Source organism: Streptomyces sp. GESEQ-4 (assembly GCF_017948455.1).
In the GTDB taxonomy this organism is placed as follows: Bacteria; Actinomycetota; Actinomycetes; order Streptomycetales; family Streptomycetaceae; genus Streptomyces.
Genome location: NZ_JAFFSU010000009.1, coordinates 226,729 through 282,828, shown reverse-complemented (window position 1 = coordinate 282,828; position 56,100 = coordinate 226,729). Strand labels below are relative to the sequence as shown.

General features: G+C 70.6%; 54 protein-coding genes and 2 pseudogenes (2 of these 56 cut by a window edge). 29 read left to right on the top strand and 27 right to left on the bottom strand.

Going from position 1 to position 56,100, the window contains the following annotated elements; genetic code table 11:
- The 3 genes from KCH48_RS20070 to KCH48_RS20060 form a co-directional block, all read left to right on the top strand.
- Window positions 1-872, top strand: the 3' portion of a protein-coding gene (locus tag KCH48_RS20070) for an acyltransferase domain-containing protein (RefSeq protein WP_210575944.1). Its footprint begins 40 nt before the window's first position; only the last 872 of its 912 coding nucleotides appear in the window; its start codon lies off the left edge, out of view; it ends in the stop codon at window positions 870-872.
- A gap of 99 nt (window positions 873-971) precedes the next feature.
- Window positions 972-1,673, top strand: a complete 702-nt coding sequence (locus tag KCH48_RS20065; RefSeq protein WP_210575943.1) for a bifunctional 2-polyprenyl-6-hydroxyphenol methylase/3-demethylubiquinol 3-O-methyltransferase UbiG — start codon at window positions 972-974, stop codon at window positions 1,671-1,673.
- A 90-nt stretch (window positions 1,674-1,763) separates the two neighbouring features.
- Window positions 1,764-2,240 (top strand): DoxX family protein, encoded by a 477-nt coding sequence (locus KCH48_RS20060; protein WP_210575942.1) that lies wholly within the window; start codon window positions 1,764-1,766, stop codon window positions 2,238-2,240.
- Between the two features lie 64 nt (window positions 2,241-2,304).
- Here KCH48_RS20060 and KCH48_RS20055 read toward each other — a convergent pair whose 3' ends face one another.
- Complete coding sequence (locus KCH48_RS20055; RefSeq protein WP_246885547.1) at window positions 2,305-2,955, bottom strand: RNA-binding S4 domain-containing protein; 651 nt, start codon at window positions 2,953-2,955, stop codon at window positions 2,305-2,307.
- A 109-nt stretch (window positions 2,956-3,064) separates the two neighbouring features.
- Between KCH48_RS20055 and KCH48_RS20050 the strand changes: the two genes are divergently transcribed.
- Window positions 3,065-3,760 carry a uracil-DNA glycosylase gene (locus KCH48_RS20050; RefSeq protein WP_210575941.1) on the top strand — a complete coding sequence of 232 codons (696 nt, stop codon included), beginning with the start codon at window positions 3,065-3,067 and terminating at the stop codon, window positions 3,758-3,760.
- 49 nt (window positions 3,761-3,809) lie between these two features.
- Complete coding sequence (pip, locus tag KCH48_RS20045) at window positions 3,810-4,772, top strand: prolyl aminopeptidase (protein WP_210575939.1); 963 nt, start codon at window positions 3,810-3,812, stop codon at window positions 4,770-4,772.
- A gap of 15 nt (window positions 4,773-4,787) precedes the next feature.
- Here the strand turns inward: pip and KCH48_RS20040 are convergent, their stop codons facing one another.
- Window positions 4,788-5,453 carry a GntR family transcriptional regulator gene (locus tag KCH48_RS20040; RefSeq protein ID WP_210575938.1) on the bottom strand — a complete coding sequence of 222 codons (666 nt, stop codon included), beginning with the start codon at window positions 5,451-5,453 and terminating at the stop codon, window positions 4,788-4,790.
- Window positions 5,454-5,657: 204 nt separating this feature from the next.
- Here KCH48_RS20040 and KCH48_RS20035 point away from each other — a divergent pair, with 204 nt between their 5' ends.
- Both KCH48_RS20035 and KCH48_RS20030 read left to right on the top strand, forming a co-directional pair.
- Entirely contained in the window at window positions 5,658-7,136 is a 1,479-nt protein-coding gene (locus KCH48_RS20035) for an NCS1 family nucleobase:cation symporter-1 (protein ID WP_210575935.1), read from the top strand.
- 5 nt (window positions 7,137-7,141) lie between these two features.
- Window positions 7,142-7,861, top strand: coding sequence for an aspartate/glutamate racemase family protein (locus KCH48_RS20030; protein WP_210575933.1), 720 nt, complete (start codon window positions 7,142-7,144; stop codon window positions 7,859-7,861).
- Window positions 7,862-7,876: 15 nt separating this feature from the next.
- On the opposite strand, the gene KCH48_RS20025 is transcribed toward KCH48_RS20030, so the two are convergent.
- From KCH48_RS20025 to KCH48_RS20005, 5 genes are all read right to left on the bottom strand, one after another.
- Window positions 7,877-8,389: a GNAT family N-acetyltransferase gene (locus KCH48_RS20025; RefSeq protein ID WP_246885546.1), complete on the bottom strand. Its 513-nt coding sequence runs from the start codon at window positions 8,387-8,389 to the stop codon at window positions 7,877-7,879.
- Entirely contained in the window at window positions 8,386-8,805 is a 420-nt protein-coding gene (locus KCH48_RS20020; RefSeq protein WP_210575931.1) for a RidA family protein, read from the bottom strand. The genes KCH48_RS20025 and KCH48_RS20020 overlap by 4 nt, the downstream gene beginning before the upstream one ends.
- 48 nt (window positions 8,806-8,853) lie before the next feature.
- Window positions 8,854-9,867, bottom strand: coding sequence for a GNAT family N-acetyltransferase (locus KCH48_RS20015; RefSeq protein WP_210575929.1), 1,014 nt, complete (start codon window positions 9,865-9,867; stop codon window positions 8,854-8,856).
- A 65-nt stretch (window positions 9,868-9,932) separates the two neighbouring features.
- Window positions 9,933-10,652 carry a hypothetical protein gene (locus KCH48_RS20010; protein WP_246885545.1) on the bottom strand — a complete coding sequence of 240 codons (720 nt, stop codon included), beginning with the start codon at window positions 10,650-10,652 and terminating at the stop codon, window positions 9,933-9,935.
- Between the two features lie 175 nt (window positions 10,653-10,827).
- Window positions 10,828-11,460: a hypothetical protein gene (locus KCH48_RS20005; RefSeq protein ID WP_210575926.1), complete on the bottom strand. Its 633-nt coding sequence runs from the start codon at window positions 11,458-11,460 to the stop codon at window positions 10,828-10,830.
- A gap of 38 nt (window positions 11,461-11,498) precedes the next feature.
- Here KCH48_RS20005 and KCH48_RS20000 point away from each other — a divergent pair, with 38 nt between their 5' ends.
- From KCH48_RS20000 to KCH48_RS19975, 6 genes are all read left to right on the top strand, one after another.
- A complete protein-coding gene (locus KCH48_RS20000) occupies window positions 11,499-13,397 on the top strand; it encodes a toll/interleukin-1 receptor domain-containing protein (RefSeq protein ID WP_210575923.1) in 1,899 nt (632 codons plus the stop codon).
- Between the two features lie 77 nt (window positions 13,398-13,474).
- Window positions 13,475-14,290 carry a nucleotidyltransferase domain-containing protein gene (locus KCH48_RS19995; RefSeq protein ID WP_210575920.1) on the top strand — a complete coding sequence of 272 codons (816 nt, stop codon included), beginning with the start codon at window positions 13,475-13,477 and terminating at the stop codon, window positions 14,288-14,290.
- A 182-nt stretch (window positions 14,291-14,472) separates the two neighbouring features.
- Entirely contained in the window at window positions 14,473-16,335 is a 1,863-nt protein-coding gene (locus KCH48_RS19990) for an FUSC family protein (RefSeq protein ID WP_210575917.1), read from the top strand.
- Window positions 16,336-16,565: 230 nt separating this feature from the next.
- Window positions 16,566-17,924, top strand: coding sequence for an amidohydrolase (locus tag KCH48_RS19985; RefSeq protein ID WP_210575915.1), 1,359 nt, complete (start codon window positions 16,566-16,568; stop codon window positions 17,922-17,924).
- A 219-nt stretch (window positions 17,925-18,143) separates the two neighbouring features.
- A complete protein-coding gene (locus KCH48_RS19980) occupies window positions 18,144-18,833 on the top strand; it encodes a DUF899 domain-containing protein (protein WP_210575913.1) in 690 nt (229 codons plus the stop codon).
- A gap of 153 nt (window positions 18,834-18,986) precedes the next feature.
- Complete coding sequence (locus KCH48_RS19975) at window positions 18,987-19,172, top strand: hypothetical protein (RefSeq protein WP_210575910.1); 186 nt, start codon at window positions 18,987-18,989, stop codon at window positions 19,170-19,172.
- 9 nt (window positions 19,173-19,181) lie between these two features.
- On the opposite strand, the gene KCH48_RS19970 is transcribed toward KCH48_RS19975, so the two are convergent.
- From KCH48_RS19970 to KCH48_RS42300, 3 genes and pseudogenes are all read right to left on the bottom strand, one after another.
- Window positions 19,182-21,038, bottom strand: coding sequence for an ABC transporter ATP-binding protein (locus KCH48_RS19970; protein WP_246885592.1), 1,857 nt, complete (start codon window positions 21,036-21,038; stop codon window positions 19,182-19,184).
- Between the two features lie 190 nt (window positions 21,039-21,228).
- Window positions 21,229-21,672 carry a hypothetical protein gene (locus KCH48_RS19965; protein ID WP_210575906.1) on the bottom strand — a complete coding sequence of 148 codons (444 nt, stop codon included), beginning with the start codon at window positions 21,670-21,672 and terminating at the stop codon, window positions 21,229-21,231.
- Between the two features lie 221 nt (window positions 21,673-21,893).
- Window positions 21,894-22,523 (bottom strand): annotated as a pseudogene (locus KCH48_RS42300) (ATP-binding protein); the annotation flags it as partial.
- A gap of 173 nt (window positions 22,524-22,696) precedes the next feature.
- On the opposite strand from KCH48_RS42300, the gene KCH48_RS19955 reads away from it, so the two are divergent.
- From KCH48_RS19955 to KCH48_RS19945, 3 genes are all read left to right on the top strand, one after another.
- A complete protein-coding gene (locus tag KCH48_RS19955; RefSeq protein ID WP_210575904.1) occupies window positions 22,697-23,557 on the top strand; it encodes a helix-turn-helix transcriptional regulator in 861 nt (286 codons plus the stop codon).
- On the top strand, window positions 23,558-23,812 hold the full coding sequence (locus KCH48_RS19950) for a DUF397 domain-containing protein (protein WP_210575902.1): 255 nt from the start codon (window positions 23,558-23,560) through the stop codon (window positions 23,810-23,812).
- An 85-nt stretch (window positions 23,813-23,897) separates the two neighbouring features.
- Complete coding sequence (locus KCH48_RS19945; protein ID WP_210575900.1) at window positions 23,898-24,713, top strand: SAM-dependent methyltransferase; 816 nt, start codon at window positions 23,898-23,900, stop codon at window positions 24,711-24,713.
- Window positions 24,714-24,743: 30 nt separating this feature from the next.
- Here KCH48_RS19945 and KCH48_RS19940 read toward each other — a convergent pair whose 3' ends face one another.
- The 4 genes from KCH48_RS19940 to KCH48_RS19925 form a co-directional block, all read right to left on the bottom strand.
- On the bottom strand, window positions 24,744-25,448 hold the full coding sequence (locus KCH48_RS19940; RefSeq protein WP_210575899.1) for a dual specificity protein phosphatase family protein: 705 nt from the start codon (window positions 25,446-25,448) through the stop codon (window positions 24,744-24,746).
- A 96-nt stretch (window positions 25,449-25,544) separates the two neighbouring features.
- Complete coding sequence (locus KCH48_RS19935; protein ID WP_210575897.1) at window positions 25,545-26,465, bottom strand: hypothetical protein; 921 nt, start codon at window positions 26,463-26,465, stop codon at window positions 25,545-25,547.
- A complete protein-coding gene (locus tag KCH48_RS19930) occupies window positions 26,462-28,603 on the bottom strand; it encodes a PEP/pyruvate-binding domain-containing protein (RefSeq protein ID WP_210575895.1) in 2,142 nt (713 codons plus the stop codon). The genes KCH48_RS19935 and KCH48_RS19930 overlap by 4 nt, the downstream gene beginning before the upstream one ends.
- 247 nt (window positions 28,604-28,850) lie before the next feature.
- Window positions 28,851-30,266 carry a PLP-dependent aminotransferase family protein gene (locus tag KCH48_RS19925; protein ID WP_210575893.1) on the bottom strand — a complete coding sequence of 472 codons (1,416 nt, stop codon included), beginning with the start codon at window positions 30,264-30,266 and terminating at the stop codon, window positions 28,851-28,853.
- A 47-nt stretch (window positions 30,267-30,313) separates the two neighbouring features.
- On the opposite strand from KCH48_RS19925, the gene KCH48_RS19920 reads away from it, so the two are divergent.
- Entirely contained in the window at window positions 30,314-30,778 is a 465-nt protein-coding gene (locus tag KCH48_RS19920) for a carboxymuconolactone decarboxylase family protein (protein WP_246885544.1), read from the top strand.
- A gap of 46 nt (window positions 30,779-30,824) precedes the next feature.
- On the opposite strand, the gene KCH48_RS19915 is transcribed toward KCH48_RS19920, so the two are convergent.
- From KCH48_RS19915 to KCH48_RS19905, 3 genes are all read right to left on the bottom strand, one after another.
- A complete protein-coding gene (locus KCH48_RS19915; protein WP_210575887.1) occupies window positions 30,825-32,312 on the bottom strand; it encodes a glutamate synthase subunit beta in 1,488 nt (495 codons plus the stop codon).
- 144 nt (window positions 32,313-32,456) lie between these two features.
- Window positions 32,457-32,939, bottom strand: coding sequence for a DUF1772 domain-containing protein (locus tag KCH48_RS19910; protein ID WP_210575884.1), 483 nt, complete (start codon window positions 32,937-32,939; stop codon window positions 32,457-32,459).
- 153 nt (window positions 32,940-33,092) lie between these two features.
- Complete coding sequence (locus KCH48_RS19905) at window positions 33,093-33,782, bottom strand: DUF2293 domain-containing protein (RefSeq protein WP_210575881.1); 690 nt, start codon at window positions 33,780-33,782, stop codon at window positions 33,093-33,095.
- 89 nt (window positions 33,783-33,871) lie between these two features.
- On the opposite strand from KCH48_RS19905, the gene KCH48_RS19900 reads away from it, so the two are divergent.
- Entirely contained in the window at window positions 33,872-34,504 is a 633-nt protein-coding gene (locus tag KCH48_RS19900; protein WP_210575878.1) for a uridine kinase, read from the top strand.
- 198 nt (window positions 34,505-34,702) lie between these two features.
- Entirely contained in the window at window positions 34,703-35,134 is a 432-nt protein-coding gene (locus KCH48_RS19895) for a CBS domain-containing protein (RefSeq protein WP_210575877.1), read from the top strand.
- Between the two features lie 30 nt (window positions 35,135-35,164).
- Here KCH48_RS19895 and KCH48_RS19890 read toward each other — a convergent pair whose 3' ends face one another.
- Entirely contained in the window at window positions 35,165-36,292 is a 1,128-nt protein-coding gene (locus KCH48_RS19890; RefSeq protein ID WP_210575875.1) for a magnesium and cobalt transport protein CorA, read from the bottom strand.
- Between the two features lie 243 nt (window positions 36,293-36,535).
- On the opposite strand from KCH48_RS19890, the gene KCH48_RS19885 reads away from it, so the two are divergent.
- A complete protein-coding gene (locus tag KCH48_RS19885) occupies window positions 36,536-37,330 on the top strand; it encodes a class I SAM-dependent methyltransferase (RefSeq protein ID WP_210575873.1) in 795 nt (264 codons plus the stop codon).
- 80 nt (window positions 37,331-37,410) lie between these two features.
- Here KCH48_RS19885 and KCH48_RS19880 read toward each other — a convergent pair whose 3' ends face one another.
- Both KCH48_RS19880 and KCH48_RS19875 read right to left on the bottom strand, forming a co-directional pair.
- Window positions 37,411-38,361, bottom strand: coding sequence for a carbohydrate kinase family protein (locus KCH48_RS19880; RefSeq protein ID WP_210575872.1), 951 nt, complete (start codon window positions 38,359-38,361; stop codon window positions 37,411-37,413).
- Window positions 38,358-39,266, bottom strand: a complete 909-nt coding sequence (locus KCH48_RS19875; RefSeq protein WP_210575870.1) for a pseudouridine-5'-phosphate glycosidase — start codon at window positions 39,264-39,266, stop codon at window positions 38,358-38,360. Before KCH48_RS19875 ends, KCH48_RS19880 begins: the two co-directional genes overlap by 4 nt.
- A 99-nt stretch (window positions 39,267-39,365) precedes the next feature.
- Here KCH48_RS19875 and KCH48_RS19870 point away from each other — a divergent pair, with 99 nt between their 5' ends.
- Window positions 39,366-39,794, top strand: coding sequence for a VOC family protein (locus tag KCH48_RS19870; protein WP_210575868.1), 429 nt, complete (start codon window positions 39,366-39,368; stop codon window positions 39,792-39,794).
- A gap of 85 nt (window positions 39,795-39,879) precedes the next feature.
- Here the strand turns inward: KCH48_RS19870 and fdhA are convergent.
- The 3 genes and pseudogenes from fdhA to KCH48_RS19855 all read right to left on the bottom strand — a co-directional run bounded on the left by fdhA (window position 39,880) and on the right by KCH48_RS19855 (window position 42,698).
- Window positions 39,880-41,104: pseudogene (gene fdhA / locus KCH48_RS19865) on the bottom strand (formaldehyde dehydrogenase, glutathione-independent).
- Window positions 41,105-41,215: 111 nt separating this feature from the next.
- Entirely contained in the window at window positions 41,216-41,770 is a 555-nt protein-coding gene (locus KCH48_RS19860; protein WP_210575865.1) for a methylated-DNA--[protein]-cysteine S-methyltransferase, read from the bottom strand.
- 49 nt (window positions 41,771-41,819) lie between these two features.
- Entirely contained in the window at window positions 41,820-42,698 is an 879-nt protein-coding gene (locus tag KCH48_RS19855) for a glycerophosphodiester phosphodiesterase family protein (protein WP_210575863.1), read from the bottom strand.
- Between the two features lie 282 nt (window positions 42,699-42,980).
- Between KCH48_RS19855 and KCH48_RS19850 the strand changes: the two genes are divergently transcribed.
- The 7 genes from KCH48_RS19850 (at window position 42,981) to KCH48_RS19820 (ending at window position 51,619) form a co-directional block, all read left to right on the top strand.
- Window positions 42,981-43,847 (top strand): MHYT domain-containing protein, encoded by an 867-nt coding sequence (locus KCH48_RS19850; RefSeq protein WP_210575861.1) that lies wholly within the window; start codon window positions 42,981-42,983, stop codon window positions 43,845-43,847.
- A 40-nt stretch (window positions 43,848-43,887) separates the two neighbouring features.
- On the top strand, window positions 43,888-46,026 hold the full coding sequence (gene uvrB / locus KCH48_RS19845) for an excinuclease ABC subunit UvrB (protein ID WP_210575859.1): 2,139 nt from the start codon (window positions 43,888-43,890) through the stop codon (window positions 46,024-46,026).
- A gap of 139 nt (window positions 46,027-46,165) precedes the next feature.
- A complete protein-coding gene (locus tag KCH48_RS19840; RefSeq protein WP_210575856.1) occupies window positions 46,166-46,744 on the top strand; it encodes a TerD family protein in 579 nt (192 codons plus the stop codon).
- Between the two features lie 49 nt (window positions 46,745-46,793).
- Entirely contained in the window at window positions 46,794-48,755 is a 1,962-nt protein-coding gene (locus tag KCH48_RS19835; protein WP_210575854.1) for a TerD family protein, read from the top strand.
- 223 nt (window positions 48,756-48,978) lie between these two features.
- Window positions 48,979-49,980: a TerC/Alx family metal homeostasis membrane protein gene (locus KCH48_RS19830; RefSeq protein ID WP_210575852.1), complete on the top strand. Its 1,002-nt coding sequence runs from the start codon at window positions 48,979-48,981 to the stop codon at window positions 49,978-49,980.
- 131 nt (window positions 49,981-50,111) lie between these two features.
- Entirely contained in the window at window positions 50,112-50,414 is a 303-nt protein-coding gene (locus tag KCH48_RS19825) for a hypothetical protein (protein ID WP_210575850.1), read from the top strand.
- Between the two features lie 104 nt (window positions 50,415-50,518).
- A complete protein-coding gene (locus KCH48_RS19820) occupies window positions 50,519-51,619 on the top strand; it encodes a calcium:proton antiporter (RefSeq protein ID WP_210575848.1) in 1,101 nt (366 codons plus the stop codon).
- A gap of 14 nt (window positions 51,620-51,633) precedes the next feature.
- On the opposite strand, the gene KCH48_RS19815 is transcribed toward KCH48_RS19820, so the two are convergent.
- Both KCH48_RS19815 and KCH48_RS19810 read right to left on the bottom strand, forming a co-directional pair.
- Window positions 51,634-52,938, bottom strand: a complete 1,305-nt coding sequence (locus KCH48_RS19815) for an MFS transporter (RefSeq protein ID WP_210575846.1) — start codon at window positions 52,936-52,938, stop codon at window positions 51,634-51,636.
- 62 nt (window positions 52,939-53,000) lie between these two features.
- On the bottom strand, window positions 53,001-54,044 hold the full coding sequence (locus KCH48_RS19810; protein WP_210575844.1) for a S66 peptidase family protein: 1,044 nt from the start codon (window positions 54,042-54,044) through the stop codon (window positions 53,001-53,003).
- A gap of 104 nt (window positions 54,045-54,148) precedes the next feature.
- On the opposite strand from KCH48_RS19810, the gene aroQ reads away from it, so the two are divergent.
- Window positions 54,149-54,622, top strand: coding sequence for a type II 3-dehydroquinate dehydratase (gene aroQ / locus KCH48_RS19805; protein ID WP_210575842.1), 474 nt, complete (start codon window positions 54,149-54,151; stop codon window positions 54,620-54,622).
- Between the two features lie 253 nt (window positions 54,623-54,875).
- On the opposite strand, the gene KCH48_RS19800 is transcribed toward aroQ, so the two are convergent.
- Both KCH48_RS19800 and KCH48_RS19795 read right to left on the bottom strand, forming a co-directional pair.
- Complete coding sequence (locus tag KCH48_RS19800) at window positions 54,876-55,532, bottom strand: MBL fold metallo-hydrolase (protein WP_210575840.1); 657 nt, start codon at window positions 55,530-55,532, stop codon at window positions 54,876-54,878.
- A 45-nt stretch (window positions 55,533-55,577) separates the two neighbouring features.
- Window positions 55,578-56,100, bottom strand: partial view of a maleylpyruvate isomerase family mycothiol-dependent enzyme gene (locus tag KCH48_RS19795; RefSeq protein ID WP_210575836.1) — the 3' portion only. The gene runs 164 nt beyond the window's last position; the window shows 523 of its 687 coding nt (coding positions 165-687); its start codon lies off the right edge, out of view — the gene reads right to left on this strand; it ends in the stop codon at window positions 55,578-55,580.

Sequence of the window (56,100 nt, the reverse complement as noted above, 5' to 3'; positions counted from 1 at the left end):
ACCTTGCGGTACCCCACGAGGACATCAACGAACTGGTCCGCCTGCGGCACACACTTACCGCCGACGCGGGGGCGATGCGGTTCCTGGAGGAGTGCGCCAAGGGACTGGTGCGCGACATCGGGGAGATCGTCGAGTACGGCGAGGGGCTGCAGCTGGGCGAGCGGGTCGCCGAGGCGCCCGCAGCGCTGGGCCGCTACTTCGCCGCGTACGTGCTCGTCGCGGCGCTTCCGCACACGCGCGCATACCACCGCGCACGCGGTGTTCCCGCCGACATCTCCCGGCGCACCCTCGCCGACCTCGGGCGGAACATGGCCGTCCACCGCAGACGGCACGGTAGGGGAGGCGTGCAGGCCCCGCAGTGGCTCACCCTTCATTTCCGGGGGGAGCTGTACCAGTTGGGGCGGTTGCAGTTCCAGCGCGCGCGGCTCTGGCAGGGCGCGGCGGCGGAGCTCGCGGCTGCAGGGATGGACGCGACCGCCGGCACGTACTGTCTGGACGTTCACATCCCTGATTTCCTCGGCCCGCTGTCCCCGGCCGCGTGTGACCGGTCGGTGGCGCTGGCCCGCGAGTTCTTCGCGGAGCACTACCCCGAGGAGGAGTACCGGACGGGGATGTGTCACTCCTGGCTGCTGGACCCGCAGTTGAAGCGGTACCTCACCGCCGACTCCAACATCGTCCGGTTCCAGGAGCGGTTCCGGATCGCCCGCCAGGACACCGAGACCGCCGACACGGAACCGGTCCAGTTCGTGTTCGGGAACCCGGAGTTGCCGGTGGAGAGGCTGCCGCGGCGTACGTCGGTGGAGCGGGCGGTCGGAGATCATCTGCGGGCGGGCGGGCACTGGTACATCGGGCACGGGTGGTTTCCGTTGTGAGCGGGGCTCATCGAGTGGGTCATAGCTCGAACGGGTGAACCCCGGCGGCGTGGGAACGGCCGTGCGGATGTGGGCCGTTGTGCGGGCATGGGGCTGAACATGCGAAGCGGACATCAGGGGACGGGACCCGGGGCGATCACCCCGGACGGCTGTGCGGTCGAGTTCTACTCACGGCTGCCCGTAGGGGGAGAGCCGGACATCATCGCCGGAGCGGTCCCGGCGGGCGCGCACATCCTGGAGCTGGGCTGCGGCGTGGGGCGAATGACCCATCCGCTGCTGGAACGCGGCTTCACGGTCACGGCGGTGGACGAATCCGCGGAGATGCTCGAACGCGTCCGCGGGGCCCGCACCTTATGCAGCGCGATCGAGGATCTCGACCTCGGCGAGAGATTTGACGTGGTGCTGCTCGCGTCGTTCCTCGTGCACTCCGGTGACATCGAGGTGCGGCGAGGGCTGCTGCGGTCGTGCGTCCGGCATCTGGCCGACGGGGGCTGCGTGTTGATCCAACGGGAGGGAGAGGACTACCACAGGGACATACCGCGCGAGCGTGTCGATCCCAGCGGCTTCACCGTGCGGGTCGCCTCCTCGGAGCCGGTCGGCGACGGGGTGAACTCGGTGCGTGCGGAGTACGAGTTCCCGGACGCGGTCTGGACGCAGACGTTCCTGGCACGGCCGCTGACGAAGGAGCAGTTCGAGGGGGCGTTGGCGGAGGCGGGGCTGAGGGTGGACAAGTACCTGACGGACGATCGGATATGGGTGCGGGCGGTTCCCGCCGCCGGGGGGGTGAGTGGAGGCGACTGAGTACGGGTCGCCGGGCAGCGATGAGTTCTGGAGTGGGTGCCGGTCTACCTCTGTGACAGCAACACGGACCGCTGCACACAGGAGACCCCGATGTCCGAGCCCACCGCTTCGGTCAGCACCGCCGCTTCCGCCTCGTCCCGCCGTGTCGTCATCGCCGAGTCCGCGACCGCCCGTGGCCGGCGTGCCCGCATCGCCCTGCGCGGCCTGCAGGTGCTGCTCGCCCTCTTCTACGTGATCGCGAGCGCACTGCCCAAGCTGATCGCGCACCCCACCGCCGCCGAGGGCTTCAACGAGATGGGCTGGGGCAGCACGGGGATGTACATCATCGGCGCCCTCGAACTGGCCGGAGGCATAGCGCTGTTGATTCCGGTACTGCAGTCGGTGGCGGCGTTGGCGCTGAGCGGTCTGATGGTGGGCGCGTTCGTCGTCACCCTCACGTACTTCAACGGGGAGAACGCCGCGACTCCACTGATCCTCATCGTGCCGCTCGCGCTCATCGCCTGGGCTCGGCGAGGGCACAACGCGGAGCTTCTGCGGCTGGTACGGCTGGAGCGACGACGGGCATGAGGGGACGACGGGCGTGAGGGAGGGCCGGCCGGGGAGGCTGCTGCTGTGAGGCCGGGACCTGCGATCAGCGGTCTTCGGATCGGCCTCCCGTGGGGCGGCCTCCTGCGGGGCGGTCACCCGTGGCGCGGCCACTCAGTCCGCGCAGCGCCCGTAGGCGTTCCAGCTCGCGGCGGTCTCGTTTGGTCGGGCGGCCCGTGCCCCGGTCGCGGATGCCGGCGGGGGCGACGGCCTCGCGGGGCGGGGGCGGCGGGCTGTTGTCGACGTAGCACTGGACGGCTACCGGGGCGCCGACCCGCTTCCGGATCAGGCGCTTGACGACGACGATCCGCTCCCGGCCTTCGTGCCGCAGGCGGACCTCGTCGCCGACGCGGACCGAATGGGCGGGCTTGACGCGCTCGCCGTTCACCCGCACGTGGCCGCCCTTGCAGGCGGCGGCGCCCATCGAGCGGGTCTTGACCAGGCGTACGGACCAGATCCAGCTGTCGATGCGGACGGTCTCGCCGTTCTGCGGGCGGGCGGCATCGGCGGCGGCGTTCGCGGCGGCGGTCTTGGCGTCGGCCGGGACGGCGGGGATGGGTGTGGCGGGTGTGGGGGCGTCGACGGTGGCGGGGCGCTCGTGCCCCACATGTCCCTCGTTCCCCGGTCCCTGGGGCGTGCCCCTGTCGCCGTTCGCCCAGCCGTTCGTCTCGTCGTGGTCCATAGCCTTCGAAGCCATGTCTCGACCTTAGTCCTCCGCACCGGATGAATCGGCCGGGATTTCCCAGGGGCGAAGCCGGCGCCCGAGGAGCAGGAGGGCAGCTTGGGCCTAGAGCTACCGTTGCACTATGGACGTCCTCGCCGATCTCGACCAGCGGGTCGCGGGCTGTAGGGCCTGCCCGCGGCTGGTCGCCTGGCGTGAGGAGGTGGCCCGTACCAAGCGTGCTGCCTTCGCCGACTGGACGTATTGGGGGCGGCCGGTTCCGGGGTTCGGGCCGGGGGATGCCCGGTTGCTGGTCGTGGGACTGGCGCCTGCCGCGCACGGAGGGAACCGCACCGGGCGGATGTTCACGGGTGACCGTTCCGGAGACGTGCTGTATCAGGCGCTGTACGACGTCGGACTGGCGTCGCAGCCCAGCTCCGTGTCGGCGGACGACGGGCTCGAGCTGTACGGCGTCCGCGTCACCGCGCCCGTGCACTGCGCCCCGCCCGCGAACAAGCCCACGCCCGGCGAACGGGACACGTGCCGCCCCTGGCTCGTTCAGGAGCTGAGGCTGCTGCGGCCGACAGTGCGGGCGGTGGTGGTGCTCGGTGCTTTCGGCTGGCAGGCCACGCTGCCCGCGCTCGCGGAGGCCGGGTGGAACGTGCCGAGGCCGCGTCCCGTTTTTGGGCACGGTGTCAGGGTTCCGCTCGACGGGCTCGACCTCTTCGGTTGCTTCCACGTCAGTCAGCGCAACACCTTCACCGGCCGGCTCACGCCCGCGATGCTGCGGGACGTACTGCGCACGGCGGCCGGGGCGGCGGGCCTGAGCCGTGCGAATTGAGGCGACCTGACCGTCGTAAGGCCGTTCGTAAGGGCATTAAGGTGCCCGGATGGCTCTCTACCCGGAGATCGAACCGTACGACCACGGCATGCTCGACGTCGGTGACGGCAACCGCGTGTACTGGGAGACCTGCGGCAATCCGCACGGCAAGCCCGCGCTGGTGCTGCACGGCGGTCCGGGATCGGGATGTTCGCCGTATCCGCGGCGCCTGTTCGACCCCGCCGTGTACCGGATCGTGCTGCTCGACCAGCGGGGGTGCGGGCGTTCGACGCCGCCGGCGAGTGCGTATGAGACCGACATGGGCGTCAATACGACGGATCGTCTCATCGCCGATCTGGAGCTGCTGCGGCGGGAGTTGGGGATCGGGCGGTGGCTGGTGTGGGGCGTGTCGTGGGGGTCGGTGCTGGGGCTGCGGTATGCGCAGACGTATCCCGAGGTGGTGTCGGAGCTGGTGCTGACGGGGGTGGCGACCGGGGCCAATCCCGAAGTCGCCCTGCTGACCAGGGGACTTGGGAAGATCTTTCCGGCGGCGTTCGAGCGGTTCGTCGGTGAACTGCCCGTCGATGAAAGGGACGGCAACCTCGCGGCCGCGTACAACCGGCTGCTCGAGTCACCGGATGCCGAGGTGCGGGCGCGGGCCGCGCGGGCCTGGACCGACTGGGAGACGGCGACGATTCCAGCGCCGCCGCGTTCGGTGCCGCGGTTCGAGGATCCGGTGTTCCGTCTGGGCTTCGCCCGCACCGTCACGCACTACTGGGGCAACGACCACTTCCTGCGCGAGGGCAACGACCAGGGCGTGGTCCTGCGCGATGCGCACCTGCTCAAAGGCATCCCCGGCACGCTCGTCCAGGGCAGCCTGGACTTCGGCAACCTGCTCGGCATCGTGTGGCGGCTTCATCACGCCTGGCAGGGAAGCGAGTTGGTGATGATCGACGAGGTCGGCCACGATGCCGGGGCGCCGGGGGTGGCCGAGGCGCTGGTGGCGGCGACGGACAAGTACGGGGCGCGCTAGGGGGTTCGGGGCGCGCTAGGGGAGTTCGGCCTCGCCGAACAGCTGCCGTACCGTCGAGCGGTAGTTGGTCCGCACGTGGGCGAGTGCGTGAGCGCGGGCTCGCTCCGGGTCGCCGGAGGCGATCGCCTCGTACAACTCGCGGTGCTCCACGAGGAGTTGGGGCCATTCCTCGTTCCGCCGGGTCATCCAGCGCAGGCGGCCGGCGACGGGTTCGAGGGCCTCCAGCAGCAGGCTGTTGTCGGCCATGGCCACGATGCGGTCGTGCAGGCGGCTGTTGATGTCGGTGATCGCCTCCGCGTCCCCGGCCTCGGTCGCGGTGGCGGCGCGCTCGAGCAGTTCCTCCACCTCGGCCAGGTCCTGCGGGGTCGCGCGCGCGGCGGCCAGTCCCGCCGCGTACACCTCGAGCGCCTCGCGCAGCTCGAAGAGTTCCTTGACGTCGTTCGGGGTCAGCCGGCGGACGACAGTACGGCGTGGCGTCTCGAAGTGGACGAACCCCTCCGCGACCAGCGCGCGGATCGCCTCGCGGACCGGTACGCGGGAGACGCCGAAACGTTCGGCGAGCTCCCGCTCCACGAGCCGGTCGCCGGGGCGGAGGCGGCCCGCGATGATCTCCTGTCGCAGGTTCGCCAGGACGCGCTCGCGAACCGCGCCGAGGGGTTCGATCTTCGTCACGGAGCTCATGGAGCCATCTTCGCCGACTCAGGGCGTGTTTTACGGAGCGTTAACAGCAACGACATCGGTCGGAACGGTTGACGGGAGGACCATGTCGGCAGTTTGGTATACCAAACGCGTCGCCAAGCGACCGGAAACAAGCCACCGGAAAGCAGTTACCGGACCAAGCCACCGGAAAGCCTTCCTCCTCCGTCCCCCGTCCATGGAGGCCCCGTGTCCCTCGCCGACCGTGCCGAAGCCACCGGCACAGCAGCGTTCGTCCCCGATCCCCGGCTCACCAACGAAGACCTCGCGCCCGCGGGCAAGCGCAACTGGAAGGTCTTCGACCTCTTCGCCATGTGGATGTCCGACGTCCACAACCTGGGCAACTACACCTTCGCCGCCGGCCTGCTCGTCCTCGGCATGAACGTGTGGCAGGTCTTCACGTCCCTGCTCGTCGGCTTCGTGCTCATCTACATCGGCATGAACTGGATGGGCAGCATCGGCCAGCGCCACGGCGTGCCCTTCCCGGTCATCAGCCGCATCAGCTTCGGCGTCTGGGGTGCGAACATCCCCGCGCTGATCAGGGCCGTGATCGCCATCATGTGGTACGGCATCCAGACCTACCTGGCCTCCGTCGCGGTCAACGTGATGCTGCTCGCCGCCTGGCCGGGCCTGGAGTCCTGGACCCACAGCTCCTTCCTCGGGCTGGACGCGCTCGGCTGGGTGTCCTTCCTGGCTCTCTGGCTGATCCAGGCGGCGATCATCAGCCAGGGCATGGAGTCGGTGCGGAAGTTCCAGGACTTCTGCGGTCCGGCGATCTGGGTGGTGATGATCGCGCTGGCGGTCTGGATCCTGGCCAAGGCCGGCTGGACCATCTCGCTCACCTCGACCCCGCACCCGGTCTCCGTCGGCGAGCAGTGGCGGCAGTGGTTCGGCGCGATCGGCCTGATCCTCGCCACGTACGGCACCCTGATGCTCAACTTCTGCGACTTCTCCCGCTTCGCGCCGGACTACCGCACCGTGCGCCGCGGCAACTTCTGGGGACTGCCGATCAACTCGACCGCCTTCGTGGTCGTGTCCGTGATCGTCACGGCCGGCTCGCTGGAGGTCTTCGGCGAGGCCATCACCGACCCGGCGGAGCTGGTCGCCAAGGTCGGCAACACCTGGGTGCTGGTGCTGGCGGCCCTGACCTTCGCCATCGCCACCATGGGCGTCAACATCGTCGCCAACTTCGTCTCACCGGCGTACGACCTGGCCAACGTCTGGCCCCAGAAGATCACCTTCAAGATCGGCGGCATGATCAGCACGGTGGCCGCGCTGCTGGTGACGCCGTGGAACCTCTTCTCGAACCCGACGGTCGTCCAGTACTTCCTCGGCGGCCTGGGCGCCTTCCTCGGCCCCCTCTTCGGCGTGATCATGGTCGACTACTACTGGGTCAAGCGCGGCCGGGTCGACGTCAACGAGTTGTTCGACGCCACGCCCGGCTCGCGCTACTACTACAGGAAGGGCGTCAATCCCAAGGCGCTGTGGGCGTTCCTGCCGGCGGCGGGGGTCGCGGCGGTGCTGGCCCTGGTGAAGACGTTCAGCGATGTGGCGCCGTACTCGTGGTTCATCGGCACCGCGTTGGCGGCGGGGCTCTATGTGCTGCTGTGCCGCAGCGAACGGGCGGCTGCCCCCGCATCCGTTTCCGAGAAGCCCGTGGAGGTCTGAGGAACGTGCGGATCGTCGTCACCAACTGCAACACCACGCAGGAGATGACCGCCGAAATCGTACGAGGTGCCCGGGCCGCCGCAGGCCCGGGCACCACCGTGACCGGGCTGACCCCCGCGTGGGGACCCGAGTCGGCGGAGGGCTGGCTGGACAGCTATCTGTCGGCCGCGGCGGTCCTCGACACGTTGCGGACGTACGAGGGTCCTGCGTACGACGCAGTGGTCATGGCCGGTTTCGGAGAGCACGGGCGAGAGGGCGTCCGGGAGTTGGTGGACGTACCGGTCGTCGACATCACGGAGGCGGCTGCGCATCTGGCGTGTCTGCTTGGCCGGCGGTACGGGGTGGTGACCACGCTGGAACGGTCGCGCGGGCAGATCGAGGACAGTCTGGAGACGGCGGGCGTCGGGCGCAATTGCGCGGCCGTCGTGGGAACGGGGCTGAGCGTCCTCGACCTGGGTGACGCCGAGCGCACGGAGGCGGCGTTCCTGACGGCGGCCGAGCGGGCGTGCGCTGCGGGGGCGGAGGTTCTTGTGCTGGGGTGTGCCGGAATGACGGGACTGCAGCGGGCTGTGGGGGAGAAGCTGGGCATTCCGGTTGTCGACGGAGTCGGGGCCGCGGTGAAGCTGGCGGAGTCGCTGGTGGGGTTGGGGCTGATGACGAGCAGGGCGGGGAGTTATGCGAAGCCGGTGCCGAAGAGGAGGGTGTGGGGGTCGTCGTCGGAGTGACGGCCCGTGACCGGCTCAGGGCCGCCAGGCATACCGGATATCGGGCTCCCGCTCCTCGTTGCCGCTGCCGTCGGTGCGGTGGACCTCCGTGAAGCCGTGCCTTTCGTAGAAGCGCTGGGCGGGGTGGTTGACCTGGAAGGCCCACAGGGTGAGGCCGGTGGGGCTGAGTTCCTTGGCCAGCGCGACGAAACGGTCCCCGATGCCCCGCCCTCGCCAATCGGGGTCGAGATACAGCGCGTTCACTTCCTCGCCGTCCAGGGTCATCATGCCGACGACCACACCCGCGCCCGCGCCCCCGCTCTCGACCATGGCCTCCGCGACCCAGGTCGTGCCCCGAGGTATCACCACGTCCCGGAAGTACGCGCGTATCTCGTCGTCGGAGTGGGCCCGCCGGACGGTGGGCAGGGCGGCGCTGTAGGAGCGCAGCCAGACGTCCGCCGCCGCGGGGGCGTCCGGGGCGGAGGCCCGGCGGAGGGCGACGGACATCATGAGCTCCCCTTCCGGTTCCGGGACGACAACGGACGTCATGCGCCCGCCCCTTCCGGCTCAGGGACGACGGCCGTCGCTGTGATCTCGACCAGCTGCCCGGTGTAGCCGAGGCAGGCGACGCCGAGGAGTGTGGACGAGTGCGGTCCCGTACTGAGCCCCGACGCCTCGACGACGTTCCACACGGCGGACAGCACCGCGCTCTCACCGCTCACGACATACACCTCGGTCGATACGACATGGGCCAAGTCACTCCCGACCGCCCGCAGTTGCGCACGCAGGTTGGCGATCACCTGCTCGGCCTGTCGCACGGGATCCCCCTCCCCGACCAGCTTCCCCTCGGCGTCGAGCGGCACGGCCCCGGCAAGGAACGCGAGCTTCGTGCCGGCCTCGACGACGGAGGCGTGGGAGTAGGTCGGCGGAGAAAAGAGGCTCGGGACGGTGACGCGCTGGATCACGGCGGCTCCTCGTGCGGTGAACGGGCAACCTGCCGATCATCCGTGCTGTCACCCGGGTACGGCATCCGAATTTTCCCGCTCGCCGAACCGCTCCCCGAACGGCACAACCCGGCCGTCCGCATACGGGCTCTCCACACACCAGCCCTCCTCCCGGGCAACCCGCTCGAAGATCCCGATCTTGTAGGCGAGCCCCTCCGGCTCACCGATGTCACACGACCATGCGGCCTCGGACCACTCCTCCTCCCCGCGCACCAACGGCCAACCCCGCACCGCGAGGTGCAGCGCCAGCGTCGAACGCGCATACAGGCGTACGGCATCGCGCTCATCCCGCATACGCCGGTACCGCTCTGTCTCCCGCAGGCGGAGCCGCCCGCCGGCGTTCCCGGCCACGAGGAGCGGGACCATCGCCGTGGGCCCGCCGTCCGTGGACATGCCGTCCGTGGACCCTCCGCCCGGTCCGTCCGAGTCGGCGATCAGGAACGTCAACTCGCCATCCGCCTCCATCACTTCATACCGGGGCAGATACGAAAGCCTGGCGAACCCCAGCGCGTGCTTCCAGGACGTGAGCCACAAACCCCGGCCGAGGTAGTAGCGGACGGTCCGCTGCCAGGTCCAGTGCGTGTCCAGACGGAACCCGTGCAGCCCTTCGGCGCGGCAGGCGTCGTACACCATGTCCAGGACGGCCGACGCGATTCCCCGACGCCGGGCCACGGGATGGACGTAGAGCGAGGAGAGTCGCAACGCGCCCGCGCCGATGGGCCAGGTGTCCACGGCGACGGTCCCCGCCGTGCCGTACCCGCCACCGGGTGTCCGAATCCAGTACCTCCTTCCGAAATCCTCGTCGTACCTGTACTCGCGCCCCGACGAGCCCAGTCGGACACGTAAGCCCTTCTCGCCCGACACCGTGAGCGAGTCCGGGTCGACGCAGGTGCCGAGTGCGCCCTCGGCGAGTGAGGCGAGATCCCAGAGACCGAACCGGCGGCCCTCACCGAAGGTGACGGGGCGCAGCCAGGGGGAGGCCGCCAGACGGTCGTGCACGCGGAGAGCTTGATCATCCTTCATGGGCCCGGAGGCTAGGTTCACCTCGGCCGACGGCGCAGGCGCTGCCGGATCCTCGCCCGGAGATGTCATTCCGGCGGTGGACCCCACTCCCGTTCACGCAGCTGCCGTTCGCACTCCTGTGCAAGGTGTGGGTACGCCTCGGTGATGGCGGTGTAGACGCGTCGCCTGAGCAGGTCCTCGGCCGCCGCGCGGCCGGTGCTGCCGTGCAGTCCGCTCAGGAGCTCGTCGTAGCGGGTGAGGCGATGGCGGAGGTAGTCGACCTTCCATCGGTCGAGGTCGGGAGGGTCGGCACCGTCGGCTGTGGCGGGGTCGGCACTGTGCCCCCACCTCTCGTAACTCCTTTTGCCGTCCTGGCAGTTGTAGTGATCGACTGCCATGGCCGCCAGCTTCCGCTCGGCCAGCCGTGGCACATCGACCGGCTCCGCCGCGATCCGGGCCAGCACCTCCTGCCGACGGCGCTGGGCTGCCGCTTTCGCCGACACGGAGCGTCGCGCGGCTGCCGCCGCCACCGCCCGGAACTCCTCGCTCCGCTCGGCGGATTCCACCCGCTCGACGAGGTAGAGCCGAATCTGCGGGGCCGCCCGGAAGTGCGGATTGACCCGCAAGAGATCGGGCTCACCGAGCAGTCGGCGCACCATTCCCGGCGTCCACCCACGGGCACGCAGCCCGGCCGCCGAGATGTGCGCCCGCGTCGACCGCAGACCGCCGCCATTCTCCGCACCGTGTTCCCGACCGCCCTCGTCCCTGCCGTCGTCCCAGCCCTCGTCCCGCTCCAGCATCGTCATCGCGCACCCCCGTAGCGCTCTCATCCGTCACGCTCTGTGACGACTAGATCCATTAGAGCGCACGCCACTGACAATCGCCCCGGCCGAACCGGAGGGCCGAAGGCTGCAGGGCTGGAGGGCTGAGGGTGCTGTGTGTCAGGACACCGACATGAAGTGCCAGGCTTCGAGGCCCCGCTCACGCTCCCGGACCGTCAGGACCCCCGTCGGCCAGCGGGGGGGGGGTGCCCCCATCCGCGGTTCGCCCGCCCGGAGACCGCGGTGCCGGAAGGTCGATCAGATCGCTCACCCCCGCCACCTCCTGCAAGGTCCGCGCCAGCGACACCAACGACTGCCGCACTGCCTCGATCTCGCCGCGCAGCGCGTCGGCGTGCTCCCACTCACGCTCGTAGGCCACCGGATCGCGTCCGCCCGGCCGCTGGGACTCGTACGCGCTCAGTCGTGGATGCCACGACGCGAGCAGCGGTCGCAGCACACGGTTGAGGACGGTCACGGCGAGGACGCCGAAGCTGACATGGCCGGGAGCCAGGGGCGGGGCGACTTCGGGGCCGTAGCGGCGGAGGATCTCGCGAGTGGTGTTGAAGATGGTGTAGAGGGAGGACAGCGCTTCGCGCAGGAAGCCCTCGTCCCGGTCGAGTTCCTCGACCGACACCCGGGTGATCAGCTCCAGGTACAGCTCCCAGGCCGCGCTGCGTTCCGCCTCGGCCGGCTCCCAGGTCCCGGAGATCTCGCCGACGAAGGGAATCGTCAGCTTGGCCGTGATCTGCGACGGACCGCTCGGACTCCGTCGCCTGCGCTGCCTGTGTCTCATGATCGCCCTCCCCGGTACCCACAGTAGGGTAAGTCGCCGTGTGGGACGTCTTCCTCAGCTACAGCCGCGGTGACTTGGAGCGGGTGCGTCCGCTCGCAGGTGCGCTGCGCGACGGTGGTCTTGAGGTGTTCACGGACGAGACGGGAGTCGCGTCCTTCACCGGCATCAGTGACACCATCCGGCGCGAACTGGCCCGCTCCAAGGCCCTGCTGGCGTACTACTCCACCGGCTACCCCGAACGCGAGGCCTGCCAGTGGGAGCTGACCACCGCGTATCTCGCCGGACTTGGCGAGGGCGACCCGCGACGCCGCGTCATGGTCGTCAACCCCGAACCGGGAACCGGCCACATCCACCCCGTCGAACTCCGCGACGCGCGATACGCCTCGGCCGACGACATCGGCGCGGTCGTGGCCGACGTACGCGCGCACGTCTCCAGGCTCGACGGTCCGATGACGCCCGCACGGCACGGAGTACGGCGATGGGTGTCCGGCGTGCCCCAGCCGCGCACTGAATTCCTGGGGCGCCTGTCCGAGTTGTGGCAGGTGCATTCCGCGCTGCATGCCCACACAGCACCCCTGGTCACCGGCCGCCGCACCGCCGCGCACGCCGTTCAGATCCGTGGCATGGCGGGGATCGGCAAGTCGCTGCTGGCGCAGGAGTACGCCGTACGGTTCGAAGCGGCGTACCCGGGCGGGGTTTTCTGGCTGAACGGGGAGTCGTACGAGGACTCGCTGCGCGGACTCGGCCCGAACCTCGGTGACATGGGCGAACCGTTCCTCTGGATCGTCGACGCCGTCCCCGTCTGCCGGCTCACCCGGCGCGAGGTCGCGGCGATGGCCGCACCGCACCCGCTCGGCCACACGCTCTTCACGCTGCGCGGTCGGGCGTACGACGGACTGGGCACCCCTGTCGACCTAGGACCGCTCGACGAGCGGCACGCGCGCGTGCTGATCGGCGACGACGTGCTCGCTCAGGCGGTGGAGGGGCATCCACTCGCACTCGCCCTCCTGGGCCGTGCGATCCGGGCGGGTCAGGACCCGCGCACCCTCTACGACCGTCTGCACGCCCGGGACGGCTCCCTTCTTGACATGCTGGCCGGCGACGACGTCACGGCGCCCCTCGTCCGGGACGTGGACACGGCAGACGCATCCGATGTCCTCCGGTGCGCGGCGGCCCTGCACCCGCTGCCGCTGACCGTCGAGGACGCGGAGCGCGTCCTGGCCGCCACCGACCGAGTGCCGCGTGCGGTGGCCCACCGGCGTGCCCAGAACGGCGTCGCCGAACTCCACGTACGCAGCCTCGTCACCCCCGCTCCCGAGGGCCGCTGGCAGCTTCACCCGGTCACCCTGCACGCCTGGCACCATCACGACCCGGCCCCCGCCCGTACCGAGGTCCTCCGGCACGCCGCCCTGCGCACCCTGTGCGCCCGCCGCGACCCCGTTACGCTGGGCCTCCCCGGAAGCCGAAGGGAGGCCCCCATGGCAGCACCCAGTGAGTCGGAACGGATGGCCGCCTTCGACATCCAGGTCGAGTTGGTCACCCGCATCGGCGTGCAGGAACTGGCACCGGGCACCGGCAGTCTGCGCGAGGCCCTGACCTCCCTGAAGTCCCTGATCGACTTCACGCGCGCGACGCTGCACACGTACAGCATCGGGCTGGAGCGCGGGACGGAGGGCGGCACGCCGACGGTGCAGAGCCTGGCGTACTCCTTGATCAACGACGCCATCCGTCCCTTCACCGGCACCTGGCACCCCCGGCTCGCCGCCTACGAGGCGCGGTGTCCGGCGGAGGTCGCACCGCTCGACCATGAGGCGGCCTGGCCGGAGGCGGCGGCCATGCGGGACGAACTGGCGCGGCTGCGGGAGCCGTTGCTGCGCATCGCGGAGCGGCTCGGAGGGATCTCCGGGGCGGATTTCGGAGTGGCGGCGACGGGTTGAGGCCCCCCGCATAGACGGGTTGAGGCCCGCGCGTAATTGCGTGGAGTCGCGTACGACGGCTCCGTACGCTGCGCCCCATGCCGTCCCTCACCGACCCCGAGTTCCTCGACAGCACGGCCGACCGCCTCGCCGCCCTCTCCACCGTCCAGGCGGTCGCCCTCGGCGGCTCCCGGGCCCAGGGCACGCACACGTCGGAGAGTGACTGGGATCTGGCCGTCTATTACCGCGGCCCCTTCGACCCCGCCGACCTCCGCGCCGTCGGCTGGGAGGGCGAGGTCTCGGAGGTGGGCGGCTGGGGCGGCGGGGTGTTCAACGGGGGTGCGTGGCTGACGATCGACGGGCGGCGCGTCGATGTGCACTATCGCGATCTCGACGTGGTTGAGCGGGAGTTGGCGGAGGCGGAGGAGGGGCGGTTCCGGGTGGAGCCGTTGTTGTTCCATCTCGCGGGGATTCCGAGCTACTTGGTCGTGGCGGAGTTGGCGGTCAACCGGGTGCTGAGGGGTGAACTGCCCCGGCCGGCGACCTATCCGGAGAAGCTGCGCCGTGCGGCGAACGAGCGCTGGTACGGCTCCGCCCGGGCGACCCTCGCCTACGCCAGAACCAACCATGCGCCCGCCGGTCGTCGTACGGAGGTCGCGGGTGCCATCGCGGTCGCGGCTGTTCAGGCGGGGCACGCCGTGCTCGCGGCGCGAGGGGAGTGGGTGACGAACGAGAAGCGACTGTTGGAGCGGGCGGGCCTGCGGGGGGTCGACGACATCATCGCCTCCATCGGAGTGACCCCCGATGCGATAGGGCGAGCCGTAGCGGCGGCAGAATCGCTCTTGCGGGCGCGCGTCTCACCGCTGAGGGGGGATCACCCGTCCACTCCTGACCGGGAACCCTTGGACGGTTGATTGCGTTCATAAAGATCGCGCTCTTCCTGCCAACCGTCACACTCCCGAAATACGACCGTTCCATCCCCTCCAGGAACCCGATCTACCGTAGAAGCCACACACAGCAGAAGCCCCACACACCCCAAAGCCCGGCCACCGTCGCCCGAAGGCAAAGCCCGCGCCCTCGTCCCGACAGGAGCCCTGTGTCACGCCCCGCGTTCGCGTCGTTCGTCCTCCCGCCCTGGCTCGCCCATGCTCTCCGTGCTCAGCGCGGCCCGGTGCCCTGGATGGCGGTGACGCGTGGGGCGCTGTCCGCCGGTCCGCTTCTGCTCCTGGCCGTCCTGGTCGACCGTGCCTCCCTCGGTGTCGTCGCCGCCGTCGCCGCCATGCTCGCCGGGATCAACGACCGGCCGGGGAGTCGGCGGGCGTCCGTCAGGCGGCTCGGGGTGCCCGCGGTCGCGGGAGCGGGCGGGATGCTCGTCGGGACGTACGCCGGTCACAGCACGGGCGTCTTCGTACTGACCTTGATCCTCACCGGCCTCGGGCTCGTCGCCGGAGGCATCAGTGCCGTCGGCCCCGTCGCCTCCTCCGCGGGTACGCAGCTGCTGGTCGCGGCCGCCATCGGGGCCGGGATGCCGTTGCCCGAGCCGGGGTGGCTGCGGGCCCTTGCCTTCGTCGCCGGAGCGGGGTGGCTGCTCGCGCTGCGGCTGCTCCTTCCCACGCCCGGTGCGATCGTCGGGGACTATCGGTTCGACGGGGAGCGGAAGGCGGTCGCCGCTGTGTACGACGCCGTTGCCGGACTTCTCGAGGCCGTCGGGTCCTCCGCGGCGACCGCCCGTCGCGTCTCCCTCACCGCCGCCCTCGATCATGCGCAGGACGCTCTCGCCGGGCCACGGCTCCGCCGGTACGCCAGTTCCGCGGCCGAGCGGCGGCTGCGGGCGCAGTACGCAGCCGCGCTGCCCCTCGCGGAGGCGGCCACCGCGTTGGCCTGGGGCGGGGAGGGTGTGTCGGCGCGTGCCTCCGAAGGTCCGCGGCGGCTCGCTGCCGCCGTGCGCGGGAACACGCACACCGGGCCGTTGCCCGCGCCCAACCGGTCCGCGCCCGCGCTGCGCGCCCTCGATGACGCCCTCCTGCACGCTGCCGAGGTGTTCGACCAGGGCGAGGGACGCGACCTGCCCACCCGTCGTCGGTCCCCGCGGGCGCTCCTCCGCAGCGTCTTCGGGGCCGGCGGGCGGGAGTACGGGTTGCGCGTCGCTCTGTGCTTCGGGGCCAGCGCCGCCATCGCCCAGGCACTGCATCACGCCCAGTGGTACGGGCAGCACGAGCACTGGTACTGGCTGCCCGCGACCGCCGTCTTCCTCGTCAAGCCCGACCTCGGGCCGCTCGTCTCACGCGTTCTGTGCCGGGCCGCGGGGACGGTCCTCGGGGCTGTCGTCTTCGCCGGGTTCGCCGCGGTGCTGCCCCAGCCCGGAGGGCTCATCGCGCTCGTGGCTCTCAGCGGTGCCCTGATCCCCGTCGCCACGCGGCACTTCGCCGCCCAGACCGCCGTCGTCACCGTCCTCGTCCTCGCCCTGGTGATGGTCGGCGGTGAGCCCCCGGCCTCCTGGAGCCGCATCGGCGAGACACTGCTGGCCTGCGCCATCGTGCTGGTCGTGGGACACCTGCCGATGCCGGGGCAGCGGGGTGGAGGAGTACGGGCCCGGCTGGTGGCGGCGGAGGATGCGGCGCACGCCTATCTGACACACGTCCTGAACGGCTCGGACTCCCGCCCCCTCCGCTGGACCCTCCGCCGCGAGGCCTACCGCACGCTCGCCGAAGCCCGTACCGCCATCGCCCTCGCCGCCGCCGAACTCCCCGCGCTCGCTCGGCACTCGGAAGGGGCCGACGAGATCGTCGTCGTACTCGAACGGATTGTCGACACGACCACCGCGTGCGCCGTGCACCTCGACGACTCCGGCCGGCTCACCGCGCGGCACATCGAACGCCTGGCCGCCCTGCTCGACGAACTCGCCGAGGGCCGCGCGCGCGTGGGGCTGCGGATGCCTGAACTTCCCCTCGCCGTATAGCTCTTGGCCGTATCAGACTTCCCTCGCCGTGCTGGGAGAGCGCGGTGTGCCAGGTGCCGCCCACCATCGCGATCAGGTCCTGTGCGTGAGGGCGGCCGGCTTCGTCTCGTACGAAGCCGCCCCACGACAGGGCCGCGACGGGATGCGCGGTTCGGCTCACTCCCCCAGTTCTCGACTTCGCTCGAACCGGGGGGACCCCCATCCGCACGACACCGTCGTACGTTGGCCCAATGACGCCTTCTCCCGTGGAAGCTGATCTCATCATCACCGGATGCGCCGTCCTCGTGCACGACGATCACGAGCGGATCGGGTTCGAGGAAGACGCCGCCATCGTCGTACGGGACGGTCTCGTCGAGGCGGTCACCGGCGCCGCCGACGCCGGAGGGCTGGCGGCGCGGGAACGGATCGACGCCCGCGGACAGGTCGCGATGCCCGGGCTCGTCAACTGCCACACACACGCCCCGATGGTCGCGCTGCGCGGTGTCGCCGAGGACCTGCCGACCGAGGAGTGGTTCAACGACGTCGTCTGGCCCATCGAGTCCAACCTCACGGAAAAGGACGTGGAGTTGGGGACGCGGCTCGCCTGTGCCGAGATGATCCGCGGCGGTGTCACCTGCTTCGCCGATCACTACTTCGCCATGGACGCGGTCGCCGCCGTGGTCGACGAATGCGGGATGCGGGCGCATCTCGGCGAGGCCTTCTTCTCCTCCCAGGGTCCTCAAGGGCGGGAGAAATCCCTGGAGTTCGCGCTGCGGCACCGGGGAGGCGCGGGCGGCCGTATCACCACCACACTCGCCCCGCACGCCCCCTACACCGTCGACGACGCCGACCTCGCCGCCACCGCCGCGCTCGCCCGCGAGCACGGCCTCCCCGTCCACATCCACGCCGCCGAGAACCGCGACCAGGCTGACACCAGCCTCGCCCGCCACGGCCGTACCCCCATCGACGTCCTCGCCGCGACCGGGCTCCTCGACACCGACCTCCTCATCGCCCACGGCACCGGCATCCTCGACCGCGACCTGCCCGTCCTGGAGCGCGCCGGCGGACGCATCGCCGTCGCCTCCGCACCGCGCGGCTATCTCAAGTTCGCGTGGCCCGACACCACACCCGTGCGCGCGCTGTACGACATCGGCGTCCCCGTCGGGCTCGCCACGGACGGCGCCGCCTCCAACAACTCCCTCGACGTATGGGAGTCGATGGCGCTCACCGCCCTCATCCAGAAGTCGACCCAGGGCGATCCGCGCTGGCTGACGTCCCGGCAAGCCCTGCACCACGCGACCCTGCAGAGCGCACGGGCCGTCGGGCTGGGGGACGAGCTGGGCAGCATTGCACCGGGCCGCCGCGCCGACATCATCCTCGTCGACCTCACCGGCCCGCACACCCAGCCCGTGCACGACCTCGCCGCGACCCTGGTGCACAGCGCGCGGTCCGCCGACGTCCGCACGACGATCGTCGACGGCCGGGTCCTGATGCGTGACCGTGAGCTGCTGACGCTGGATGTGGCCGCGGTGGTGGGGGAGTTGGGGGAGCGGCTGCCGGCACTTCTGGACCGGAGCCATGGGAAGCGCATCCAGGAGTACGACACGTAGCGCTCCGCGGGGGGGTGCCGAGATGGGTCGTGGGTTATCTGCGGCTGTGTTGTGGCTGGTCGCGCAGTTCCCCGCGCCCCTTCGGGCGCTCCCCGGCGGCCTCGTTGAGCAAGGAGCGGGGCGCCGATGCCGTACTACCAAGAAACTTCCTGACGCAGCGATGAGTTCCGCAGTCTCCTCCAGTCACCAACCAGAACGGACCGTCGCACTGGAGGGGTCATGTCGCTTCCGGAGATCGTGTCGCGTGACGCATGGCGTGCGGCACGTGCTGAACTGCTGCTCAAGGAGAAGGCGGCCACGCGCGCGAGGGATGTGCTGAACGCCGAGCGGCGCGGGCTGCCGATGGTCGAGGTCGATACCGAGTACGTGTTCGAGGGCGGCGACGGTAAGGCCACGCTGCTGGACCTTTTCGAGGGGCGGCAGCAACTCGTTGTCTACCACTTCATGTTCGCGCCGGAATGGGACGCGGGCTGTCGCAGCTGCTCCGCGTTCCTGGACCAGATAGGGCATCTCGCGCATCTGCACGCGCGCGGGACGACGTTCGCGGCGGTGTCCCGGGCGCCGTACACGAAGATCCTGCCGTTCAAGGCGCGGATGGGCTGGACGCTGCCCTGGTACTCGTCGTACGGCGGCGACTTCAACCATGACTTCGAGGTGACGTTGGAGCACGAGGGGGAGCTGTCCGAGCGGCCCGGCGTCAGCTGCTTCCTGCGGGACCGTGATCGCGTCTTCCACACCTACTCGACGTATGAACGCGGGCTCGACGGGCTCGGATCGACCACCAGCCTGCTGGATCTGACCGCACTCGGGCGGCAGGAGGAGTGGGAGGAGCCCAAGGGGCGCGCGTCGGCTCTCGGTGCGCCTGCGGGCAGTGAGCGCATTCGGTATCACGATGAGTACGAAGGCTGACGCTCAGAGTGATTGTTTGTCCGAAATGCTGAGAGAGTCCTCACAGCCTGTGGTGGACGAGTGTCAACTACGTCTCAGTACCGTCACTTCGCGAGGCGTTCACCCCGACTTTGGCGTTTAACTCTATGAGTCAGCGCTACATGGAGGTGCAGGGTGAACGGGCGAACGGTGCTCGAGAGCTTTCCCGCAGGTGGGCCGCGAGGCTCCTGGCCGGCGGAGGAGTTCGCGCAGGCGCAGCGTCTGAAGGGCCTGCCCGCGGAAGTCGTGATGGACCTCGCCACGGACTCGTTCCTGGTGATCCTCCGGGGCGGTGACGCCGTCACGGACATCGCGGCGTGATGGCCGGCGCTAGCTCGCCTTCGGCACCGGTGTCGTGAACTGATCCGCCTGGAGCGAGTACAGCTCCGCGTAGACGCCGCCGGTGGCGAGCAGTTCGTCCGGGGTGCCGGACTCCACCAGACGGCCCTGGTCGAGGACGTGCACCAGGTCCGCGTGGCGGACGGATGCCAGGCGGTGCGTGATGAGGATGACCGTCTGGCCGGTGGAGGCCAGGGCGCGGATCTTCTCGAAGACCTCCAGCTCGGCCCGCGCGTCCAGCGCCGCCGTCGGCTCGTCGACGATCAGGATGCTGCCGCGCCGGTAGGCCGCCCGCGCGATGCCGAGCCGCTGCCACTGGCCACCGGACAGCTCGTGACCGCCGCTGAAGGCCCGGGCCAGCAGGGTGTCCAGACCCCGCGGCAGATCGGCGACAACATCCTCGGCGCCCGCCTCGGCCACCGATGCGGCCAGGCGTTCCTCGGTGAGGGGCGCGGAGGAGCGGCCGACGGCGACATTCACGCGGGCCGTGAACGGCCAGCGCTTGAAGTCCTGCGCCACCATCGCGATACGCTCGGCGAGTTGATGCCGGTCCGCGCCCGCCGCGTCGACGCCGTCCCACAGGATCCGGCCCCGGTCCGGCGTGTACAGGCCCGAGAGCAGCTTCACCAGGGTCGTCTTGCCGGAGCCGTTCTCGCCGACGAGTGCCACGATGCGGCCGAGCGGGATGGTCAGCGTGACGTCGTCCAGGGCCGGGCGGGTGGACTCACCCGGGTAGCTGAACGACACGTTCTCGAAGTGGATCTCGCGGGGCGACTCCGGGAGCGCGTCGCCGCCGACCGGGATCGCCCGTTCGGCCGCCTCGACGTACAGGCGTTGCAGATCGCCCACGAACAGCGCCTCCTCGTGGAGCGCGTTGACCTCCAGGACGAGGGTGTCGAGGCTGGAGGAGCCGGTGCGGATCGCGATCACGGCCGTGCCCGCGACGGACAGGGCCATCGCCCCGGCGAGCAGCAGCCCGCCGAGCGTGGCATACGTCGCCACCGTCGCGATGCCTGTCCACGCCGCCGCGAACAGCCCCGTACGGGCCGCCAGCCGCGCCAGCCGGGCCTGTTCCGCCTCCGCCGTCTCCGACATCGCCCGGAAGTGGCGCAGCAGGAACGGGCCGACGCCGTGCAGCCGGATCTCCGGCGCCGCCGCGGGTTCGGTGAGCAGACTGCTGATCAGGTGCCCCGCGCGGGCGTGCTGCACCCAGGTGTGGAAGGACTCGTACCGCCGCCGCGCGTTCGTCAGGGCGCTCCACGCGCTCGGCAGCGTCATCGTCGCCAGGAGCGGGAGCAGCGCCGGATGCAGGACGGTCAGCACACCGGCCGCCGCGATCAGCGAGATCATCGCGTTCACCACGCGGGTGCTGTACGAGATCATGCGCCGGGCCGACTGAGCGCCGTACTGCGCGGTGTCCAGCAGCTTGTGGAACGTATGGTCCTCGATCGCGGCCAGTTCCACGGCCGCCGCCCGTTCCAGATACCGCTCGGTGGCCACGCGCTCCACCTTCGGCTCGAGCCGTCCGGTGGCGTACGTCGACGCCGCCCGCAGCAGCGCCGATACGAACATCACGGCGGCCACCGTGATCAGCGCGGGGGCCGCTCCGCGCAGCCGGTCCTCGATGGCGCCGCCCGCCAGCAGGCGGCCCAGCACGCTGTTGACCGCGAGCAGACTCACCGCCTGCGCCATACCGCGGGCGACCTCGGCCGCCAGCACGGTTCGCGCGGCCCGCCGGTCGGCCTGCCAGGCAAGCCGGAAACTGGAGGCCAGCATGCCGGGCAGCCGCGCCACCATGGCCCGGAAGTTCAGCTCCAGGAACGCGTCACGGTGCTGGTTCCAGCCCATGTCGTAGCGCAACGGGCCGCCGAAGAGCAGCTGCTCGGATTCGGAGACCTCGGATTTCTCCGCGTCGTGTTTCCTGCCGACCACCGTGGACCTCCCCCGATCGTGGACGACGGCCACTATCGCGGGACATATGCCCCAGGGGGAGAGCGCAGACGGGAGAGGCCGAAGCACGCGGGCGTACGCCCTGTGCTTACGCGCTCACCGAACGCGACCAGTCGGGGGTCGTGCCCGTCACCCGGCACAGGGCCAGATAGAGCGGGATCGGCGGGGTGTACGGCACTTCGCCGTCCGGCCGATGGATCAGGTCCGGGGCCTGCGGGGCGTCGGTGATCAGGGCGCCGGTGGCGTAGCGCACGGGGGCCGGCCACTCCAGGGCGTAGTCGGAGTCGGACGGAACGATCCACCACCAGTGCGCGTCGTCGGCGTAGACGCAGCCCACGCGGGGCAGCCGGGGCAGCACCAGCGGGCCGAGGCGGGCCGGCACCGCCACCGCGTCACAGCCGAGGGGGGCGGTCATGCCCTCGGGGACGGGGAGCCGCCGGGGTGCCACGGGGGTGTGCAGTCCGCGGCGTAGGCGGACCACCGTGTCCAGGGTCAGCACCCGGCCGCCGCTGTGACCAGCGCCTACAGTCATTCGGCCCCCGCCCCGTGACTGTCGTGGGCGCGTGCCGCGTGGCCGTGGTGCCGCGACGCTTGGTGGGCGTCGTACTGACTGTGTCCGTCGTACTTGTCACGCGCGTATGTGTCGCGTGCGTGCGTGTCGTGTGCGTGTGTGTCGCGTCCGAAGGGCACGTGGCCGTACGCGCCAGGCGCGCCGGATCCCGCGCCTGGTGCGCCGGCCCCGTACCCGCCGTACGCGTCCCTGTCGTGTTCGTTCGCCGTGCCCGTGCCGCCGGTCGAGCCGCCGGACGGGCCCGGCTTGGGGCGGGCGCCCCAGCCGAGGTCGCCCCGCGGCCTCGGGACGGCCTCGGCGGTCTCGCGCGGCAGCTCCGCCCAGACCAGCAGGCCGGGGCCGTGCTCCTGGGCGCCCCAGGCCCGGCACAGCGCGTCGACGAGGAACAGTCCCCTCCCGTGCTCCTCCTCGGACCGCGCGGCGGCCGGGTGGGGCTCACCCGGAGCGCAGCCCTCGTCGCGCACGGCTATGCGCACGAGATCGGCGCCGTCGTGCAACTCGCACACGATGTGGGTGCTCGCGGTGTGCAGTATCGCGTTGGTGACCAGCTCGGAGACGATCAGCGCCGCCGAGTCGCAGGTGTCCTCGCCCACCGACCAGCCGGTCAGCCGGGCGCGCGTCAGGCGTCTCGCCTGGGCGGGCGAGCCCGGATGTGCGGCCAGCTCGAAGTGGAACCGGCGCTCGGCTGCGGACCCATCAGGGCCTCCTACCGGGGCCGCACCGAGGCCGAAGGGGCCTGCGGCGGCGTCTGTTCCTAAGGGCGCGGACGGAATCACGCTTGCCACTATCGCCCCGCCGTGAACACTTGGCAAGTGCCACTCTGAAAAATGCAGAGTGCTGTGTGACGCGGTGGAATGCCGTGGCACACTGCTCGCAACAGCATGTTGAGCGGCGCCAGTTGAGACCTCGAAGGTTGACCCAGATTTTCGAATAGGTCTTCGAATGGCGCCGCCGGGCTGTCAGGAATCTTTTGTGGAGGTGGAGGGTGAGCGAGCCGCGGTCCGCGCCGACGGTCGGTCAGGTCGTCCTCGGTCGGCGCCTGCTCGACCTGCGCGAACGTGCCGGCCTCAAGCGCGAGGAGGCCGCCCGTATCCTCCGCGTAGCCCCCGCCACCGTGCGCCGCATGGAGATGGCCGAGGTCGGGCTCAAAATCCCGTACCTCCAGCTGCTGTTGAAGTCCTACGGCGTCTCCGAGGAAGAGGCCGACGCCTTTGTGGAGCTGGCCGAGGAGGCCAACAAGCCCGGCTGGTGGCAGCGCTTCCACGACATCCTGCCCGGCTGGTTCTCCATGTACGTCAGCCTGGAGGGCGCGGCCGCCCTGATCCGCAGCTACGAACCGCATTTCGTCCCCGGTCTGCTCCAGACCGAGGAATACGCCCTCGGAGTCCTGAAGTCGGGCGCCATCGGCCAGACCCGGCCCGAGGACATAGAGCGCCATGTCGCGCTGCGCATGCAACGCCAGGATCTGCTCACCCGGCCTGACGCGCCCCGTTTCTGGGCGGTGATGGACGAGACCGCCCTGCGTCGGCCCGTAGCGGGCCCGGAGGTGATGCGTGCTCAGATCGACAAGCTGCTCGAACTCACGAAGCTGCCCAACGTGACGCTGCAGGTCGCCCCGTTCGCCGACGGGCCGCACCCCGGCACGTACGGGCCCTTCGTGCTCTTCCGATTTGCCATGCCCGAACTTCCGGACATGGTCTACAGCGAGTACCTGACCGGCGCCGTCTATCTCGACGCGCGTGAAGAGGTGGCGACTCACCTCGAGGTCATGGACCGCATGGCGGCGCAGGCCGCTACAGCACATCGCACGAAGGAGATCCTCCGGGATCTCCGCAAGGAGCTGTGAATGGATCGCATCAAGCCGCGCCTTCGCGTCTACAACGGCATGCCCGCACGGGACTTGGGCAGCGAAGGCTGGCACAAGCCGTGGAGCGGCGGTAACGGAGGCAACTGCCTGGAGGCGATGAAGCTGGCCGACGGCCGGATCGCCGTACGCCAGTCGACCGATCCCGACGGGCCGGCGCTGATCTACACCACTGACGAGATGACGGCCTTCATAGAAGGAGCGAAGGCGGGGGAGGCGGACTTCCTGCTGTCTTGAATGTCACCTGTGATTGCTTCATCAACTTCCCTAACTTTGGTGCTGACTTGATCACTTTCCGTCTCACACACTTACGGGGTGCCGCATGACCGGGCAGGACACCGGCCGCAACGCCGTGGAGATCGACACCACCAAGCCGCATCCCGCGCGGATGTACGACTGGTATCTCGGCGGCAAGGACAACTACCCGGTCGATGAGGCCATGGGCCGCCAGATGCTCGCCCTCGACCCGAGGGTCCCGGTGATGGCACGGGTCAACCGCGCCTTCATGCACCGGACCACCCGCTGGCTGGCCCAGCACGGTGTACGGCAGTTCCTGGACGTCGGCACCGGTATACCGACCGAGCCGAACCTCCATCAGGTCGCGCAGGACATCGCACCCGACGCGCGCATCGTCTACTGCGACAACGACCCGATCGTCCTCGCCCACGCCGAGGCCCTGCTGCGCGGCACGGACGAGGGGGTGACCGAGTACCTCCAGGGCGACGTCCGCGACCCGGACACGATCATCGAGGGCGCCAGGAAGGTCCTCGACTTCACGCGGCCCGTGGCGCTCTCCCTCGTCGCCCTGCTGCACTTCGTCTCCGACGAGGACGGCGCGCACGAACTGGTCGGACGGCTGCTGTCCGAGCTGCCGTCCGGCAGCTTCCTGACGGTCACGCACGCCACCGCCGACTTCACTCCGGAGGAGTCGAAGGCGGCGGTGGAGAAGATGAAGGCCGCGGGCGTGACGCTGGCCCTGCGCTCCCGCGAGGAGTTCGCCCGCTTCTTCGCCGGCCTCGAACTGGTCGAGCCCGGCGTCGAGTTGCCCCACCATTGGCACCCCGAGCTGGGCGAGCCGGTGCCTGGGCAGGATGACGGGGTCATTCCCGGGTATGGGGCGGTGGGGCGCAAGCCGTGACAGCGGCGGGCGGGTTCGGAACCAGGACGTTCAGAACCACGACGCGATGCGGCGCGGTGCGTCGACCACGCGGCTGACGGCCACGACTGGCAGCGGCGGCTGCTCCGCCTTGTTGGGGCTGAGGTTCAGGCCGTAGTAGATCTGCTCGATCGACGGCGGTCCGACCGCGAGGTTGCGCCGGACCGCCTGCGCCGACGACGCCTCACCGGTCTGCACGAGGTAGGCCGCCGCCATCGTGCCCGTACGGCCGACTCCGGCACCGCAGTGCACGAACACCGGCCCGGACGCGTTCGAGACGATGCTGAACAGGTGCTGCACCTGCTTGGGCGTCGGCGTCTGCCCGTCCCGGATGGGCAGGTGTACGGCCTTCAGCCCGGACTTGCCGGGTTCGGAGAGCTGGGCCGCGCTCAGGTCCTCGGCGCGCAGGTCGACGACCGTGGTGAAGCCCATGCCCGCCAGCGCGCGGTATCCGGCGGGGGAGGGGGCGGCGCCCCGCCACAGCTTGCCGTCGGGGTCGACCGGCTGGAAGTGGTGGACGCCCTGGACGGTGCGGGTTCCCGCGGGCGCCGGGGTCTCGGCCTTCGCCCAGTACGACAGGCCCAGGATGCCTCCCGCCCCGGCGGCCCACAGGACGAGGTAGCCGATGACGATCCCGAGAAGGATCCGCAGTGCGCGCCGTGACAGCGGGCGCTTGCGGGGGGCAGGGCGGGGCAGGGTTGCGGTGATGACAGCCATGGGCGACCCGGGGGACTAGGGGACGAGGGCGTTTCGGCATCGTAACCCCGGGCTCGTGATCATCTGTTCGATATGTCCGTTTTTGTGCTCTATATCTCAGTCATCGTGCATATCGGCGTCGCCGATGCCGACCACTGTGAGGTGGGCTCGGTCGAGCGTCGTGTCCTCCAGGCAGCCGCGCAGCCGCATCCGGTCGTGCTCGCCGAGCGCGGGCCGTACGGCTCCGGCGAACAGTCCGTCGCCCAGGTCACCGAGGGTCGCATGGTGCAGGGGGATGGAGGTCGAGTCCCGGCACCGCTCCCAGAGCTGCTGGGCGGCGAGAGACCGGCGCTCTGCAGTCATGCCTGCGTCGCGCGTGTCGACCTGGAAGAGCACAGAGGTCGCCCTGCCGGTGCGCTCCGGCTCCGCCCGGGTCTGGGTGAGGTCGGCCAGCCCGACGACGAGCGCGGCGATCAGCGCGACGCCGACGACGATGACGGTGGCGATACGCGCCGTGCCCGCCTGTGAGCGCCTCGCGCCCGGCGGCGGCAGATCCTCCAGGTCGTCACCGACCTCCGGGCCGGGCGCGCTGAGGACGGCCGCCCGCCCCGCGAGCCGCCGCTCCGCCGGACGGGACGTCGCCGTCGCCACCCGCTGCACCACCCAGGCGAGCCCGGTCAGCGCGACACCGGCGACCATGAGGACCGGCACGAAGACGTACGTCCGCTCGGCGGGGTCGTCCAGCCAGCGGAACCGGCCGTTGCTCTCCGGCTCGGGCGCGCCGGCGCGCAGCCGGGTCAGCACGTCCTCCTGCCGCGCGGTCAGCTCCCGCTGCCGCCGGTCGGTGTCACGTACCCGCTCCTCGATCCGGGCCAGCCGCCCCAGCATCACGATGCCGAGCAGCATGACCTCGACGATCAGCAGCAGCACCCCGCACAGGATGGCGCGCTGCCACTGCCACCGGTACAGGTACACGACCAGGTAGGTCCCGGCTCCCGCGGCGGCCAGGGCCCCGAAGACGAACGCGATCCGCCTCATGGCCCCTCCCAGGTGTCGACGCCTCCGGTCGTCCCGTCGACGGTGAGGCGGGTGCCGGGAGGGAAGCGGCGTACGGCGTCGGTGGCGCCGACCACCGCGGGCAGCCCCAGCTCACGGGCCAGCACCGCGAGATGCGACAGGGGGCTGCCGGTCTGCGCGACCAGTCCGGTGAGGCGGGGCAGCAGCGGGGCGAGCGCGGGGTCCAGCGTCCGTACGACGAGCACCGCGTCCGGCGGCCGGGTGCCGGTCCCGTCCCAGACCGTGCCGACCGCACGCCCCGCGGACACGCCCCGTGCGCCGTCCTCGCCACGGCGCCGGCCGCTCCGCTCGGCGACGACCACGCCGCCGTCCGCGAGCCGGAACGCGTCCGGCAGCGGGGGCGACTGGGCTTGCGGCACCCGGTCGTGCAGATCGGCCGGGAGCGCGGCCCCGTCGAGGGCGGCGGTCAGCTCCGGCCAGCGGAGCAGCCCGACGCGCTCCACGTCCAGGCCGAGTCGCCGGGCCGCTTCGCGGACCAGGCGGACCTGGAGCTCCTGTACCCAGCGGATACGGAGGCGTAGGGCTTCGCGGGGTGGGAGGTGGGGGGTTGCTGGGCGGGTGGTTTCGGGTGCGGGGTGACCGTTGGCTGTCACGCGGCTGTCGGCTGTCGTGTACGCGTTGATCCCCGAGCCCGCCGGCCCCACCTGACCCGGGAGTCGGATGTTCCCCCGCAGACTCGGCGCCGTCAGCGCCAGTACCACCGGATCCGTCGCGGCGACGCGGTCGTCCGGCACGCCTCGGGCGCGGGCCGCCGCGAGGGCGGTCAGGGCCGCGCCCGCCGCCGTGCGGGCCTTGGCCTGTTCGGGCAGGAGGGCGCCCGAGAGGGCTTCCTGGGCGTGCAGGGAGACCAGGACCGCGCGGGTCCAGCGGAGCTCGGCCGTGAGGTCGGGCGTGGGCAGCGCGGCGGGTGGCGGGAGCTGGGTGAGATGGCGGTCGACGTCGGCCGTCAGGTCGGTCGCCAGGCCGGGCAGCGCCGGCGTGAGGCGGCCCACCCGCCAGGCGGCGCCGAGCCTGCGCGCCCCCGGTGCCGGGTTGAGCAGCGCGAGCCACCGGTGCCTCGGCGGAACCGCGCCGAGCAGCCGCAGGTCGGCGGCGGCACGTCCGCCCGCCGTGGTGACCACCGGCGTGGTCCGCAGCAGCCGGCGCGGCGCGCTGCCCCCGATGTCGAGCGCGGCGGCGAGCCCGCGGGACATGGGCGCCACCCACAAGTCCTCCTCCAGTGGCTCCAACTGACCGGGCAACGTCTCCGCGACCGGCCCGGGCCCGAGCAGCCGTGCCCCGCGCGCGGGGCGTGGCGCCATCGCCGTGATCGGCCGGCTCTGGAACAGCCACAGCCGCCCGTCCTCGTCGAACCCGAACTCGATGTCCTGCGGCCCGCCGAACACCTGCCGTGCCTGCCGCGCGAGACGCGCCAGCCGGAACAACTCGGTCCGGGTGAGCGGCGAACCGCCCTCCGGCGCCTGGGCGCGCCGTACCCGTCCGCTCCTGCTCAGCCAGTGATCGGTACCCGTCTGCGCCCCGCTGACCAGGCTGTCCGGGCCGCCGCGCACCGCGCTCACCAGCATGCGGTCGGCCCGCCCCTCGACCGGGTCGGAACCGAACACCACCCCGCCGACCCGGGCCGTCAGCATGGGTTGCACCAGCACCGCCATGGGCGCCGTGGACCCGTCCGGCCGGTGCGCCGAATCGAGCACGGTCTGTACGGCCGTACGGAAGTCCCGCCAGCCGCGTACGTCGAGTACGGAGTCGAACTGGCCCGCAAGGGACGACTCCTCGGTGTCCTCCTGCGGAGAGGAGGACCGTACGACCAGGGGGCGCGTGCCGCCGTACGAGAGCCTCTGCCAGGCCTCTCGCAGGGCTACCGGGTCGTCGCCCGCCCTGCTGGGAATCACGAATCCGGGGAGTACCGGCAGGCCGGCGCGGGCCGCGCGGGCCAGGTTCGCAGCTTTGGAACCCGTGAGCCGGGGGAGTGCGGCGGTGGGCTGCTCCAGGGCGATCACGGCCGGGCCGTAGGCCTCGACGGGGCTCAGGGCCACCTCACCCCGGGGCTCTTCCCTGCCCCGCGCACCATCTCCGTGACGTTCGTCGATCGTCGTCATCGAACACCCTCCAGGACCGGCCGCCAACAGGGGGGACGCGCTGGGGTGGCCCTGCGCCTGACGGCGGAACGAAGGATGGGGCGGGTCCCTGTCGGGGCCGGACCGAGATCCGGTGACGGCAACGACGCGCCTCCTGGGATCAAGGATCCCACTTCTGTTGTCCAACATGACAGGCTTGGGTCATATTCCGGTCATATGGGAATTCGGTGACAGGATTCCGCGACCGGCTCAGCCCGGCGACGGCAGTTCAGTCCGCCGACGGCAGTACGCCGCACAGCGCGTCCAGCGCCGCCCCGTACGCGTGCTCCGAGGGCGTCGCGTAGCCCACGACGAGTCCGTCGGCGGCCGGCATGTCCGTCTCCGGGTGCCGGAACTCGGCGAGTCCGTCGAGCGCGACGCCTTGCCAGGTGGCGGCCTTGACGGCGGACCGCTCGGTGCCGGGCGGCAGTCTGAGCACGGCGTGCAGTCCGGCCGCCACACCCGTGACCTCGATGTGCGGCGCGTGCTCGGCCAGCGCCGCGACGAGCCGGTCACGGCGGCTCCGGTACCGCTGCCGCATACGCCGCACATGACGGTCGTACGACCCGGAGACGATGAAGTCGGCCAGGCTCAGCTGGTCGAGAACGCTCACCCACCCCTCCCGCTCGCCCTTGGCCTCGAGGACGGCGCCCACGTACCGCTCCGGAAGCACCATCCAGCCCAGCCGCAGCGCGGGCGACAGGCTCTTGCTGACCGAGCCGATGTGGATCACCCGCTCGGGGTCGAGGCCCTGGACGGCGCCGACGGGCTTGCGGTCGTAGCGGAACTCCCCGTCGTAGTCGTCCTCCAGAACCACCCCGCCACGCGCGCGTGCCCAGTCGACGGCGGCGGCCCGTCGCTCGGCGTGCAGCGGTCCGCCGGTGGGGAACTGATGCGCGGGCGTCAGCAGGACCGCGCGCTCGCGCGCCAGCAGGTCGACGCGGGCGCCGTCGTCGTCCAGGGGAAGCGGCACGGTCCGGGCCCCCGCCGCCTGGAGCAGTTCCCGGTGGAAGGCCAGTCCGTACGCCTCCACCGCCACCGGTCCGCGCAGCACGCCGCCCCCGAAGAGCAGCCGGAGGGCGTGCGCGAAACCGGAGCAGACGACGATCCGGCCCGGCTCGGTGCGTACGCCACGCGCGCGTGCCAGATATTCGGCGAGCGCCTCGCGCAGCTCGCGCCGCCCGGCCGGATCACCGGGCCCGAACACCTCGTTCGGCGCCTGCTGGAGAGCCCGCCGGTAGGACGCCAGCCAGGCCGCGCGCGGGAACGCCGACGCGTCCGGGGTGCCCTGTCTGAGGTCGTGCCGTGGCCCACGCGCGCGTGGAGGTGCCTTTATGGGCACCCGCTCGGCGTGTCGCAGGGGCTCGGCCCGGTCGGCGACCCGCGTGCCCGAGCCCTGACGGGCGGTGAGCCAGCCCTCCGCGACGAGTTCCGCGTACGCGTCGGCCACCGTGTTGCGGGCCACGCCGAGATCGGCGGCGAGCGAACGGTACGGCGGCAGCCGGGTGCCCGGAGCGAGCCGCCCACCGCGCACGGCGTCACGCAGCGCCCGGATCAGCGCGGCCCGCCGCCCACCCGGCCCCGACAGCTCCAGATGCAGGTCGGCACCGATGCGCTCCGCGGAATTGACCCACGATTCCGTCATGAAAATGCACCCTACAGCCGGTCTTTCGGCTCAATAGATTGATGCGCATGACGACGAACACGACGACAACCCGCATTAACTTCGCGAAGACCGCCCCGAAGGTGTTCCGCGCCCTCATCGGCTTCGACGCCGCCGCCCGCGAGGGCCTTGACCCGGCCCTCGTCGAGCTCATCCAGATCCGCGCCTCGCACCTCAACCACTGCGCCTACTGCCTCCACATGCATACCAACGACGCCCGCAAGGCCGGCGAGAGCGAGGACCGGCTCCACATGGTCCCGGTCTGGCGCGAGGCCCGGCACTTCTTCACCCCACAGGAACAAGCCGCCCTCGCCCTCACCGAAGCGGTCACCCTGATCGCCGACGGAGGCGTCCCGGACGACGTCTACGCGGAGGCAGCCGCCCACTTCGACGACGGGGAACTCGCCCACGTCCTCGCCCTGATCTTCACGATCAACACGTGGAACCGGGTGGCCCTGTCGACGGGGAAGGTGGCGGGCACGGACGAACGCTGAACCGCACCCATGGCCCCGTGGCACCCGTGGCCCTTGTGCCCAGCGCCTACACAGCCATCGGCCGGTCATACGGCCCGATCGGCGCCGGCAGCCGCGAACTCCCCGTCAGATGACGGTCGACGGCCGCCGCCACCGCCCGCCCCTCCGCGATCGCCCACACGATCAGCGACTGGCCCCGCGCGGCGTCGCCGGCGACGAACACGCCGGGGACGTTCGTGGCGAAGCCGGCATCCCGCGCGACCGTGCCCCGGGCCTCCATCGTCAGCCCCAACTGGTCGACGAGCCCGTCCCCACGGTCGGGTCCGGAGAACCCGAGGGCCAGCAGCACAAGGTCGGCGGGCAGCCTGCGCCCGGTGCCCGGCACCGGCCGCCGCCCCGCGTCCACTTCGACCAGGTGCAGTGACCGCACATGCCCACTCTCGTCGCCGGTGAAGCGGAGCGTGGACGCCGCGAACAGCCGCGCGTCCGCATCCGCCGCCGGCGCCGTCCGCAGCTCACCGGCCTCCTCGTGCGCGGCCGACAGCCGGTAGATCTTCGGATACGTGGGCCAGGGCTCGACATCGTCGTCCCGTTCCGCGCCCGGCTGGGTGTAGATGTCCAACTGCGTGACGGACGCGGCGCCTTCCCGCACCGCCGTGCCCAGACAGTCCGCCCCGGTGTCCCCGCCACCGACGATGACGACATGCTTCCCGGCCGCCGACATCGGCGAGGACTCCAGATCGCCCTCGCACACCCGGTTGGCCAGCGGCAGATACTCCATGGCCTGCTGTACTCCGGCCAACTCCCGTCCTGGTACGGCAAGTTCACGCCACGCGGTCGCTCCCGTGGCGATCACGACGGCGTCGTACCGCGCCCGCAGCTCCGCGGCGCCGACGTCCCGCCCCACCGCCGTCGACGTACGGAACTTCGTGCCCTCGGCCCGCATCTGCTCCAGCCGCCGCTCCAGATGCCGTTTCTCCATCTTGAACTCGGGGATGCCGTACCGCATCAGCCCGCCCAGCCGGTCGTCCTTCTCGTACACGACGACCGTGTGGCCCGCCCGCGTCAACTGCTGTGCGGCGGCGAGCCCGGTGGGCCCCGAGCCGATCACCGCGACCGTCCGCCCGGAGAGCCGGTCCGGCGGCTGCGGCGGCGCGAACCCCTCCTCCCAGGCCCGGTCGGCGATGGCGCACTCGACGTTCTTGATCGTGACCGCGGGCTGGTTGATGGCCAGCACACAGCCCGCCTCGCAGGGCGCCGGGCACAACCGGCCGGTGAACTCGGGGAAGTTGTTGGTGGCGTGCAGCCGGTCGGCGGCCGCCCGCCAGTCCTCGCGGGAGACGAGGTCGTTCCACTCCGGGATCAGATTGCCCAGCGGACACGCCTCGTGGCAGAACGGGATCCCGCAGTCCATACAGCGGTCGGCCTGCTTGCTGATGATGGGCAGCAACGCCCCGGGGACATATACCTCGTCCCAGTCCCGGACCCGCTCCTCGACGGGCCGGCGGGGCCATTCCTCGCGAGGCGTGGTCAGGAAACCCTTCGGATCGGCCATGGCCGTCTTCCTCAGATACGCGTGTGACAGGCCGTGCGTCATCGGGCGGCACTCTTCCGGCCACAATACGTCCCTCCCGCCACGCCCGCAGAGTGCCGGACAGCGCTTTCTCCTGAGTTTTCCCGCGCTGAGGCACGGGCACCCTCAAGCGATGGCCAGCACATACGCCACCGCCGCGCCGGCCGACGCGACCATGCGGACGTGATTCCAGACCGTCCACTCGCGCACATACGTCGGCCAGTACGCGGCAGCCTCCGGAGTGCCGGCGTCCAGCTTCATCAACGCCTCGTTGCGCGGCACGTTCGCGAACATCGTCAGCCCGAACGATCCGAACAGATACAGCGCACTGCCGACCAGCAACTCCACGGTGCCCTCGTCCGGCCACAGCACGAACGTCACCACCGCGATCACCGCGCACAGCACCGCGGAGCCGACGAACACCAGCATGAAGGCCGGGCGCAGCGCGGTCACGTTGATCGCCTTCATCGCGGCGACTCCCTGCGCGGGCGGCAGCGCGGCCAGTCCCTGCATCACAAAGGTCGAGAACGCGCAGAAGACCCCGGCCACCAGCCCGGTGCCCACCACACCCAGCACCGTGAGCACGAAGTACGGCCCGTCGATCGTCATCTCAACACCCACTCCCACGTCGGCCGAGACCTGCCCGGCACCTTCCGTCACCACAAGTGAAATCCCGTACGAGATCAGTGACCATGGCCCATCCGCGCGACGACATACGCGAGAGTCCAGAGCCAGGCACTCACTCGGAGCAGTCGGCCGACCTCAGACCACCCCCACCGCTCGCCAAGCCCCCAGCCGCGCCTCCGCATCCGCCGCGATCCGCCGCCGCGCCTCATGCCGCGGAACCCCGCTCATCAGCAGTTGGTCGTACGGCGTGTCCACATGCCGCACCGACGCCACGACCGCCGATGTCACCGCCCCCTCGGACAGCGCCCGCCCCGCCGCGCTCCGCCCCACGCGCCCACTGCCCCGCACGGACGCATGCGCCGCGATCTCCCACGCCCGCTCCCGCGGGCAGCCGGGAAACAGCCGCCGTATCTCGCCCGCGAACGCCTCCGTGAACCGCAGATCCTCCGCCGCCCGCCGCGCGGCGTCCCGCAGCCGGCGCCGCCGCCGTGCCTCCGCGTCCACGAGACACCGCTGCTCCGCCCGCGCGAGCGCCGCCTCCTCGACCAGCACGCCCTGCCGCTCATACCGACTCTGGCGCCGGTTGAACCGCACGACCACCGCCGACAACCCACTCTCCTCCCGCGACCTGCGCGTCAACGCCGTGTCACCCCTCGGCAGAAAGACCAGATGCCCGAGGTCGGCACAGTCGAGACACCGCGGCGCGCCCTCCTCCATGACGAGCATCGGCAGCGGCCCGCGATGGCATGCGGAGCAGTTCCGTCTCTTGATCGGCTGGAAGACCAGAAGTCCGGTGCGGTGCACGGACGTTGCGAGGGGTGCCATACGCGCTTCCTTCCCGCCGGTGCCCCGCGATCCACGCCGGTTTCCCGCCCCCGGTCACCGCCGACCGGGGACGGGCGCATCATGGGCGTGTGCGACTCGAAGCGATCACCTGGGAGCGGCTGGGCGATCTCCTGGCCGAGCGGCTGCTCGATCTGAAGACGGCCGACGGCAGCCCGTGGCCCCGCATCGCCTTCGACGGCGCCCCGGCCGCCCGCCCGGGAGACCTGGCCGAACGCGTCTGTGAAGCACTGCGCCTACGCGGCCGCCCCTCACTCGTCGTGGGCATGGAGGGCTTTCTGCGCCCCGCCTCCGTGCGTCTGGAATATGGCCACCGGGACGTCGAGGCCTACTACAACGGCTGGTTCGACACCGGCGCCGTATGGCGCGAGGTCTTCGGCCCCCTCGAACCCTCCGGCGACGGCCGCGTCCTGCCCGACCTGTGGGACCCGGCCACCGACCGCGCCACCCGCAGTCCCCACGTCCAACTCCCGCCCGGCGGCGTCCTGTTGCTCCACGGTCCCCTCCTGCTGCGCCACTGGTTCCCCTTCGACCTGTCCGTCCACGTCCGTCTCACGTCCGGCGCCCTCCGCCGCCGCACTCCCGAAGCCGAGCAGTGGACCCTCCCCGCCTTCGAGCGCTACGACGACGAGACCGACCCCGCCGCCACGGCCGACGTCCTGGTCCGCGCCGACGACCCCCGGCATCCGGCCTGGAGCGGCTGACCGGGCACACATCTCGCTTGTATGCGCGAAGCCCTCGGTTTCATGGGTGAAGGGCTTGTCCGGCGCCCGCCTCCCGCGCTCGAACGTCATCCCGACGCTCCGGGTGCATCCGCCCGGCGACACGGCGAGAATGAGGGGCGCCGGGACTAGCGGTGCGTTCCGCGCCGCGCCGGCCGTCCGGCATCGGGAGGTACGCCCATGACCACCGCCGGAGACATCATGCACCGTGGCGCCCAGTGGATCCCGGCCCACGAGACCCTCGACCGCGCCGCCCAGCTGATGCGCGAGCTCAACGTCGGAGCCCTGCCCATCGGCGACTCGAACGACCGGCTCTGCGGCATCCTCACCGACCGCGACATCGTCGTCGGATGCGTGGCCATGGGCCGCGACCCGGCCAAGGTCACCGCCGGTGAGATGGCCCAGGGCACCCCGCGCTGGATCGCGGCGAACGCCGATGTCAGCGACGTACTCCACGAGATGCAGGAGCACCAGATCCGCCGGCTCCCCGTCATCGAGAACAAGCGCCTGGTCGGCATGATCAGCGAGGCCGATCTGGCCCAGCATCTGACGGAGGACCAGATCGCCACCTGGGCCGAGTCCGTCTACGCGAGGACGACCCCCACACGCTGACCCGCTCGCTCACCTCGGGCAGGACGCCGCTCAGAGCCAGCCGCTGCGCCGGAAACCTCGGTACAGCGTCAGACAGGCGACGGATATCACGGCCATGACCAAGGGATAGCCGAACTGCCAGTGCAGTTCCGGCATGTGGTCGAAGTTCATGCCGTACATCCCGCAGACCATGGTCGGTACGGCGATGATCGCGGCCCACGCCGTGATCTTCCGCATGTCCTCGTTCTGCGCCACCGTGACCTGCGCCAGATGCGCCTGCAGGATCGAGTTGAGCAGCTCGTCGAAGGCGGCTATCTGCTCCTTGGCGCGCAGCAAGTGGTCGGAGACGTCGCGGAAATAGGCCTGTATCTCCGGATCGACCACCCGTATCGGCCGGGTGGCGAGATCCTCGAGCGGGCGGCCGAGCGGCACCACGGCCCGCTTCAGTTCCAGGAGTTCGCGCTTGAGCTGGTAGATACGCCCCGGGTCGACCCGCGCGCCGTTCTCCGCGAACACCGCCGTCTCGACCTCGTCGATGTCCCCCTGCACGGAGTCGGTGACGCTCAGATAGTCGTCGACCACATGGTCCGCGATCGCGTGCAGCACCGCCGCGGGACCCTGCGCGAGTTGCTGGGGGTCGGACTCCAGCTCCTCACGGAGCGGGCCCAGCGAGCCGTGCCGTCCGTGCCGTACGGTGATCACGAAATCCCGGCCGACGAACACCATGATCTCGCCGGTGTTCACCACCTCGCTCGTCGCCGTGAGTTCCTCGTGCTCGACGTAGCAGACCGTCTTGAACACCGCGAACAGCGTCTCGTCGTAGCGCTCAAGCTTCGGGCGCTGGTGGGCCTCGATCGCGTCTTCGACCGCCAGTGGATGCAGGTCGAAGAGCTCGGCGATACCCGCGAACTCCTGGTCCGTCGGCTCGTGGAGACCGAGCCAGACGAAACCGTCGCTGTGCTTGCGCACCCGCTGCACCGCGTCGACCAGATCGCCGCCGGCGAGATCCCGGGTGCCGTCCCGGTAGGTCACGCAGTTCACCACCGAGGAACCCAGCGGGGACCGGGCGGGATGGCTCAGGTCGACGCGCGGGCGCCGCCGGGCCAGCCGCGCCACTCTGCGCAGGCCACCGACCCTGCCGAGGCCCGTCACCCTCCGCAGATTCCCTGCCATCGCCATCTGGATCTCCTCGCGTGGATCTCCGCGCCGCATTTCCGCGCCCTGGCGTGCCAGTTTGCCAGCTCCGCCCGACTGTTGGGCGGGCCTGTGGGAACAGTCAATTCCGCTTTGTTCCCGGCTGTGGACAACGTTTGGCGTCGCCTGCGACGTGGCGGCGAAGAGGGGGCAGGGTCGTCTCCGACCGGATCGTCCTACCGGAGCGTCGGCGGACCGGGTAAGTGGGGCGAATGGGATGATCACGGCATGACGCGAAGCGATGGATACCTTCTCGACAACCGGCAGAGCGAGGCGGCCGAGCGGTTCGACGCCTTCGCCACCCTCTTCGACCCCACGACGTTCCGGCACCTCGAAGGGTTCGGCATCGGACCCGGCTGGCGCTGCTGGGAGGTCGGCGCCGGTGGCACCTCCGTGGTGTCCTGGCTGGCCAAGAAGGCCGGTCCGACCGGAAAGGTCGTCGCTACCGACATCGACATCTCGCGCCTCGCCCCGGCCGCCCGGCCTCCCGTCGAGGTCCGCGTCCATGACGTGGGTGCCCACGAGCCGCCGGGGGAGGGGTTCGACCTGGTGCATGCCCGGCTCGTCCTCGTCCATGTGCCGGACCGGGAACGGGCGTTGCGCTCCATGGTCAAGGCCCTGCGTTCCGGCGGACGGCTCCTGATCGAGGACGCCGACCCTGCCCTGCAGCCCTTGACCTGCCCCGACGAGTACGGCCCCGAGCAGCAGCTGGCGAACCGGCTGCGGACCGGCTTCCGTCAACTGCTCGCCGACCGCGGCGCCGACCTCGCGTATGGCCGCACGCTGCCGCGCCTGCTGCGTGAGGCCGGTCTGCGCGGTGTGGAGGCCGACGCGTACTTCCCGGTCGCCTCACCCGCCTGTGCCGCCCTCGAATCCGCGACGATCCGTCAGATCCGCGACCAGCTCGTCACCGCGGGCCTCGCCACGGACGCCGACATCGACCGCCACCTGACGAACGTCGCCTCCGGCACCATGGATCTGGCCACGGCCCCGTTGATCTCGGCGTGGGGGCGCAGGGCGTAGATCCGACATGCGACAGCGGGATGTCGGTCGGCGCAGGAGGCGCCGCGTGCGAGGCAGTCCCGTCGCCACTCGCCTCGTCGTCAGTCGTGCACCGGTGGTCTGCCACTCGCCCCGTCGGCATCGCGTCCCGGTGGTCTGCCGCCCACCCGTTCAACCGCCATCGCACCCGCCCGGCATCCTTCCGCCGCCGCGTCCTCGGGCCCGGCGCCTGCCAGCAGCGTCGCGAGGAAGGCGCCCGTGAAGGCGTCGCCCGCCCCTGTCGTGTCCGTCGGTGTCGCCGGCGTCGCGGGGACATGGGCGGACACGGTGCCGGACCGGGCCACGAGCGCGCCCCGCTCGCCCTGCTTGGCGATCACCAGCGGGACATGGCGACTCAGCTTGGCCGCCGCGTCCGCCGCATCGGGCAGCCCGGTCAGCAGACATGCCTCGTCACGGCTGGGCAGCAGGACGTCCACACCCTCCACCAGCGCCAGGAAGCGGTCGACGCCCAGCCGCGCGAGAAAACCGGCGGACGCCGGATCCATGCTCACCGGCACGCCACGCGCGCGTGCCGACTCCAGGGCCACGGCCACCAGCGCCCGGCTCGGTTCGGAGAACAGCAGGTAGCCCGACAGATGCAGCCATGCGACCCCGTCCAGCAGTGCCGCCGACCAGTCGCCGGGTGCGAGCCGCAGCGACGCCCCACTGTCGGTGAGGAACGTCCGCTGGGCCGCGGCCTCCGTGTCGACCAGGCAGATCACCGTTCCGGTCGGGGCCTGCGGGTCCACCACGAGGTGGGGCCGTACTCCGCAGTCGACCAGCTCCTGGTCGTGCCACGCGCTCGCGTCCGCGCCCACCCGGCCGAGCAGCTGCACCTCGGGACAGCCCCAATGAGCCGCCCAGCAGGCCACATTGGCGCCCGCGCCGCCCGGTACCGTGCGGATCGTCGCGGCCGTGTCGGTCCCTGAGGCGAGCGGCCCCCGGTGCCGGGCGACCACGTCCGTGACGACGTCCCCGACGACCAGCAGCGCGCCCTTCGGTCCCGCGGTCACGCCCCGGCCCAGGCCGCCGCGATCTGCGCCGCCAGCCGTACGTTGCCGCGCACCGCCGCCAGATTGGCGCTCAGCGAGGCACCCTCGGTGTGCCGCACCAGGTAGTCGAGCAGGAACGGCGTGACCGCCTGTCCGCTGACGCCTTCTTCCTCACACGCGTGCAGCGCGTCGGCCAGCACGCGCGCGTGCACCTCGGGATCCAGCTGCTCGTCCTCGGGCACCGGATTGGCGACGATCAGCGCCGACTCGGGTCCGTGGAGCGCGTCCTGCGCCCGCATGACGTCCGCCGCCTGCTCCGGCGTCCGCAGCGTCCAGTCCACCGGGTGCCCCGAGTCGGACAGATAGAAGCCGGGAAAGCGGTCCGTGCCGTACCCCGCCACGGCGACGCCCAGTGTCTCCAGCCGCTGCAGCGTGGCCGGCACGTCCAGGATCGACTTCACGCCCGCGCACACCACCGTGATCCGGGTACGGGCCAGCAGCCCCAGGTCCGCCGACTCGTCCTGCGTCACCGTCCACTCCCGGTGCACCCCGCCCAGACCGCCCGTCGCGAACACCCGGACGCCGGCCGAAGCCGCCAGCAGCGCCGTCGCCGACACCGTGGTCGCCCCGCTCGCACCCGACGCCACGGCGAGCGGCAGGTCACGATGGCCCAGCTTGCGGATCCCGTCCTCGTTGGCGATCCGCTCCAGCTGCTCCTTGTCCAGGCCGACATGGGGCCGCCCGTCCAGTACGGCGATCGTCGCCGGTACGGCACCCTGCTGCCGTACGACGGCCTCCAGCTCCAGCGCCACCTGCAGATTGCGCGGGCGCGGCAGCCCGTGCGCGATGATCGTGGACTCCAGGGCCACCACCGGTCGACGCGCGTCGACCGCCTCCCGCACTTCCTCGGACACCATCAGCACCACGCGCCTGCCTCCTGTCGTTCGGTCTTCCCTCATCTCTGGCGGGCGGCACGCCACGTCAAACCCTTGCGGCCTGTGGGGGAGAGCACCAGCCTGGGGTGCATGACGGACCACACCACACGTCTCGACCACGTCGTTCTCTGGGTGAACGACCCGATCGGGTCGGCCGAGTTCTACGAGAAGACCCTCGGCATGGAGCCCCTGAGGCTCACCGATTTCGCCGCGGGCCAGGTCCCGTTCCCCTCCGTACGCCTCAACGAGGAGACCATTCTCGACCTGATGCCGCAGACCATGGCGGAACGCATGACGATGCTCCCCGGCGCCGCGGACAGCGCCGGACACCCGGTCAACCACGTCTGCGTCGCCCTGGCCGCCGGCGACTTCGACGCCCTCCGTGGCCGCCTGAAGGAACGCGCCGTTCCGGTGTCGGACATCTCGTACGACTCCTTCGGCGCCCGCGGTCTGGCGAAGCGCAGCTTCTACTTCCGTGACCCGGACGGGAACGTCATCGAGGCCCGCCACTACGACTAGGGGCCCGCTGTTCGCGGCAAGGCCATGACAGGGGGTGCTCACGCGCGTGTGAGCACCCCCTGCTCGTTCTCGTTCTGCCGGACGCTCAGACCGGCTGTACCCCCTTCAATGCCCCGTGCGGATCGAGCACGTACTTGCGGCTCGCGCCCTGGTCGAACTCGGCGTAGCCGCGCGGTGCGTCCTCAAGAGCGATGACGGTCGCGTTGACCGCCTTCGCGATGTGCACGCGCTCGTGCAGGATCGCCATCATCAGGCCCCGGTGGTACCGCATCACTGGGCACTGACCGGTCGTGAACCGGTGGCTCTTGGCCCAGCCGAGGCCGAGCCGCACCTTCAGCGTCCCGGACTTCGCGTCCTCGTCGACCCCGCCCGGGTCGTCCGTGACATACAACCCCGGAATGCAGGGCCCCGCCCGCGCGCGTGATGCCCATCAGCGAGTTGAGGACGGTCGCGGGCGCCTCCGGAGCGTCCGGGCCATGGGCCCGGGCCTCAAAGCCGACCGCGTCGACCGCGACGTCCACCTCGGGTTCCCCGAGGATCTGCGCGATCTGTTCGCCCACGCTGCCGCGCGCCACGTCGACGGTCTCGCAGCCGAAGCTCCGCGCCTGGGCGAGGCGCTCGGCGTTGAGGTCGCCCACGACGACCACCGCGGCCCCCAGCAGCTGCGCGGACGCGGCCGCCGCCAGACCGACCGGGCCCGCCCCGGCGACGTACACCGTCGAACCGACCCCGGCGCCCGCGCTCACGGCGCCGTGGAAGCCGGTCGGGAAGATGTCCGACAGCATGGTCAGGTCGAGCAGCTTCGCGCGTGCCTGGTCCCGGTCCGGGAACTTCAGCAGGTTGAAGTCCGCGTAGGGGACCATGGCGTACTCGGCCTGGCCGCCGACCCAGCCGCCCATGTCGACATAGCCGTAGGCCGCCCCCGGGCGGGCCGGGTTGACGTTCAGACAGATGCCGGTCTTGCGTTCCTTGCAGTTGCGGCACCGCCCGCAGGCGATGTTGAACGGTACGGAGACGATGTCGCCGACGTCGATGTTCTCGACGTCCGGACCCCGTTCGACGACCTCGCCGGTGATCTCGTGTCCGAGGACCAGCCCTTCGGGCGCGGTCGTCCGCCCGCGCACCATGTGCTGGTCGCTTCCGCAGATGTTGCTGGCGAGCACCTTGAGGATCACTCCGTGCCGGCACTTGCGGCCGACGTTCTCGGGTGCGACCCCCGGCCCGTCCTGGAGTTAAAGCGTCGGGTAGTCGATGGTTGTCACTTCCACCGCGCCCGGCTTGAGATATGCGACTGCCCTGTTTCCGCTCATGCGTGATCGCCGTCCCTTCGGCTCCGAGCCCTCGGATGCCAGTGGCTGTACGCACGGCGGAGTCTGCTACCGGCTCCGCCTCCCGGCCAGCCTCCGCGCGGGACCGAACCGTCAGAACAGCGGCTCGGGCAGTACCCCCTCCAGCGCCAGCAGCCGCCGCTTGGTCTCCAGGCCGCCCCCGAACCCCCCGATGCCGCCGTCGCTCTCCACGACCCGGTGGCAGGGCACGACGACCGGCAGGGGATTGGCGCCCATCGCCACTCCGACCGCCTGGGCGGCGCCGGGCTGACCGACCCGCCCCGCGAGATCGCCGTAGCCGACGACCGCGCCGTACGGCACGCCGGAGGCCAGCTTGCGCAGCACCTCCCGGTTGAACCCCGAGATCAGCGACCAGTCCAGCGGCAGGTCGAAGTCGCGCCGCTCACCCGCGAAATACGCCTTGAACTGCCGTATCGCCTCGGCCAGCAGCGGGGAGTCCGGTGCCTCGACGGGCTCACTGCCCAGCCGGGATCCGAGCCGGTCGAGGGCCTTGTCGCGCACCGCCTCCGTGGCGTGGAACACGACATTGACCAGGCCGTCCCGGGTCGCGGCCAGCAGCAGCGGACCGATGTCGGTGCCGACGACGGTCCACACGACCTGCTGCTCGTACTGCCCATGGCTGTCCATGCGCTCCACCGTACGGTCCGCCACTGACAACGCCCCGGCCGCGCGGAACTCAGGACCTCTCGACCGCGTCCCGCACCACGTCCGGCTTGTTGGTGATGATGCCGTCGACGCCGTACCCGGCGACCCGGCGGGCGGTCTTTGCGTCGTCGACGGTCCAGGTGAAGACCTCCAGCGGCTTGCCGTGCGGGCCGGTGAAGCCGTGGACGGCGGAGACGTAGCCCGTCGAGACGGTGAGGTGGGACGGGTTGATCTGGTCGGTGAAGCGTGCGTACTCCTGAAGGGCCGCCACCGACGGTGTGCCGAGGAAGCCTGTTTTGACGTCGGGCTTGACCTCGTGGACGGTCCGGATGCTGTCCGCGCTGAAGCTCTGCACGATCAGCCGACCGGCGAGGTGCCGCCGGTCCAGCCAGCCGTCGTTGGCGAGGACCTTGAGGGTCTCCCGCTCGATGCCGGCATACAGCCCGGGGTTCTTGATCTCCAGGAGCAGCTTCTGGTCGTGGTGCTCCACGCGCCGTACGTACTGCTGCAGCGTCGGCACGCGCGCGCCCGCGTAGGCGGGGTCGAACCAGCTGCCCGCGTCGAGGCGGGCGATCTCCGCCGCGGTGAAGTCCTTCACCTTCCAGGGAGCCCGGCCCGGGAAGACGTCCTCGACGTCGGTCGTGCGCGCCAGGCTGTCGTCGTGCAGGACGACCAGCTCGCCGTCCTTGGTGCGCTGGACGTCGTTCTCGACCCAGCCGATGCCCAGCTCGGCCGCCTTGTCGATGGCGGCCAGAGTGTTCTCGGGCGCGTACGCGGAGGCCCCGCGGTGCGCGATGACCGTAGGGGGCTCGGCGGTGGGGTCGGCCTGCGCACCGGAGGTGGGGAGCAGGAGGGCGGCGGTGCCCAGGACCACCGCGGTGCTCGCGGTGGCGACTGCGCGCGCGTGCATGCGTACTCGTCGTGTCGAGGCGATCACGGACAGATCGACTGTGACAGCGGAGGGTCAACGGCGGAGGGGTACAGAATGGCCACAGGTTGAATGAAGTCGTCCGACTCCGCTCACTGGTGCCGCACAAGTGCGGCAAGGGCGTGTTTCTTTGCCGGATAATCGTTCGACCGTTCCGGGGGAGACATACTCTCCACCACAACCTTGACCGCTCGTCGGTGGTCCTGGGATGGGGGCTTGTTTCATGTAGGTCCGGGACGTAAGAGGGTGGAAAGGCAGCCGCGCATGCAGGGCACGGTCGACGGATTCAGCTACGGACTCGTCACACCGCTGGTGGCCTACCTGATGGCCTGCCTCGGCGGTGCACTCGGTCTGCGCTGCACCACGCGGTCCATGCTGGTCTCCCAGTCCTGGAGACCGGGATGGCTGGCCCTGGGCTCGGCCGCGATCGGCTCCGGCATTTGGACCATGCACTTCGTCGCGATGATGGGCTTCACCGTCGTGGGCGCGCCGATCCGCTACGACATGCTGACGACCTTCGCCAGTCTGGGCGTCGCGATCGTCATGGTGGGCATCGGGATCTTCATAGTCGGCTACAAGGGCGCGCGGGGAACGGCTCTGTTCACCGGAGGCACCATCACCGGCCTGGGCATCGCCTCCATGCACTATCTGGGCATGGCCGGAATGCGCCTCAACGGAAACCTGGAGTACAACACCTTCACCGTGGCCGCGTCCGTCGTCATAGCCATGGTCGCGGCCACCGCCGCCCTGTGGGCGGCCGGACAGGTCAGAGGGTTCATGTGGAGCGTGGGGGCGAGTCTCGTCATGGGACTCGCCGTCAGCGGCATGCACTACACGGGCATGGCCGCCCTCAAGGTCCACGTCCACACCACGAGCGCCCCCACCTCGGGAGACTCGCCGGCCGGCATCCTCGCGCCCCTCATGGTCGGCCCGCTGGCCTTCCTCCTCCTCGCGGGCGTCGTGGTGATGTTCGACCCGCTCATGATCATGGGCAAGCCCGCCGGGGCCCCCGTCGAGAACAAGCCCGGCATCCCGGCCCACTCCACCCTGTCGCACACCACCCGGCGCCCGATGATCCGCACCCGCCGCAGAGTGGGCGGCCGGAGTTCCCGCACCCCGCAGAACAGGTGATCAGGCCGCGTTGTCAGTGGGGGGTCGTACGGTGGATCCCATGCGGCCCGTTTCCAGCATCGAACGCACGGTGGCGCCCTTCGAGGTCGTCAGCCCCTACCAGCCCAGCGGCGACCAGCCGCAGGCCATCGCCGAGCTAGCCCGGCGCATCGAGGCCGGTGAGAAGGACGTGGTCCTCCTCGGCGCGACCGGCACCGGCAAGTCCGCCACCACCGCGTGGATGATCGAGAAGCTTCAGCGGCCCACCCTGGTGATGGCCCCGAACAAAACACTGGCCGCCCAGCTGGCCAACGAGTTCCGGGAACTGCTGCCGAACAACGCCGTCGAGTACTTCGTCTCGTACTACGACTACTACCAGCCCGAGGCCTACGTCCCGCAGTCGGACACCTACATCGAGAAGGACTCCTCCATCAACGAGGAGGTCGAGCGACTGCGTCACTCCGCGACCAACTCGCTGCTCACCCGCCGTGACGTCGTCGTGGTCGCCTCCGTCTCCTGCATCTACGGCCTCGGTACTCCACAGGAGTACGTGGACCGCATGGTCCCCCTCCGCGTCGGCGAGGAGCACGACCGCGACCAGCTCCTGCGCCGCTTCGTGGACATCCAGTACACGCGCAACGACATGGCCTTCACCCGCGGCACCTTCCGCGTCCGCGGCGACACCATCGAGATCTTCCCGGTCTACGAAGAGCTGGCCGTCCGCATCGAGATGTTCGGCGACGAGATCGAGGCCCTGTCCACGCTCCACCCGGTCACCGGCGAGATCATCAGCGACGACGACCAGCTGTACGTCTTCCCGGCCTCCCACTACGTCGCAGGGCCCGAGCGCCTGGAGCGGGCCGTCAACGACATCGAGAAGGAACTCGGGGAGCGCTTGGCGGAACTGGAGAAGCAGGGCAAGCTCCTGGAGGCCCAGCGGCTGCGGATGCGCACGACGTACGACCTCGAGATGCTCCGCCAGATCGGCTCCTGCTCCGGTGTGGAGAACTACTCGATGCACTTCGACGGCCGCGAGCCCGGCTCCCCGCCGAACACCCTGCTCGACTACTTCCCGGACGACTTCCTGCTCGTCATCGATGAGTCGCACGTCACCGTCCCGCAGATCGGCGCCATGTACGAGGGCGACGCCTCCCGCAAGCGCACCCTCGTCGACCACGGCTTCCGGCTGCCCTCCGCGCTGGACAACCGCCCCCTGAAGTGGGAGGAGTTCCAGGAGCGCATCGGCCAGGCCGTCTACCTGTCCGCGACACCGGGCAAGTACGAGCTCTCGCGCGGGGACGGCTTCGTCGAGCAGATCATCCGCCCCACCGGCCTGGTCGACCCCGAGGTCGTCGTCAAACCCACCGAGGGCCAGATCGACGACCTGGTGCACGAGATCCGCAAGCGCACCGAGAAGGACGAGCGCGTCCTGGTCACCACCCTCACCAAGAAGATGGCCGAGGACCTCACGGACTACTTCCTCGAACTCGGCATCCAGGTGCGCTATCTGCACAGCGACGTCGACACCCTGCGCCGTGTCGAGCTGCTGCGCGAGCTGCGCTCGGGCGAGTACGACGTCCTCGTCGGCATCAACCTCCTGCGGGAGGGCCTCGACCTGCCCGAGGTGTCCCTGGTGGCCATCCTCGACGCCGACAAGGAGGGCTTCCTGCGCTCGGGGACGTCCCTGATCCAGACCATCGGCCGTGCGGCGCGCAATGTCTCCGGCCAGGTCCACATGTACGCCGACAAGATCACCCCGGCGATGGAGAAGGCCATCGAGGAGACCAACCGCCGACGGGAGAAGCAGGTCGCGTACAACAAGGAGAGGGGCCTCGACCCCCAGCCGCTCCGCAAGAAGATCAATGACATCGTCGCGCAGATCGCCCGCGAAGACATCGACACGGAACAGCTCCTCGGCTCGGGCTACCGCAAGATGACGGACGGCAAGGGGGCCAAGGCCCCCGTGCCCTCGCTCGGCGCCAAGACGGCCAAGGGCGGCAAGTCCGCCAAGGGCAAGGCCAAGGAGACGGTGCCGACCGACCGTCCGGCGGCCGAGCTCGCCGGGCAGATCGAGGAGATGACCGAGCGCATGCGTGCAGCCGCCGCCGACCTCCAGTTTGAGATCGCGGCCCGGCTGCGCGACGAGGTCTCCGAGATGAAGAAGGAACTGCGCCAGATGCGGGAGGCAGGGCTGTCCTGACCTGGCGTCGAACGCGCTGTGTTGCAAGACCGACACAAATTACGGACCGGGGTACGTCACGGTCAGTGGCCCTGCGTAGGGTTCACGTCATCCGCGGACTCCGCGGCAACAGGGGACAGCTCGAGAGGGGAATCAGCGCGTGACCGTCAACATGACCAAGGGTCAGGCCATCAGTCTGCAGAAGAACGACGGCGGCAGCCTGACTTCGGTGCGCATGGGTCTCGGCTGGCAGGCGGCTCCCCGGCGAGGCCTCTTCGGCTCGCGCACCCGGGAGATCGACCTCGACGCCTCCGCCGTACTGTTCGCGGACAAGCAGCCGGTCGACGTCGTCTTCTTCCGCCACCTGGTGAGCGACGACGGCTCGGTGCGGCACACCGGTGACAACCTGGTCGGCGGTGTCGGCCAGGGCGGCGACGACGAGGCGATCCTCGTCGACCTCGCGCGTGTCCCGGTCCACATCGACCAGATCGTCTTCACCGTGAACTCCTTCACGGGCCAGACCTTCCAGGAAGTGCAGAACGCGTTCTGCCGCATCGTCGACGAGACCAACGGCGAGGAGCTCGCCCGCTACACGCTCGCCGGCGGCGGTGCCTACACGGCCCAGATCATGGCGAAGGTGCACCGCAACGGCCCGGGCTGGACGATGACGGCCCTGGGCACCCAGGCCAACGGCCGCACCTTCCAGGACCTGATGCCGGCGATCCTGCCGCACCTGTAACGCGCCCGGCGGGGGCACACGACACGATGAAGCACAGGGGGACGCAGGCATGACGGCCGAGTTGGTGCGGGGGCAGAACCACCCGCTCTCCCAGGCCCGCCTCGAGATCCGGGTCTCGGCCGGCAAGCCGATCGTCGCCGCGGCCACGCTCAGCGACGAGCGCGGCACGGTGCGGGGCGTCGAATGGGTGGCCCACCCGGGCACACCCACCCTGCCGGGCCTGGAGGTCTCCCGGCAGGCGGCCGCCGACCATCGCCTCGCGGTGGACCTCGACGCCGTGCCGGAGGCCGTGCACCGGGTCAGTGTGCTGCTCGCCCTGCCCTCCGGGGTAGGAGGCCCGGTCCAGTTCGGCGCCGTGGCCGCCCCCTTCGTCGCGGTCACCGGCCTCGACGGCACCGAGATCGCCAGCTACACCATCACCGGCCTGGAGGCCGAGTCAGCCGTCGTCGCCCTGGAGTTGTACCGCAGGCAGGGCGCCTGGAAGGTGCGTGCCGTCGGCCAGGGATACGCCGGCGGCCTCGCCGAGCTTCTCGCCGACCAGGGCCTGCCCCAGGCCCACCAGCTCGCCGGTGGCATCAACGAGGCGGTGGTCCAGGGCGTGGCCCGCTCCGTGCAGGCCCCGCGCACCTCGGACGGCGACCGCTCCCGGCAGGCGGCCGCACCGGCCCTCGGTCCGGAGCAGACGGGCTCTCCGTACGGTGCTCAGGGCGCCCCGGAGCCCCGGCAGGGCTACCCCACCGGATCGGTGGACCCCTCGGCCGCCACCCAGCCGTCCGCGTCCGGCGCCGGCGGCCCGATCGACTACAGCCATCCCCAACGGCAGAACGCGGCCCCGCCCCCACCCCCGCCTGCCGCACCCCTGGCCCAGCCGGGGCAGCCCGCCCGGCCCGTCGCGGGTGACGCGACCGGCTGGTCCATGGAGGAGCGGCTCTACAACCAGGTCTGGGGCATGTTCGAGGACCTGGCCCGCACTACGGCCGCCTACCGCAGCGCCGTCGACTTCGCCGACTCGCGGATGGAGAAGGAACTCGACCAGGTCCTGTCCGACCCGCGCAGCCGGATCGGGGGACAGGGCGACGCCGCGCGGGAGACCGCACGGGCCAAGCACACTCAGCTCGTCGACCAGGCCAGGACGGCCCTCGACCGGGACCTCGCCCAGCTCACCGCCGAGATCGAAGTCGTCGAGCCGGCGCTGCCCTTGGCGTTCGCCCGCTGGGACAACCCGGTGTGGCACGGCTACCGGGTGCCGATGGAGATCCCCATGGCCCTGCGCCTCGGCGACCTGCATCTGCCCGAGTGTCCCGAGCTGCGCATACCCATGCTGGTCAGGCTGCCGCTGGAGCGGGGCCTGTGGATCGACAGCGGCCGCTCCGGATCGCTCGAGGGTGTGTACAGCGACTCCCATGACCTGCGGCAGTCGGCCATGGAGACGGCGGTGGCGCATGCGGCCCGGCTGCTCGCCGTCTATCCGGCGGGTGAGTTCACCGTGCACGCCATCGACCCCGCCGGTTCGGGAGCACAGGCGCTCGCACCGCTCGTGCAGACCGGCGTGCTCGCCGCGCCGCCCGCCATCGGAGCGGCCGGTGTGTCGGACGTCCTCGCCCGGCTCACCCAGCGCGTCGACCTGGTGCAGATGGCGGTGCGCGGCGGCGCGGCCGACTCGCTCCCGCCCGGCCTCGACACCTCCGAGCAACTCCTCATCGTCAATGACTTCCCGCACGGCTTCGACGACCGGGCTGTGACCCAGCTGCGCTACCTCGCGGACGAGGGACCGGCCGTCGGCGTCCATCTGATGATGGTCGCTGACCGCGAGGAGGCCGCCGGCTACGGCCCGTTGCTCGACCCGCTGTGGCGTTCGCTGATGCGACTCACCCCGGTACCCGACGACCACCTCGCCGACCCGTGGGTCGGCCATGCGTGGACGTACGAGCCGTGCCTCGTACCGCACGGCAGCCAGGTGCTTCAGCAGGTGCTCACCCAGGTCGCCATGGCCCGCACCAAGCACAGGTAAAGACCGTCTGACCAGGTCTTTTGGCCCTTCTTTTGCCAAGCGCTTTACCTTTCCTTGGTGATTGAGGTAGTGTTTTCAGTGCGGAGGGGAGTACTCCCTGTCTACTGCGGCGTACCCGTCAATACGGATCAGGCCAGATCCCGGGGCGTCGGCCCACTTGGGTGGAAGAGACCTCCGGCAGCGACGACGCTGACATTTGCCGTTACGTACTGCCGGAGGCGCAGTGGATGTTTCCGTGACCCTATGGGTCCTGACGATCTTGGGGCTTGCCGCCCTCATCGCGGTCGACTTCTTCATCGGCCGTAAGCCGCACGACGTATCCATCAAGGAAGCCGGAATCTGGACGGTCGTCTGGATCGTCCTGGCCGCCCTCTTCGGGCTCGGCCTGCTTGTCTTCGGCGGGGGACAGCCCGCCGGTGAGTTCTTCGCCGGGTTCATCACCGAGAAGTCGTTGAGCGTCGACAACCTCTTCGTCTTCGTTCTGATCATGGCGAAGTTCGCCGTGCCCTCGCAGTACCAGCAGCGTGTGCTGCTCGTCGGCGTGCTGATAGCCCTGGTGCTGCGCGCGATATTCATCGCCGCGGGCGCCGCGATCATCGCCAGCTTCGCGTGGGTGTTCTACATCTTCGGCGCCTTCCTGATCTGGACCGCCTGGAAGCTGATCCAGGAGGCCCGGGCCGACGAGGAGGACGAGGAGTTCGAGGAGAACAAGCTCCTCAAGGCCGCCGAGCGCCGTTTCGGTGTGGCCGACCGCTACCACGGCACCAAGCTGTGGATCCAGCAGAACGGCAAGCGGGTCATGACCCCGATGCTGGTCGTGATGCTCGCCATCGGCTCCACCGACGTCCTGTTCGCGCTCGACTCGATCCCCGCGATCTTCGGTCTGACCCAGGACCCGTACATCGTGTTCACGGCCAACGCGTTCGCGCTGATGGGTCTGCGGCAGCTGTACTTCCTCATCGGCGGCCTGCTGAAGAAGCTGGTCCACCTCAGCTACGGCCTGTCGATCATCCTCGGCTTCATCGGCGTCAAGCTCGTGCTGCACGCCCTGCACGAGTCCGGGGTCCACGTCCCCGAGATCTCCATCCCCGTCTCCCTCGGCGTGATCTGCTCGGTCCTCATCGTGACCACGATCACCAGTCTGCGGGCGTCGAAGAAGCAGGCGGCGGCCGAGGCGGCGCAGAAGGAGGCCGAAGGCGCTCCGAAGGCCGACATCGAAGCCTGACCGCTTCGGGCGTAGAGACAACCATCACCGGGAGCGGTGCGCGGCGAATTGCCGGGCACCGCTCCCGGTGCTTGGTTGGGTCTTGAGCGCTTTCCCCGTCCCGGGGACGCCGCGTCCGGGTGGAGGCACCCATGAAGTTCGTGCAGATCATCGGCTTCGAGACCGAGCGCCTTGAGGAAATGGAGCAACAGCTCCAGGAGTTCGCCCAGCGCAACGCGGGCAAAGCCGGCGGCCCCACACACCGCATGCTCCTGAAGGACCGCGACAACCCCCGCCGCTACCTCGCCGTGCTCGAGTTCGAGTCGTACGATGACGCCATGCGCAACAGCGAAGACCCCGAGACGGCCAAGTTGGCGGAGCAACTGGGCGCGTTGAGTATCGGCGAACGCACCTACACCAACTGCGACGTGCTGGACATGCGCGAGCTCAAGTAGCCCGGCGGCCCCGCAGGGCCGGAGCGCAGAGCCCTACGGCCGACCGGACCGGAGTGCGACCGGACCGGAATGCGTGGCCTGTCCCGGTCTGCGACGATCACCGCATGATCGCTCGGCTCAGGTCGCTCACGATACAGTGGACGCTCCTCGTGCCGGTTCTCGCGGCGATCCTGCTGATTCTCACCTGGGGGCGAGACCTGCCCGGCGCTGTCGTCGCCGTGGTGACGATGGTGCTCGCCGGCGCCGTACTGGCCGCCGTCCACCATGCCGAAGTCGTCGCCCACCGGGTCGGGGAGCCCTTCGGCTCCCTCGTTCTCGCCGTCGCTGTCACGATCATCGAGGTCGCCCTGATCGTCACCTTGATGGCGGACGGCGGCGACAAGAGTTCCACCCTCGCCCGGGACACGGTCTTCGCGGCCGTGATGATCACCTGCAACGGCATCGTCGGCCTGAGCCTCCTCGTCGCCTCGATCCGTCACGGCACGGCCGTCTTCAACCCCGAAGGCACCGGCGCCGCTCTCGCGACAGTCGCCACGCTGTCCACGCTCAGCCTGGTCCTGCCGACGTTCACCACGAGCAGGCCCGGCCCCGAATTCTCCGGCGTCCAACTGGCCTTCGCCGCGCTCTCCTCACTGATCCTGTACGGCCTGTTCGTCGCCACCCAGACCGTGCGGCACCGTGACTACTTCCTCCCGATCACCCGGCAGGGCGAGGTGATCACCGCCGACGACCACGCGGACGCGCCGTCCGCCCGTGCCGCCGGGATCAGCCTGGGACTGCTCGGCCTCGCCCTGATCGGCGTGGTCGGCCTGGCCAAGGGGGTGTCGCCGACCATCGAGTCCGGCGTTGCCGCCGCCGGACTGCACCACGCCGTCGTGGGTGTGATCATCGCGCTGCTCGTGCTGCTCCCCGAGACCATCGCCGCGCTGCGCTCCGCCCGCCGCGACCGGGTGCAGACCAGCCTGAACCTCGGGCTCGGCTCCGCGATCGCCAGCATCGGCCTGACCATCCCCGCCGTCGCGCTGGCGTCGGTCTGGCTGTCCGGGCCGCTGGTCCTCGGCCTCGGCTCCACCCACATGGTGCTGCTCGCACTGACCGTGGTGGTCAGCTCCCTGACGGTCGTGCCGGGACGGGCCACGCCACTCCAAGGAGGGGTGCATCTGGTGGTGTTCGCGGCGTACTTGGAGCTGGCCATCAATCCATAAAGTGATTCATCGATTCATGGCGCGGCAGCCTCCTTCGCCACCACCCGCACCGGGCGCGTCTCCGGCAGCAGCGCGAAGCACCCCAGGCTGAGCAGCGCGATCCCTGTCAGATACGCGGCCACGCCCCACGGCACACGGCCGCTCTGCTCGGCCAGCGCGGTCGCCACGATCGGCGTCAGCGCGCCGCCGAGGACCCCGCCGAGGTTGTAGCCCACCGCGGCGCCGGTGCAGCGCACCCGCGGTTCGTACAGCTCCGGCAGATACGCGGCGATCACGGCGAACATCGTGATGAACGCCAGCATCGCCCCCAGGAAGCCGAGGAACATCAGCAGCGGCGCACCCGTGGCGAGCAGCGCGACCATCGGGAACATCCACAGGGCGGCGGCAGCGCACCCCGCAAGGCACAGGGGCCGCCGGCCGCAGCGGTCGCCCAGCAGCGCCGCCACCGGCGTGAGGGCTCCCTTCACCACCACGGCGGCCATGATGCAGGTCAGCATGACGGTACGGCTCACCCCGAGCCGCTCCGTCGCATAGGCGAGCGACCAGGTCGTCACGGCGTAGAAGATCGCGTACCCCACCGCGAGCGCACCGGCGGTCAGCAGGACGAGCCTCCAGTGGTCGCGCACCACCTCCACGAGCGGCACGCGCGCGTGGTCGTCGATGTCGAGGAAGCTGGGGCTCTCGGTGAGGGAGGACCGCAGCCAAAGCCCCGCCACGGCGAGCACTCCGGCTGCCCAGAACGGCACCCGCCACCCCCAGCTCGAGAACTGCGCGTCCGTCAGCGTCGCCGACAGCGCCAGCATCACGCCATTGGCGAGCAGAAACCCCAGCGCCGGCCCGATCTGCGGAAAGCTCGACCACAGCCCGCGCCGTTCGGCGGGGGCGTGCTCCGCCGTCAGCAGCACCGCCCCGCCCCACTCCCCGCCGAGCCCGAGGCCCTGCAGAAACCGCAGGACGAGGAGCAGCAGGGGAGCGGCCACACCGATCGTGTCGTACGTCGGCACGCAGCCCACTGCCACGGTGGAAGCACCGGTGAGAAGCAGTGACGCGACAAGGACCGGACGCCTGCCGTGCCGGTCCCCGATGTGCCCGAACAGCACCGAGCCGAGCGGCCGGGCGACGAAGCCCACGCCGAACGTGCCGAACGCGGCCAGCGTCCCCGCCACCGGTGAGAACGTCGGGAAGAACAGTGGACCCAGGACCAGCGCCGCCGCGGTCCCGTAGACGAAGAAGTCGTAGAACTCGATGGCCGTCCCCGCGAGCGAGGCGGTCGCGAGCCGCAGCATGGAGGGTGCCCTTACGGTGCGTACATCGTGCATGCCGCGTCAACTACCCACGGTGATCAACGGTTACGGGAGCGCGCGGGAGCGCGGGACGTGCCTCAGTACGTCACCGTGATGCGCCGGGCCGGGCCGTCGACGCGGATCGTGCCGCCGTACGGAATGACGAGTTGCGGATCGGTGTGTCCGAAGTCCACATCGAAGACCACCGGAAGGCCGGGGGCGTACGCCTCCAGCGCCCGCACCACCGCCTCGCGCTGCCCGGCCGCGTAACGCGCGCTCTCCTCCGGGCTGTTGGGGTGCGCGAAGGACCACGTCTTGGGACGGCCCATCAGGAGCGCGTCGAACCGCTGGAGCAGCCCGCGCTCGCCCATGTTCCGCAGGGTGCGGAAGACCTCGTCGCTGCTGGGCAAGTCCTCCGAGGTCTCCAGCAGCAGCACTCCGCCGTCGTACTCCGTGAGGTCGTGCGAGATCTCCCGGTCGGCCATCAGCAGCCAGCCGAGGATCTCCAGGCAGCCGCCCCAACTGCGGCCCTCGACCACCTGGTCGGCGTTCCGCCAGGTCCATCCGGTGCCCGGCCGGGTCTCCGGCTGCGCGTCGAAGGTCGCAGGATCGGCCCAGTCGCGGTCGATGTCCCGCCAGTGCTCGGCGGGCCGCAGTTCATACTCGCCCGAGGTGAACAGCGCTGCCCGCAGGGAGTCGGCGGTCTGCGGGTGCATGGCGCCGGGACGGCCCAACTCCACCATCACGGACGCCCCGTGGTAGCCGACGATCCCCGTGTTGTGCAGATACGCGAGCAGGTTCGTGTTGTCGCTCATCCCGAAGAACGGCTTCGGGTTCGCCCGTATCAACTCCCGGTCCAGCAGCGGCAGTACGGTGATCTGGTCGTCGCCGCCGATCGAGGCGATGACCGCCTTGATGTCGGGGTCGGAGAAGGCCGCGTGGATGTCGGCGGCACGCTCCTGGGGCGTCGAGCCCATCGTCCGGGTCGCCGGATACTCGACCGGTTCAAGGCCGAACTCCTTGCGCAGCCGCTCCAGGCCCAGTTCGTACGGGCGCGGGAAGAGCCCGGCGAGCCCGGCGGACGGCGAGATCACGGCGATATGGTCACCCGCCGACGGCTTGGGAGGGTACGAGATCGTCATCCCAGGGAGGGTAGAGCCGGTCGCGCTGTCGGCGCACCGTGATAAACCGGGTCCGAGCAGCGGTCCTCGACGGATCGCCCCACCCGTGACGGACCGGAGGAACCGTGCCCCGCACCTTGGCCAACGCCCCGATCATGATCCTCAACGGCCCCAACCTGAACCTGCTCGGCCAGCGCCAGCCGGAGATCTACGGCTCCGACACACTCGCCGACGTCGAGGCGATGTGCGCCAAGGCGGCGGCAGCGCACGGCGGCACGGTGGACTTCCGGCAGTCCAACCACGAGGGTGAGTTGGTCGACTGGATCCACGAGGCGCGGCTGAACCACTGCGGCATCGTGATCAACCCCGGCGCCTACTCGCACACGTCGGTGGCGATTCTGGACGCACTCAACACCTGTGACGGCATGCCGGTGTTGGAGGTCCACATCTCCAACATCCACCAGCGCGAGTCGTTCCGGCACCACTCCTATGTCTCGCTGCGCGCGAACGGGGTCATCGCGGGCTGCGGGGTCCAGGGGTATGTGTTCGGCGTGGAGCGGGTCGCCGCGCTCGTCGGCGCGGCGCAGACCGAGGCGTAAGTCCCGTCTGCCAGGCGCGTGCCCCTTACCACCGGCTCGCTTCCGCGCTCGCGGCATCCCGTCCGAGGCATACGCCGGGGCCGCCGGCCGAGGGCGGGGATCGAAGGGCCGGCGGCCCGTGCCACGCAGGAGCCGTCATCCTGCGCGGGGCTGCTACCAGTTGACTGCGCAACCACGTACGCCGGGAGCGTGCGCAGGGCTCCGGCGCGTGTGAAAGGTTCACACGGGGTGCGCGCGCCCTCCGCGCCTGCCCTCACCACCCCCGCGCGTGCCACTCCGGCAGATGCGGTCGCTCCGTGCCCAGGGACGTGTCGTTGCCGTGCCCCGGGTAGACCCAGGTCTCGTCCGGGAGGGCGGCGAAGATCTTCGTCTCGACGTCGTGGATCAGGCTGGCGAACGCCTTCGGGTCCTTGCGGGTGTTGCCCACGCCGCCCGGGAAGAGGCAGTCGCCGGTGAAGACGTGGGGATGTCCGTGCGGGTCGTCGTAGACGAGGGCGATGGAGCCCGGCGTGTGCCCGACCAGGTGGCTCGCGGTGAGTTCCACGTGTCCCACCCGGATGGTGTCGCCGTCGTCGACCAGGACGTCGGTCGGCACGGGGATGCCGTCGGCGTCGTCCCGGCCGGCGTAGGTGCGGGCGCCGGTGGCCGCGACGACCTCGGCGAGCGCCTGCCAGTGGTCCCCGTGCTGATGCGTGGTGACGACGGACGCGATGCCGTCGTCACCGATCATGCCGATCAGCGTCTCCGCGTCGTTGGCGGCGTCGATCAGCAGCTGCTCGTCCGTGGCCCGGCAGCGCAGCAGATAGCAGTTGTTGTCCATCGGACCGACCGCGATCTTGGTGATCATCAGGTCCTTCAGCTCGTGCACGTCCGCCGGGCCGCCGACCGTCACCTCTCCGCTGTACGTCATGGCGGCAGCCTATAGCGGGGTGGTGACCCGAGGACCGATCGCGCCCTACAGCGGGGGCAGTGCGGGCAGCGGACCGCCGTCCGCGGTCAGCCCGGAGCCGTCCCGGCGCCCGGCGAGCCAGCCGAGCAGGTCGGGCCGGCTCCCCGTGACGGTGACATCCGGTGCATCGGCCTCCCGGCCCGTGCTCCACGCGCGCGTGCCGTTCGTGAGACGGGTGGGCGGCACGTCGGCGTGGCCCGTGAACCGTGCCGCGAGAAAGTCGATCTCCCGCTCGACGAACTCCTCCGGCAGATCCTCCAGCTCGTACCCGATCCCGAGGTCCACATGGTGCAGCTCCACCTCGACCCACCGCCTGAACGGCACCCGGGACGCCGAGTCGGTCACTCCGCCCCGCAGCTCCACCGTGCGCGACCAGTCCGCGGGTACGGCCCCCGCCTCCTGGAAGCGGGCGGCGCTGTCCCGCACATCGGCGAGCTGGACGTCGAGGGGGCGCGGGGCGTCCCGCTCGATGTCGGCGTCCCGCGCCTCGGCGGAGATGTACATGGGCCGGCCCTGGAGCACGTTCACG

Coding starts and splice junctions, on each gene's coding strand:
- uvrB (WP_210575859.1), top strand. CDS start 43,888: ATGCGGCCCGTTTCCAGCATCGAACGCACGGTGGCGCCCTTCGAGGTC.
- KCH48_RS19935 (WP_210575897.1), bottom strand. CDS start 26,465: ATGAGGCGGATCGCGTTCGTCTTCGGGGCCCTGGCCGCCGCGGGAGCC.
- KCH48_RS19890 (WP_210575875.1), bottom strand. CDS start 36,292: ATGGCGATGGCAGGGAATCTGCGGAGGGTGACGGGCCTCGGCAGGGTC.
- KCH48_RS19945 (WP_210575900.1), top strand. CDS start 23,898: ATGACCGGGCAGGACACCGGCCGCAACGCCGTGGAGATCGACACCACC.
- KCH48_RS19850 (WP_210575861.1), top strand. CDS start 42,981: ATGCAGGGCACGGTCGACGGATTCAGCTACGGACTCGTCACACCGCTG.
- KCH48_RS19855 (WP_210575863.1), bottom strand. CDS start 42,698: ATGCACGCGCGCGCAGTCGCCACCGCGAGCACCGCGGTGGTCCTGGGC.
- KCH48_RS19870 (WP_210575868.1), top strand. CDS start 39,366: ATGACGGACCACACCACACGTCTCGACCACGTCGTTCTCTGGGTGAAC.
- KCH48_RS20005 (WP_210575926.1), bottom strand. CDS start 11,460: ATGAGACACAGGCAGCGCAGGCGACGGAGTCCGAGCGGTCCGTCGCAG.
- KCH48_RS19895 (WP_210575877.1), top strand. CDS start 34,703: ATGACCACCGCCGGAGACATCATGCACCGTGGCGCCCAGTGGATCCCG.
- KCH48_RS19940 (WP_210575899.1), bottom strand. CDS start 25,448: ATGGCTGTCATCACCGCAACCCTGCCCCGCCCTGCCCCCCGCAAGCGC.
- KCH48_RS20015 (WP_210575929.1), bottom strand. CDS start 9,867: ATGAAGGATGATCAAGCTCTCCGCGTGCACGACCGTCTGGCGGCCTCC.
- KCH48_RS19930 (WP_210575895.1), bottom strand. CDS start 28,603: ATGACGACGATCGACGAACGTCACGGAGATGGTGCGCGGGGCAGGGAA.
- KCH48_RS19970 (WP_246885592.1), bottom strand. CDS start 21,038: ATGGGCTGGAACCAGCACCGTGACGCGTTCCTGGAGCTGAACTTCCGG.
- KCH48_RS19860 (WP_210575865.1), bottom strand. CDS start 41,770: ATGGACAGCCATGGGCAGTACGAGCAGCAGGTCGTGTGGACCGTCGTC.
- KCH48_RS19800 (WP_210575840.1), bottom strand. CDS start 55,532: ATGACGTACAGCGGAGAGGTGACGGTCGGCGGCCCGGCGGACGTGCAC.
- KCH48_RS19815 (WP_210575846.1), bottom strand. CDS start 52,938: ATGCACGATGTACGCACCGTAAGGGCACCCTCCATGCTGCGGCTCGCG.
- KCH48_RS19995 (WP_210575920.1), top strand. CDS start 13,475: ATGCCGTCCCTCACCGACCCCGAGTTCCTCGACAGCACGGCCGACCGC.
- KCH48_RS20010 (WP_246885545.1), bottom strand. CDS start 10,652: ATGACGATGCTGGAGCGGGACGAGGGCTGGGACGACGGCAGGGACGAG.
- KCH48_RS19965 (WP_210575906.1), bottom strand. CDS start 21,672: ATGACTGTAGGCGCTGGTCACAGCGGCGGCCGGGTGCTGACCCTGGAC.
- pip (WP_210575939.1), top strand. CDS start 3,810: ATGGCTCTCTACCCGGAGATCGAACCGTACGACCACGGCATGCTCGAC.
- KCH48_RS20055 (WP_246885547.1), bottom strand. CDS start 2,955: ATGGCTTCGAAGGCTATGGACCACGACGAGACGAACGGCTGGGCGAAC.
- KCH48_RS19920 (WP_246885544.1), top strand. CDS start 30,314: ATGACGACGAACACGACGACAACCCGCATTAACTTCGCGAAGACCGCC.
- KCH48_RS20050 (WP_210575941.1), top strand. CDS start 3,065: ATGGACGTCCTCGCCGATCTCGACCAGCGGGTCGCGGGCTGTAGGGCC.
- KCH48_RS19925 (WP_210575893.1), bottom strand. CDS start 30,266: ATGACGGAATCGTGGGTCAATTCCGCGGAGCGCATCGGTGCCGACCTG.
- KCH48_RS19985 (WP_210575915.1), top strand. CDS start 16,566: ATGACGCCTTCTCCCGTGGAAGCTGATCTCATCATCACCGGATGCGCC.
- KCH48_RS20025 (WP_246885546.1), bottom strand. CDS start 8,389: ATGACGTCCGTTGTCGTCCCGGAACCGGAAGGGGAGCTCATGATGTCC.
- KCH48_RS19910 (WP_210575884.1), bottom strand. CDS start 32,939: ATGACGATCGACGGGCCGTACTTCGTGCTCACGGTGCTGGGTGTGGTG.
- KCH48_RS20060 (WP_210575942.1), top strand. CDS start 1,764: ATGTCCGAGCCCACCGCTTCGGTCAGCACCGCCGCTTCCGCCTCGTCC.
- KCH48_RS19810 (WP_210575844.1), bottom strand. CDS start 54,044: ATGACGATCTCGTACCCTCCCAAGCCGTCGGCGGGTGACCATATCGCC.
- KCH48_RS19825 (WP_210575850.1), top strand. CDS start 50,112: ATGAAGTTCGTGCAGATCATCGGCTTCGAGACCGAGCGCCTTGAGGAA.
- KCH48_RS20040 (WP_210575938.1), bottom strand. CDS start 5,453: ATGAGCTCCGTGACGAAGATCGAACCCCTCGGCGCGGTTCGCGAGCGC.
- KCH48_RS19980 (WP_210575913.1), top strand. CDS start 18,144: ATGTCGCTTCCGGAGATCGTGTCGCGTGACGCATGGCGTGCGGCACGT.
- KCH48_RS19915 (WP_210575887.1), bottom strand. CDS start 32,312: ATGGCCGATCCGAAGGGTTTCCTGACCACGCCTCGCGAGGAATGGCCC.
- KCH48_RS19885 (WP_210575873.1), top strand. CDS start 36,536: ATGACGCGAAGCGATGGATACCTTCTCGACAACCGGCAGAGCGAGGCG.
- KCH48_RS19950 (WP_210575902.1), top strand. CDS start 23,558: ATGGATCGCATCAAGCCGCGCCTTCGCGTCTACAACGGCATGCCCGCA.
- KCH48_RS20065 (WP_210575943.1), top strand. CDS start 972: ATGCGAAGCGGACATCAGGGGACGGGACCCGGGGCGATCACCCCGGAC.
- KCH48_RS19820 (WP_210575848.1), top strand. CDS start 50,519: ATGATCGCTCGGCTCAGGTCGCTCACGATACAGTGGACGCTCCTCGTG.
- KCH48_RS19905 (WP_210575881.1), bottom strand. CDS start 33,782: ATGGCACCCCTCGCAACGTCCGTGCACCGCACCGGACTTCTGGTCTTC.
- KCH48_RS19835 (WP_210575854.1), top strand. CDS start 46,794: ATGACGGCCGAGTTGGTGCGGGGGCAGAACCACCCGCTCTCCCAGGCC.